The organism is Streptomyces canus (assembly GCF_041435015.1).
Lineage (GTDB): Bacteria > Actinomycetota > Actinomycetes > Streptomycetales > Streptomycetaceae > Streptomyces > Streptomyces canus_G.
The window spans coordinates 5,535,507-5,588,800 of the sequence record NZ_CP107989.1; the positions used below are offsets into that span (position 1 = coordinate 5,535,507).

The window sequence follows — 53,294 nt, forward strand, 5'->3', positions numbered from 1 at the left end:
GCGGGGCCGGCGTTCACCGTACGGTGCCCTCCCGGCGACAACCTCATGCTGCACGCCGCGATCCACCGGGCGCCGGCCGGCTCGGTCGTCGTGGTCGAGTCGGGGGACCTCGACTACGCCCTGGCCGGCGGGAACGTGTGCGCGGTCGCGCAACGGCGGGGGATCGCAGGGTTCGTCGCCGACGGGCTGATCCGCGACCTCGCCGAGGTGCGGGAGGCCGGTTTCCCGGTGTTCGCCCGAGGGGTCATCCCGATCCCGGCCGCGAAGAAGGCCGTGGCGCCGCTGGGCGTGCGGGTGCGGTGCGGCGGGGTGCGGGTCGAGGCCGGCGACATGGTGGTCGCCGACGAGGAAGGGGTCGTGGTCGTCCCCGCCGCGCGAAGGTCCGACGTCCTCGCCGCTGCCCGCGCCAAGCTGACGAAGGAGGAGGCCGAGACGCTCGACGCGTGGGAGAGCGCACATCGGGCCCGTATCGACGAGATCCTCGCGGAGGCCGGGTTCGAGGGGTGACGGATGGGGGCTGGAGGCCGCAGGTGCTTCTCTTCCTGGACGTCGACGGGACCCTGCTGCCGTTCGGGGCGACGGAGCCGTATCCGCTGTACGAGCCGGCCTTTCCGTCGGCCGGGGCCGTCACCGACCATCCGCTGCTGACCCGTGTCGATCCCGGGCTCGGCGCGCGTCTGACATCGCTGGGCTGTGCGCTGGTGTGGGCCACGACCTGGGCGGACGACGCCAACACCGCTCTGGCGCCCTGGCTCGGACTGCCCCGGCTGCCGCTCGTGGACTGGCCGGACTCGGACGACGACGGGGCGACCGGCCTGCACTGGAAGACCCGCCCCCTGGTCTCCTGGGCGGCCGGACGACCGTTCGTCTGGGTCGACGACGAGATCAGCGACGCCGACCGGGTCTGGGTGGCTGCCCATCATCCCGAACGGGCTCTCCTGCACCGAGTGGATCACCAAGTGGGTCTCACCGAAGGGGACTTCGCGGTGCTGGAGGAGTGGCTGGCGAGAGGAGGGCGGTGACCGGGCCGGGTGATATCGAGTGGTCGGCCGAGCCTCGCTCCCCCTACGGTCGCCCGCATGGCAGACGAAGGCTTCACCCATCCACGGCTCGCCGCGATCTACGACGCGCTCGAACCCGATCGCGGCGACCTCGACGCATATCTCCGGATGGTGGAGGAGTGCGGGGCGCGGCGGGTGCTGGACATCGGCTGTGGGACGGGGGTGTTCGCCCTGTTGCTGGCCGTGCGGGGGATCGAGGTGGTGGGGGTCGACCCCGCCCTCGCCTCGCTCGACGTGGCCCGGGGGAAGCCGGGGAGCGAGCGGGTTCGCTGGATCCATGGGGACGCGTCCGAGCTTCCGCCGCTGCGCGTCGACTTGGTGACCATGACGGCCAACGTCGCCCAGCAGATCGTAGAAGCGGATGCCTGGAGGGGGACGCTCAGGGGTGCGTACACGGCGCTACGGTCCGGTGGGCGACTGGTGTTCGAGACGCGGGACCCTGCGCGGCGGGCCTGGGAGGAGTGGCACCGGGAGGCGTCGTACGCCGTGACGGATGTGCCCGGTGTCGGAGCCGTGGAGAGCTGGGTCGAAGTGACCGGCGTGGAAGGGCAGTTGGTGACCTTCCGGTGGAGCTATGTGTTCGCCGCGGACGGGCGGACACTGACCTCGGACTCGACGTTGCGCTTCCGGGAGCGCGGAGAGGTCGAGGCTGAGCTGGCCGCGCGGGGGTTTGTGGTGGAGGACGTACGGGAGGCGCCGGACCGGCCGGGCAAGGAGCTGGTCTTCGTGGCGCGGCGCCCCTGAACAGCCTCGGCGCTGAAGTCGTGTCGGCAGGGGCACCCCAGCGGTGGGGGCGTGGCGGTCGACGGCGTCCTGCCCGTCGCTGATCCGCAGGCCGGCCACAGCGCAGCAGTAGGCGAGGACGTCGGCGCCGTAGGGCAACGCGTGCTTGCGCTGCCGGAAGCGGAAGGTCCGGTAGGCGTCGGGTCCGAGTCGTGTGCCAGTCCAGCGCGCCCAGCGCGCCCCACTGGCCTTCTCCGCACCGGTCAGGACGAGGGCCGGCACCCTCGCCAGGACCAACCGGGCACCCCGAGTGACAGGGATGCTGCAAGCCCACCTGCCGACCGGGAACCCGCTCACCGGGGTCGGCGACCGAGGCCGCTCCGCGTCAGGACGGAGACAGCACGCAGAACTCGTGGCCCTCCGGGTCGGACAGGCACGTCCACGGGACGTCGCCCTGGCCGAGGTCGAGGTCGGTGGCGCCGAGGGCGCGCAGCCGGGCCACCTCCGCCGCTTGGTCGTCACCGGGGTGCGGCAGCAGGTCGAGGTGGACGCGGTCCGGCACGCTCTTCACGGCGGGCGTGCGGAGGAACTCGAGATACGGTCCGACGCCCTCGGCGGAGCGCAACGACGCCTGATCGTCGGTCACTTCGTGCAGGGTCCAGTCCGTCGCGGCGCCCCAGAACCGGGCCATGGCCCGCGGATCCGCGCAGTCGATCACCACCGCGGCGATCGGCCCGGTGTCCCGGTAGACCTCCCGAGGCTCCAGCACGCAGAACTCGTTGCCCTCCGGGTCGGCGAGGACCACCCACGGCACCTCGCCCTGGCCCACGTCGACGGGCGTCGCGCCAAGAGCCTCCAGGCGCGCGACCAACTCCGCCTGATGGGCCGCGGATGTGGTGGCGAGATCGAGATGCACACGGTTCTTCGTCGCCGTCTTGGCTTCCGGAACGGGAACGACGTCGATGCCGACACCGACCGGGTCCGGCCACACGAGTCCGCCCGCGGGGCCGACGTAGGTGGTCACACCGGGGCTGTAGGCGTCCCAGCCGAGCGCCTCCGCCCAGAACCGGCCGACCACCGGCCCGTCGAGAGCCTTGATGTTCACCTGAACAGGTCGCAGGGCCATACCGGCGATCCTATGTACCGCGACTGTCCGTCCAGGTCTGGAACATGAGGCAGACGAGTGGTGTGGCACACTATTGCAAGCGCCTGCTTGCAATAGTTAGCGCTGGTGATGCACAGTGGGGGCATGGCATCGCTCAACGTCGGCAATCTCGGTGAATACCTGCGTGAACAGCGGCGCACCGCGCAGCTGTCGCTCCGGCAGCTCGCCGATGCCGCCGGGGTGTCCAATCCGTATCTGAGCCAGATCGAGCGCGGGCTGCGCAAGCCGAGCGCGGAGGTGTTGCAGCAGGTCGCCAAGGCCCTGCGGATCTCCGCCGAGACCTTGTATGTGCGGGCCGGCATCCTCGACGCCGAGCGGGACCGGGACGACGTGGAGACACGTGCGGCCATCCTCGCCGATCCCACGCTCAACGAGCGGCAGAAGCAGGTGCTGCTCCAGATCTACGAGTCCTTCCGCAAGGAGAACGGGTTCGAGATAGCCCCGCCGGACGCGGCACCCGCCGCGCAGAGCGACGGTACGGCCCTTCGGGACAGCGTCGTCCAGGACAGTGACGTACTGGACGACGACACCGCCGTAGAAGACCCCCGCACGACCGACGGCAGCGACGCCGACCCGCACCAGACGGCCAGTTGAGACTCGACACGCCTCACAGCACGCCGACTGGCACCGCGGGACCCAAAACCCTCATCAGAAAGCGACCCGGGAGGACCACCACCATGGCCATCACCGACGACATCCGCAAGGCCGTCAAGGACCCGACCCCGCTCTACTTCCTCGCCGGCGCCGGTGACCTCGCCCTCCAGGAGGCCAAGAAGGTGCCCGGCCTGGTGGAGCAGCTGCGCGCCGAGGCGCCGGCCCGTATCGAGGCCGTGCGCGGCACCGACCCGAAGGCGGTCCAGGAGAAGGCCCAGGCCCGTGCCAAGGAGGCCGGCGCCAAGGTCAAGGAGACGCAGGAGACCCTCCAGACCAAGGTCGGTGAGTTCATCACCAACCTGGACGGGGACATCAAGAAGATCGGCACCACCCTCGACGCGGACCTGAAGAAGCTCGGCGAGTCCGCCCAGGACCTCGCCCTGCGCGGCGTCGGCGTCGCCGCCGAGTACGCCGTCAAGGCCCGCGAGACCTACGAGAAGGTCGCCGAGCACGGCGAGCAGGCCGTCAAGACCTGGCGTGGCGAGGCCGCCGAGGAGATCGAGGATCTGGCCATCGCCGTCGAGCCGAACGCCGAGCCGGGCGAGGTCAAGAAGCCCGCGACCGCGACTCCGGCCGCGAAGCCCACCCCCGCCACGGCCACGGCCGCCGTCCCGGCCCCGGCGAAGAAGACGACCACCACGGCCAAGAAGGCCACCCCGCGCAAGACCACGGCGAAGAAGACGACCCCGCCCGCCAAGTAAGGCACCGCGGGACACTTCGGGACTCAGGGCCGGGCACTTACCGAGTGCCCGGCCCGTTCTGCGGGTAGCGGACTCGCGGGAGCGGGTACGGTGACCGCGTAATCGCGAAATGACGAGCCGAGTCAGGTGGTGGACGTTGTGCTGATGCAGGGGTTCGCAGGCTTCATGTGGCTGCTGAGCATGGCCCTGATCGTTTTCAGCGGCTTCGCGCTGTTCGACGCTGCCATCCGCCGTGAGGACGCCTACCGCGCGGCCGACAAGAAGACCAAGCCCTTCTGGCTGATCATCCTCGGGCTCGCCTTCGTGGTGAACCTCATCTTCAACATCCTGTCGTTCCTGCCGATCATCGGCCTCATCGCGACGATCGTCTACATGGTCGACGTACGCCCGGCGATCCGCGCCCTGCCGGGCGGCGGCCGCAGCGGCCGGGGCAGGGGTTCGAGCAGTGACGGTCCTTACGGCCCGTACAACGGCGGCAGGTGATCACGCAGGCCGCCACCTCTACGGCGCGAACCGCTAACCCTCCCGGTCGAGCAGCAGTACCGCCACGTCGTCCGCCAACTCGCCCCCGTTGAGCGAGCGCACCTCGTTCACCGCGGCCCGCAGCAGTGCCTCGCCCCGCAGCCCTTCGGACAGCTGGCGACGGATCATGGCGACCATTCCGTCCTGCCCCAGCCGCTCGCCGCCCTCCCCGACACGCCCCTCGATCAGCCCGTCGGTGTAGAGCATCAGACTCCACTCGGCCCCCAGCTCCACCTGCATCCGAGGCCACCGAGCCCCCGGCAGCAGGCCCAGCGCGGGCCCGTTGTTGTCGTACGGCAGCAGCCGTGCGGGCCGACCCGGGCGTGCCACCAGCGGCGACGGGTGCCCGGCGAGACACAGCCCCGCCCGCCGCCCGTCGGGCGCGATGTCGACCGTGCACAGCGTCGCGAAGATCTCGTCGTCGGAGCGCTCGTGCTCCAGCACCTCCTGCAGCGTGCCGAGCAGCTCGTCCCCGCACAGCCCCGCCAGGGTCAGCGCACGCCAGGCGATCCGCAGCTCCACGCCGAGCGCCGCCTCATCGGGGCCGTGCCCGCAGACGTCGCCGATCATCGCGTGCACGGTCCCGTCGGGAGTCCGTACGACGTCGTAGAAGTCACCGCCGAGCAGCGCACGCGACCGGCCCGGCCGGTACCGCGCGGCGAACCGCAGGGACGACCCCTCCAGCAGCGGCGTGGGCAGCAGCCCGCGCTCCAGGCGCCGGTTCTCCTGCGCCCGCACCCGTCCCTCGGCGAGCCTGCGCTCCGCCGTGTCGGAACGTTTCCGCTCCACCGCGTACCGGATCGCCCGGCTCAGCAGCCGTCCGTCCAGCTCGTCCCGGAAGAGATAGTCCTGGGCGCCCACCCGCACCGCCTCCGCACCGCGCTCGGCGTCGCCGGACGCGGTGAGCGCGAGGACGGCGTGCCGGGGTGCGAGCTCCAGGACATGACGGAGTACGGCGAGCTCGTCGTCGTCATCGGAGCGGCCGGGCGCGGGCAGCGCGAGGTCGAGCAGGATGCAGTGCACGTCGTCCGTGAGCAGCCGCTCCGCCTCGGTGAGGTTGCGGGCGGTGCGGACGCGGATCGGCTTGCCGGACGAGTCCAGGAGTTCGGGGAGGACTGTGGACCCGCGGGGATCGTCCTCGATCACCAGCAGGCTCAGTTGGGTGGTGGCGTTGTTGTCGACCGTGGCTTCCTTGCGCGGGGCTTCCGTGGAGGGGGCGTCCTTCGGTGCGGCCGGCGCCTGACCACTTTCCACGGCCGGGATCGCTCGCTGCCGCGGTATGGGTACGGGCATGGTCTCGGATTCCTTCCCTCCCCCCGAGGGCATGGTGGAGCGAGGGACCTCGATCCACCGACGGGGACCATAGCGGGTGCCGGGGCGGGAAAGGAATGGCGTAAGACACGCTGCTTGGCCGGTCGCCACTGTCATATGCCGCGTTATCCACCGCAGTTGGACAGATGGCGCGTGCCGCGGGAATGACGAACGTCACGTTCGCGGAAGGTTTGCGGGACCGTCAGGCGTGCCCCGCATCACATGATCCGGGTCTCACTTCATCCAGGTGTCGCTTGATCCAGGTCCCGCTCGGTCGCTCGGCGGCGCTCACGCGTCCGGCCGCACCACCCCGAGGATCGGCATCGACCCCGCCCCGGCGATCGTCACCGTCCGCCCCGGCCGCGGCGCGTGCACGATCGCGCCGTCGCCGAGGTACATCGCCACATGGCTGGCGTCGTCGAAGTAGATGATCAGGTCGCCGGGCCGCATGTCCTTGACGTCGACGTGCTTGAGCTGCTTCCACTGCTCCTGCGAGGTGCGCGGAATGGGCTTGCCGGCGCTCGCCCAGGCCTGTGAGGTCAGCCCTGAACAGTCGTACGAGTCAGGGCCCTCGGCGCCCCATTCGTACGGTTTGCCCATCTGGGTCGTCGCAAAGGCGACCGCGATCTTCCCGGCCGCGCTCGCCTTGCCGTCGATCTCGTCGAGGATGCCGGAGTCCAGCCAGGCGGACTGCGCCTGATGGGCGGCCTGCTCCTCCAGTTCGGCGAGGCGCTCCTTCTCCCTGTCCTCCAGCTGGGACTCGAGCTTCTCGGCCGCCGCGATCTGCTGCTGCACCTTCTTCTTGGCCGTCGCCTTCGCCTTGCGGTTCGCCTCCAGTTTCGTCCACTGCGCGGAGGCGTCGGCGGCGTACTGCTTCAAGTCCTGCTGGGTCCGGGTCAGTTCCGCGATCAGCGCCTTGGTGGCGCGCTGGCCCTGCAGAACGCGGCCGGTGCTGTCCAGGAACTCCTGCGGATCGTCGCTCAGCATCAGCTGCGCCTCGTCCGGCAGCCCGTAGCTGCGGTACTGGGCGGCGGCCGCGGCGCCCGCGCGGGCCTTCAGCTTCGCCAGCTTCTCCTGGCCCTTGACGATCTTCTGGGCCAGCGCGACGATCTGCGCCGACTGCTGCTCGGCCTTCTCCTCGGCGGCGTTGTAGGCGTCGGTGGCGACGGCCGCGTCGTGATAGAGCGCGTCGAGCTGCTTGCGTACGGCTTCGATGTCCTTGTTGGTCACGGTGCTCGGCGAAGCCGTGGGGCTGGGGGTCGGACTCGGGGCGGCGAAGGCGGTGCCCGGTACCGCCAGCACGGCTACCGCGCCGATCACGGTCACGGCCGTGGCGATCAGACCGCGCTTGCCCGTTCCCATACCTCTGCCCCCAAAGCTGATTTACCGTCAGTAACTTACGGTGCTCGGGGGATCGTGCCACGTCATGGCCGAAAGCGACAGAGGAAAGCCTTCCCGGCGTGCCCCTTCGCGACCCGGCGCTTCCCGGTGCATCCCCCTCTCCCCGCCCCCCGAAGACGATCTCCCCGCCTTTGTGACGAACGACTCACGTAGATCGTTCCCCGCAGGTCACCCCTGGAGCGGGTTCACCCGCTGGGTACACCGGGGTTCACGCGTGCCCCACCCCGCGCGGTGCCAACGCTCCCCACGCCACCGTCACTTCTCCCTGCCGCCACCGCGAAGGCCCGTCCATCACCGGCCAGTCGGCCGTCAGGTCCCGTACCGTCCGGATCCACCGCTGCCGTGCGCCGTACGACGCGTAGGGCGCGGCGGCCGCCCACGCGCGGTCGAAGTCGCGCAGGAAGGAGTGCACCGGCTCACCCGGGACGTTGCGGTGGATCAACGCCTTCGGCAGCCGCTCGGCGAGGTCGGAGGGCCGCTCCAGCGAGCCCAGCCGGGTCGCGAAGGTGACCGTCCGCGGCCCCTCCGGGCCGAGCGCGACCCACACGTGCCGACGCCCGATCTCGTCGCAGGTCCCCTCGACGAGCAGCCCGCCGCGCGACCCCCGCGCCGGATCGGCCGGCGCCAGCCGGGCACACAGCCGCTCCCATACGGCGGCCACCTCGGCCTCGTCGTACTGGCGCAGCACATTGGCCGCCCGGACGAGCAGCGGCCGCTGGGGGACCGGGATCTCGAACCCGCCGTGCCGGAAGACGAGCCCCTCCCGCTCGTACGGCTTCGCCGCCGCCACCCGGGCCGGTTCGATCTCGACACCGACCACGCGCGTGCGTGGAGCTTCCTCGCGGAGCCGGGCGAGCAACTCGACGGCGGTCCAGGGTGCGGCGCCGTACCCGAGATCGACGGCGACCGGATCGGCGGCGCGGCGCAGCTCGGCGCCGTGCGCGGCCGCGATCCAGCGGTCCATGCGGCGCAGCCGGTTGGGATTGGTCGTCCCGCGCGTGACCGTGCCCACAGGGCGCGAGGCGGCGCGGGATGTCATGCCTACGAGGGTATGCGGCGGGCGACGGGCCACCGCACGCTCTCCCGACCGCATCGCGACGCACCCGGCCTTCGAACGGTTGAACGAAATCCGGTAATACCTCGGCAAAAACCGCCCCGCACGGAATGGGAAGGCCGACTGACGGTGTTGCCTCCCTCGGAGGGTCCCCCACGCCCTCCGTCCGGCATGTCCGCAGCAAGGAGGAACGCCACGTGAGCCAGTACGTCAGCAGGCTCCAGCGTCGCTCCCCGGCCGCACCCCACCGGTTGCGCCTGCACCGCCGCCCCCGCCGCGTTGCCATGCTCTCCGTGCACACCTCACCGCTCCACCAGCCCGGCACCGGCGACGCGGGCGGCATGAACGTCTACATCGTCGAGCTCGCCCAGCGCCTCGCCGCGATCAACATCGAGGTCGAGATCTTCACGCGCGCGACGACGGGCGGTCTTGCGCCGACCGTCGAGATGGCCCCCGGCGTCCTGGTCCGCCACATCGACGCGGGCCCCTACGAAGGCCTCAACAAGGAGGACCTCCCCGCCCAGCTGTGCGCCTTCACCCACGGTGTGATGCAGGCCTGGGCCGGCCACCGTCCCGGCTACTACGACCTGGTCCACTCGCACTACTGGCTCTCCGGCCATGTCGGCTGGCTCGCCGCCCAGCGCTGGGGCACCCCGCTCGTGCACGCCATGCACACCATGGCCAAGGTCAAGAACGCCAACCTCGCCGACGGCGACACTCCCGAGCCCGCCGCCCGGGTCATCGGCGAGACCCAGATCGTCGCCGCCGCCGACCGCCTCATCGCGAACACCGCCGAGGAGCGCGAGGAGCTCGTACGGCACTACGCCGCCGACCCCGCCAAGGTCGCCGTCGTCCACCCCGGGGTGAACCTCGAGCGCTTCCGCCCGGCGGACGGCCGAGCGGCGGCCCGAGCCCGTCTCGGTCTGCCCCAGGACGCCCTGATCCCGCTCTTCGCGGGCCGCATCCAGCCCCTGAAGGCCCCGGACATCCTCCTGCGGGCCGTGGCGGTGTTGCTCGACCAGCGCCCCGACCTGCGCTCCCGCCTCCTCGTCCCGGTCGTCGGCGGCCTCAGCGGCAGCGGCCTCGCCAAACCCGAGGGCCTGCAGAAACTGGCCTCCCGCCTCGGCATCGCGGATGTCGTACGGTTCCACCCGCCCGTCGGCCAGGAGCAGCTCGCCGACTGGTTCCGGGCCGCGTCCGTGCTGGTCATGCCCTCCTACAGCGAGTCCTTCGGGCTGGTCGCCATAGAGGCCCAGGCGGCCGGCACCCCGGTGCTCGCGGCGGCGGTCGGCGGGCTGCCGGTGGCCGTGGCCGACGAACGGACCGGTTTCCTCGTACGCGGACACGATCCGGCCGCCTACGCGCGCGTGCTGCGCGATTTCGCCGACGATCCGGCGCTCACGCCCCGCATGGGCGAAGCGGCCGCGCGGCATGCCCAGTCCTTCGGCTGGGACACCGCCGCCGCGGCGACGGCGGACGTGTATGTGGCCGCGGCCCAGTCGTACCGGCGTCACGTACGCTCCCACCATGGCTGAGGCAGAGAAGGCGGCGCAGGTCATCGAGAGCGTCCTCAAGGACGCCGAGATCGAGTGGGAGAGCCCCGCACCCGGCAACTACGTCGTGCAGCTCCCCGGCACCCGCAAGCTGAAGACGACCGTCTCGCTCCTCGTCGGCCGCCACTCCCTCTCACTGAACGCCTTCGTCATCCGCCACCCCGACGAGAACGAACCCGGCGTCCACCGCTGGCTCCTGGAGCGCAACCTCAAGCTGTACGGCGTGAGTTACGCCGTCGACCGGCTCGGTGACGTCTACGTCGCCGGCAAGCTCCCCCTCGCCGCGGTCACCGCCGACGAGGTCGACCGCCTCCTCGGCCAGGTCCTGGAGGCGGCCGACGGCAGCTTCAACACCCTGCTGGAGCTGGGTTTCGCCACCGCGATCCGCAAGGAGTACGAGTGGCGGGTGGCCCGGGGCGAGTCGACGCGCAACCTGGACGCGTTCGCGCATCTGACCCAGCGCTCGCAGGACTGATACCCGGGAGTTTCCGCGGACCTGCGCCTAGTGGGGCGGAAGTGAGTCGGTGGGCTGCGGGTCGTTGGTCGGCTCGTGGGTCTGGCCGGGATCCCCGGGCGCGGCCGGCTTGTCCAGCTGGTCCGCGAAGGCCCGCAGCGCGTCGGCGAGTTCCTTCTTGGTGGGCAGCTCGTCGACCTTCTTGTCGAGCTCGGCGATCCGGCGGTTGAGCTCCGCCAGCTCGCTCGGCGTGGAGGGTTCGTCCGTGGGTTCGTCCGTGATCGGGGGATCGTCCGGGGACGTGGAGCTCGGGCTGGGATCGGAACCACCGGTGGTGCTCTCGTCGCCGCCACCGCTGCCGCCGACCGTGCCGCCATCGGTTCCGCTTTCGTCCGGCGGGAGCGTGGTCGACACGCTCGGCTCGGCGCTGGGCTCGTCGTCCGAGTTCGCGGCGATGGCGCCACCGACGCTGAGGGCGACCAGGGCGGCCGCACCCGCGACGGCCACGGAGAGACGTCTGAACGGTAAGGAGTTCTGTCTGTCATCCATGCCGGCGACGCTAATCGGTGCCGATCACCGGACGAACGCCTTCCGTCGAACTCCTGTCTGATCGGGTCCTTGAGCTGTTGCGATAGCGCCCCGGTGTCACTCCCACCAGCCGCTTGAAGTGCCGGGTGAGATGGGCCTGGTCGTGGAAACCGGTGAGCGCGGCGACCTCGGCGGGACCCTGCCCCGCGAGCAGCAGACGCCGGGCCCGGCCGACCCGGCGGGAGTTGAGGTACTGGTGCGGCGCGATGCCGTAAGCGGCGCTGAACGCCCGTACGAGATGCGCCGGATGAGCCTGGACGACCCCTGCCGCCTCCTCCAGCGACAGCCCCTCCACGACCCGCTCGTCGAGGAGTTCGCGCAGCCGGCGGGCGAGGGCGGGATCGCGGCGTGCGGGCCCGTCGTGCGGCGACGGCCGTAGGAGGGTCCTGAGCCGGTCGCCGATGAGGGTCAGCCTGCTCTCCGCCTCGAACTCCTCACCGGGCCTGGTCAGCGCGGTGTGCAACTGCCCCACCCGCTGCCGCAGTACGGGATCACGCAGATCGGGGCCGTCGACGGCGGGCCCGATGAGCTCGTCGCCGAGATGGGTGCCGTCGAGATAGACGACCCGCTTGCGGAAGCCGTCCGGCGACACGGGCGAGCCGTTGTGCGGGACGTGCGGCGGCAGCAGCGACACCGTGTCGTCCGGCGTGCCGTGCTCGTGCCGGTCGAGGTCGTACCGTACGGCCCCGTCGTCCACGATGAGCAGCGTCCACGCCTCGTGCACATGCATCGGATAGGCGTACTCGGTGAAGTGGGCGTGGAAGACCTCGGTGACGCCCGGAACGGCGGGGCGCCACGCGGTGACCTCCTGCCCGGGCATGGTTCTGGCCGCCATGCAAAGAACGTACAAGACGAGGTCGTACGACGCCCGCCAGTCTCATTCCATGAGTACTGAACCCATCCGCTTCGACACCAAGATCGCCGTCCTGCTGCGCGAGGACCTGGAGACCTGGCAGCGCCTGAACGTCACCGCCTTCCTCGTCAGCGGCCTGGGCACACAGGCCCCGGAGGTGGTCGGCGAGCCGTACGAGGACGCCGACGGCGTGCCCTACATGCCGATGTTCCGGCAGCCGGTGCTGGTCTTCGAGGGCACCAAGGAGACGCTGAAGACGGCCCACGCGCGCGTGCTGTCCCGTTCGCTCCCGCGCGCGCTCTTCACGAGCGACCTGTTCGCGACGGGCAACGACCGGGACAACCGCGCGGCGGTCCGGGCGGTCGCGACAGGGGAACTGGACCTGGTGGGCCTCGCGGTGTACGGGCCGCGCAACGCCGTGGACAAGGTGCTCAAGGGTGCGCGGATGCACCCGTGACAGCTCAGGCCGGGCTGGCCTCGGTGGCGACGGCCTTTTCGGACACGGCGGTCTCGGCGGCCGTTTCCCCGGACAGGCGGCGCATCAGGGCGGCGTATCCCACCGCCGCCACCGTCCCGACGACCGCGCACAGCCCCCACAGCCATTCCGCCCCGAACCGATCGATGACGAAACCGGACATAAGGGGCGCCACGAGGGCGGCGAGGGACCAGGACAGGGTGTACATGCCCTGGTAGCGGCCGCGGCCGTGGGCGGGGGAGAGGCGGACGACGAGCCCGGTCTGGGTGGGCGCGTTGATCATCTCGCCCAGGGTCCACACACAGACGGTGAGGGCGAAGAGGCCGACGGACCCGGCGAAGGCGGTGAGCCCGAAGCCGTATCCCGCCAGCAGGGACGAGGCCACGAGGAGTCGCCGGGGATCCCGGTCCTGGATGAACCGGGTCACCGGGATCTGCAGCGCGACGATCAGGACGCCGTTCAGGGCGATGGCCAGGCCGTAGTCGGCGGGCGTGAACCCGGCCTCGCCCATCGCGACGGGCAGCCCGATGGAACCCTGCTGGAAGATCACGGCGACCAGGAAGGACAGCCCCACGACACTCATGAACCGCCGGTCGCGCAGGACGGTGCCGAGGCCGACGTCGTCGCTCACCTGTGTGGTCCGTGGTGCGGCGGGCCGGGACTCGGGCAGCTTGGCGAAGACGAGGACCGCGCAGACGGCGGTCATCCCGGCCTCGATCAGGAAGCCCGCGAGATAGCTGTACTCGGCGATGAACCCGGCGGCCATGGAGGAGACGGCGAAACCGAGGTTGATGGCCCAGTAGTTGAGGGAGAAGGCCCTGACCCGGTCCTCGGGCCGCACGATGTCGGCCATCATCGCCTGCACGGCCGGCCGGGAGGCGTTCGAGGCCATGCCCACCAGGAACGCGACGGCGGCGATGGCGACGGGGTGGTGCATGAAGCCGAGCAGCGCGACGGAGGCGGCGGTGGCGGACTGCGCGACGAGCAGTGTGGGCCGCCGTCCGAGCCGGTCGGTCATCACCCCTGCCCCGATCGACGACACGACTCCGCCCAGCCCGTGCAGTGAGGCGACGAGACCGGCGTAGGAGGCGGAGTAGCCGCGGTCGAGGGTGAGGTAGAGGGCCATGAAGGTGGCGACGAAGGCACCCAGCCGGTTGACGAGGGTGCTGGTCCACAGCCACCAGAACTCGCGGGGGAGCCCGGAGACGGTCTCGCGGGTGGCGCGTCTCAAGGTGGCGAGTGGCATGGACGGTCCCCCGTATGTAAGTGGCTCAGATAGTGAGCACAACTTACGAAGGCGAGGTGGCGGCGGGCCACTCAATTAACAGATCCCGTCAACCGTCCGTCTGTCGAGCGGGCTCCACCCGGATGGGAGGCGTGGATTACGCTCATACGCATGGCCGACGCACCGTACAAGCTGATCCTCCTCCGCCACGGCGAGAGCGAATGGAACGCGAAGAACCTGTTCACCGGCTGGGTGGACGTCAACCTCAACGAGAAGGGCGAGAAGGAGGCAGTCCGCGGCGGCGAACTCCTGAAGGACGCCGACCTCCTGCCCGACGTGGTCCACACGTCCCTCCAGAAGCGCGCGATCCGCACCGCCCAGCTGGCGCTGGAGTCCGCGGACCGCCACTGGATCCCGGTCCACCGCTCCTGGCGCCTGAACGAGCGCCACTACGGCGCCCTCCAGGGCAAGGACAAGGCCCAGACCCTCGCGGAGTTCGGCGAGGAGCAGTTCATGCTGTGGCGCCGCTCCTACGACACCCCGCCGCCCCCGCTGTCGGACGACTCCGAGTTCTCCCAGGCGTCGGACCCGCGCTACGCCACGATCCCCCCGGAGCTCCGCCCCCGCACGGAGTGCCTGAAGGACGTCGTCGTCCGCATGCTCCCGTACTGGTACGACGGCATCGTCCCGGACCTCCTGGCGGGCCGCACGGTCCTGGTCGCGGCCCACGGCAACAGCCTCCGCGCCCTGGTCAAGCACCTCGACGGCATCTCCGACGCCGACATCGCGGGCCTGAACATCCCGACGGGCATCCCGCTGTACTACGAACTCGACGCGTCCTTCAACCCGGTCACCCCGGGCGGCAAGTACCTGGACCCGGAGGCGGCCGCGGCGGCCATCGAGGCGGTCAAGAATCAGGGCAAGAAGAAGTAACCCAGCCGCTTTGAGCCCCCTGCCTGCGGTTTTCGCGCGGGTAGGGGGCTCGCTGCTGCGCTGGGGCCGTCTCTGGGCCGCAACACCTAGATATTGTGGGCCAGGACGTTGTTGACAGGGGAATCCTTCTCCGAATGGTCTGCGCGCTCGCGGGCGTCGACGATTTCATCCCAGTGCTCGGCAGTCCACGCGTAGACGTTCAGGAGGACGGCGAGGAGGCTTTGCCCGAGTGGGGTGAGGCGGTAGCCGGTGAAGTCCGTGTCGGCGTCGCGGGTGACAAAGCCGTCGCGGTCGAGTGACCGCAGTGCTCGGGTGAGCTCCTTCGGGCTCGTCCTCGGCAGCGCCCTGCGCAGCTCGTTGAACGGCTGAGCCCCCTCACCGAGCAAACGCATGATCAAGGGTGCCCACTTGTTCTGCATCCGGATCGGCAGCATCGAAGAGGGACAAAGTTCGTCAAACGTCTCAGGTGAGAGCCGGCTCATAGTCCAAGGGTAGGTATCCAATCGGTAACCGGAGGCCCGCCTAGCGTGGAGCCCATGATGACGATGGTGATCTTCGGGGCAGGCGGGAAGACCGGCAGCAGCACAGTGGCCGAGGCGGCCCAACGAGGGCACAGCGTGACCCCGTTGAGAAGTGCGGACGCGGACATCACCGACCCGCAAGCGGTGGCACGTGCCGCGTCAGGTCACGCTGTCGCGATCGCCGCCGTGGCGCCCGCCGAGGCCGACCCGGGAGACTTCTTCCGCGCCGCGGCACACGGCCTGGTGGCCGGGCTGCAGGAGGCGGGAGTCACCCGGCTGGTCTGGGTGAGCATCGCCTCGCTGCTGCCTGATGCCTCAGGAGTCCCGCCCGTCGACACCGACGGCTTTCCGGCGGAGTACCGACCGTTCTCGCTGGGGCACCGCACCGCGCTGGCGACGTTCAAGGCATCTGGTCTGCAGTGGACAGCGGTGAGCCCCGCGGGAGACTTCGCCCCGCACGGAGCGCCCGCCGTCGGGTACGCCCTCACCAAGGTCGGCGACCTGACCACGCGAATCACCCATGCTGACCATGCCCGGGCGCTCGTCGATTTGGCTGAGCAATCCCGCTTGCGCGGAGCGCATCTCGGTGTGGTCCCCCAGTCTCCCGGCGCGGCGGGATCCGTTGCTGGCAGGGCGGGCCGTCGGTGACCCATCGCAACGCGCCTCTGTCGCCCGAGGGCCGCCGTCGTCTGATCGAACGCTGCGCGAGCCGACCGATCGCCCACGTGGCAGCCGAGATGGGGATCTCGCGGGCGTGCGCCTCCAGTGGGTGAACCGCTACCGTCGCCACGGTGAGCTCGGCTTGCTGGACCGTTCCTCAACACCCAAGCAACAGCGCATGGCGACGGCCACTGACCTGATGATCATGGTGAGGCAGAGGCCATTGCTTCATACGTCACTGGCGCGCCCGAGGAGTTCCTTTACGCCGTTGCCCGGCTCGCCCTCGGTGACGAGGACACACGCGCCGAGTTGGAGGGAGAGCCGCAGGTCTACCGATGGTTCTTCCGCAGAGACGGATCTGTGGTCGATGTCCGCCTGGTCCTCGCCGACGATGCCCAGGCTCCGGACAGCTCGGGGCTGCTGAGCAGGGGGACTGGCGATGAGCATGTACTTCGACATCGGTGACGAGACGCTGTGGAACCCGTCGAGCGGTGCCGGCCGCCTCTTCCTGCGGCAGATCGAGGTCTTTGAGGCGGAGCTCAAGTTGCCCTCGGGAATCGGCCAGGGACAGTATTGGGGCGACCCGGACACACTCGAGGTCGATCCGGCCGTATACGCGGAGTTCGTACGAGGCCTGGTCGCCTGGCACTGCCGGACGGGGCACTCCGTGATCCTCGCGCTCTCGGAGGGGTTCGTGGCGACGGCGGTCGCGCTCGCGCGGCGCGCGGGAATCGAGGTGGAGATGCCCGAACCGGTGCCCGGCCGTGTTGTGGCGTCCAGCATGACGTGCAGGTTCCCGGCAGTCCACGGACCGTCCGCGCTGCACACGCGGGCGCGGGAGATGGACCGCTGGATGGCCTGCTGAGCCGGTGAGCCCAAGACTGCTCCTTGCCGACCCAACACCCTGGCCCAGCTTGCCGTTCCTGCCTCTTGCCCCCCAACTGAGAGGTCCTTTAAGCCTCGCGACAGCCGCCTGCTGAGGACGTTGGGCCGAACTCCTAAAGCGGTGGCTCCCTGACAACCAGCGGCAGCGGCCAGCCGGCGCAGGCCAGCAGTGCGCTGCCGTCCTCGGTGAGAAAGAGCAGGGTGGTCCATGTCCGATCGGCAGAATCGATCAGCCCTGTGCGCACGGGCCGGCCATGTTCCCGGATGAGCTGCACTGCTCGTTCCAGCCCAAGAGGTTCGAGTCCGTGCATCCGCATGCGCTGAAGACGTCGCTTGAAGACTCCGGCATGCTGGCCTGCGGGTTGTGCCCGATCTCCCACCCAGTAGGTGGCGCCGCTGCGGAGGGTGGTCAGAGCTATCACGGAAGCCTCGTCATCACCGGCCAACAGCAGCTCCAGCACATGCCGTTCCATGGTCACCCCCCCCGTTTGGGTCTTGCGGTAAAGCAGCCAGGTACCGCCACCCCAGCACTGCCCCAGCACGGTAGCGCCCCTCCGGGCCCGCCCAGGGGCCCGGGCCGTCACGGACCGATCCGGCTATAGCTACGGATCAGATGAGCCCACGATCGACCGTTGAGTGGTGAGTGTCCAACTGCGTGACAACGCCGACGGACAACGGCGGACGAGCGGGAACGGCTCCGAACCGTCAGCGCAGGTGAGGTGCCCACCAGCCCAAGGCAGCGCCCCCACCCAAGTTGCTTCGGGACAAAGAGGTCATCGTGCAACCTGCCACCTACCCCTTCCGCGCCGCCACGCCTTGCTCTAGTCGACGGCCGACAAAGTGGCTCAGGCCAGCGAGGGCACAGCGAGGCATACGCTCTGCCCCCTCCCAGAACTGGCCGTCGCCTCGATCTGCCACCCGGTTACGCGTCGTCTCCTTCGCCAGGCGCCGGGGCGCCGGTGCCGTTCTCCCTATCTGGCCCGGACGCCGGCGCAGCGGTGGTGTCGCTGCCGCGAGCGCGCACCTTGGAGTAGAGCTGGGTTCCGGCGATGCTCACACCGGCGACGGCGGCGCCGCCGATGAGAGCGCCCTGCCAGCGGTAGAAAGCCCGTAGTGCTGCAGGCCCGCCTCGTTTTGCGGCTTCCTTGGTCAGTTCCGTATAGACGCTGGTCACGCTTTACCTCGCGTTGCTTCACTCATCCAGGGACAGACCAATATTCGCAGTGCTGGCCCTGAACTGTCGGGCAGTTCAGCAACTCCTGCCGACTCACGGCGCACTCACTTCCCGACACGACGGCCGTACGCGGCCGCGGCACCGATCGCGGGCCCGACCCGGCTGATCGCGCCCGACGCAGGGCTTGCGGGAGCGGCGGGTCCAAGATGACGCCCTGGCTGGTCTCGGGGATCAGGCCGTAGATCAGGACGCATAAGGCGTCGATGAACGCCAGAACGCTCACCGGCAGCGTGACTGACGCAGGTGGGGGGCGAAGCGAGGCATGCGCGCGCAGTCGATCGACACCCCTGCCGTCGTGGCTGACTGTCGTCGGCTGAGGTTCAGACGGGGCGTGTCGAAGGTCCCGGCTGTCGGTCGAGCGCGCCGAAGCTGGGCCGTCTCTGGGCCGTCCGAGGTTGCTCAACAGTGGCCAATGACGACCAACGACGACGACCGGGCGCACGAGCCCACCGTCCCTGAGCAGCAAAAACGCAGGTCACCAAGATCCCCGGCAACACCCAGGGCAAGAAGAAGTAACCCCACCCGATTCGCGGCCCCCGTCAAACCGACAACGGCACCGCGTGGATCTCGTCCGCCTTGTGTCCCGCCCGTTCGTGGACGCGCTGGACCGCCTCCGCCGACGGTGCCTCCGAGAGGCAGTACACGAGGCCGGCCTCGGGGTCCGCCCAGGCGCGCTCGAAGTGCACGCTCTCGTCCTTCTCTATCGCCAGGTCGGCCCGGTGGGCCTCCATCAGCTGGTCGGCCGTGATGCCCTGCATCCCTCGGTGTACGTCCATGAACTGAGCCATGGCCTCCACCTTCCTGCCGTCCCCGAGCCGTACGGTCGCCCCCCGTCCCTCTCCTTCATGCTCCCCCTCTCCACCCACCCGGTCGACCCGAAGCCACGAGGGGCCCCGGTGTCACCCGGGGCCCCTCGTGGTCGTACGAGATCCAGCCGTACCAACTTCAGCCGCACTGGCACGGATTGCCCGACTGACACCCGCACCCGCAGCCCGAGCCGCAGCCGCACGCGCCGATGACCGTCAGGGTCCTGATCGCGGCGGGCTGCTCGGTCGGACGTTCCTGCGTGGGGTCGGACTGGGGGGTGCTGGGGGATTCGGCCATGGGTCCCTCCTCAAGGCGAGGGCCAGAACGTCCCGACTGTCGGACCAGGCCCTGTACCCATTGCATGCCCGCTCCCCTGGGCGCATCAACGGCGCACGGAGGCTTGCGCACACCCCGAACGGGACCCGGCACACCCCGGGAACAGTCCGGGAGAGGTCAGGCCCCCTCCACTCCCGTCACCGGCTGGATGTCCTGCTGGAGGTCGTCCGCGTGCTCACCCGTCACCAGGTACACCACCCGCTTGGCGACCGACACGGCGTGGTCGGCGAACCGCTCGTAGTACCGGCCGAGCAGCGTCACGTCGACCGCCGTCTCGATGCCGTGCTTCCACTTGTCGTCCAGCAGGTGCTGGAAGAGGGTGCGGTGCAGCAGGTCCATCTCGTCGTCGTCCTGCTCCAGCTGGAGCGCGAGGTCGACGTCCTTGGTGACGATGACCTCGGCGGCCTTCGCCATCAGACGCTGGGCGAGCTGGCCCATCTCCAGGATGGTCGCGTGCAGGTCGTTCGGGATCGCACGCTCCGGGAAGCGCAGCCGGGCCAGCTTCGCCACGTGCTGGGCCAGGTCGCCGGAACGCTCCAGGTCGGCCGACATGCGCAGCGAGGTGACGACGATACGGAGGTCCGTCGCCACCGGCTGCTGCCGGGCGAGCAGCGCTATCGCCCGGGCCTCCAGGTCGTGCTGGAGGTCGTCCACCTTCTGGTCGGCCTCGATCACGCTCTCGGCCAGCTTCAGGTCGGAGTCGAGGATGGCCGTCGTGGCGCGTCCGATCGCCGAGCCGACCAGCCGGGCCATCTCCACCAGACCGTCGCCGATCGAATCAAGTTCCTCGTGGTACGCGTCCCGCATCAGGGTTCCCTCTCGTACGTCATTCCTGTGGGTTCCAGGGGCCAAAACCGGCCGTGAAACCGGTGCTGCGTACCCCACGCTCCCACGTTCGGCCCTGTACGCGTCCGTTTCCGCCCTCCCAAATGAACCAATACTGGCTCCAAGGTGAACTCTGGGCGACGAGTGTTCGAGCTCGCACTCGGACGGCTGTGGCCAGGACCGATCCCATGCCTAACCTGGGGGCATGGACGTGAACGCGGCGGTCGCCGCAGCGGCAGCGATCGCCGGTGTGCTCACCGGTGTCATCGCCATGCTGGCGTTCCGCTGGAGCGAGCGGGAACAGAAACGCCCCACCCGCACCTCCCTGCACACGGACCCGGTGCTTCCGCCGGGCGTGGACACCGTCCTCTCCGTGCTCCGCTCCTCGGCCGTGGTCCTCGACGAGGCCGACGCCGTGGTCAAGGCCAGCTCCGCCGCGTACGCCCTCGGGCTGGTCCGCGGCGGCAAGCTCTCCGTGGAGCCGATGCTCCAGATGGCCAGGGACACCAGGAGGGACGGGGAGATACGGCAGGTCGAGCTGGATCTCCCCAGGCGGGGGACCGGACGCGGCGAGGCACTCGCGGTCTCCGCGCGGGTCGCGCCCCTCGGCTCCCGGCTGGTGCTGCTGCTCGTGGAGGACCTCACCGAGGCCCGGCGGATCGAAGCGGTACGACGCGACTTCGTCGCGAACGTCAGCCATGAGCTCAAGACCCCCGTCGGCGCGCTCTCCCTCCTGTCCGAGGCCGTCATGGACGCCTCGGAGGACCCGGAGGCCGTGGAGCGCTTCGCCGGCCGGATGCAGATCGAGGCCACCCGCCTGACCAGCCTGGTCCAGGAGCTCATCGACCTCTCCCGGGTGCAGAACGACGACCCGCTGGAGGACGCCGAGCCGGTCCGCGTGGACGAGCTGGTCGCCGAGGCCATCGACCGGTGCCGGCACCAGGCGGGCACCAAGCAGATCACCATGGCCGCCGCCGGTGCGGCCGAGCTGCGCGTCTGGGGCAACCGCGGCCAGCTCGCCGCCGCTCTCGGCAACCTCGTCGAGAACGCCGTCAACTACTCGCCCGCCCGCACCCGGGTCGGCATAGCCGCCCGCCGGGTGTCCGTGCCGAGCGGCGACCTGATCGAGGTCGCGGTCACGGACCAGGGCATCGGCATCTCCGACAAGGACAAGGAGCGCATCTTCGAGCGCTTCTACCGCGTCGACCCGGCCCGCTCCCGCCAGACCGGCGGTACCGGACTCGGTCTCGCGATCGTCAAGCACGTGGCCGCCTCGCACGGCGGGGAGGTCACGGTGTGGAGTTCTGAGGGACAGGGCTCCACGTTCACCCTCAGGCTGCCGGAGGCGGGCGCGGCCCGCGACCGCGCGCTCCAGCACCCCGACCTCGACGACGAGGACGGGCCCACTCCCGAGTCGGCTTCTTACGACCCGCTTCCCGCCCCGGAGGTCCTTCCGTGACCCGAGTGCTCGTCGTCGAGGACGAGGAGTCCTTCTCCGACGCCCTTTCGTACATGCTCCGCAAGGAGGGCTTCGAGGTCGCTGTCGCGACCACGGGCCCCGACGGACTCGACGAGTTCGAGCGCAACGGCGCCGACCTCGTCCTCCTCGACCTGATGCTGCCGGGCCTGCCCGGCACCGAGGTCTGCCGCCAGCTGCGCGGCCGCTCCAACGTCCCCGTCATCATGGTGACCGCCAAGGACAGCGAGATCGACAAGGTCGTCGGCCTGGAAATAGGAGCCGATGACTATGTCACCAAGCCGTTCTCCTCGCGCGAGCTGGTCGCCCGCATCCGCGCCGTCCTGCGCCGCCGCGGCGAGCCCGAGGAGGTCACCCCGGCCGCCCTGGAGGCCGGTCCGGTCCGCATGGACGTGGACCGCCACGTGGTCACGGTCTCCGGCTCCAAGGTCGACCTGCCTCTCAAGGAGTTCGACCTGCTGGAGATGCTGCTGCGCAACGCCGGCCGCGTCCTGACCCGTATGCAGCTCATCGACCGCGTCTGGGGCGCCGACTACGTCGGCGACACCAAGACCCTCGACGTCCACGTCAAGCGCCTGCGCGCCAAGATCGAGCCGGACCCGGGCGCGCCCAGGTACCTGGTGACGGTGCGGGGTCTCGGCTACAAGTTCGAGCCGTAAAGAGGAACGCCTCACATACGCCGAAGGGCGGGACCTCCTCGGAGGGCCCGCCCTTCGGCGTAGGACGATCCTGTACGGCCGCTCAGTGGCTCGCGGCCGACTCGGTGGCCGTCGTGCTCGCGGACGCCGCGTCGGTCGGCGTGCCGGAGCCGCTCGGCGTGGCCGAGCCGCCCGGGGTCGCGGAGCCGGTCGGCTTCGGCGAGGTCTGCGGCGCCGACGGGACGGCGGTCGGGCCCCACTTGGTGAAGTAGCTGTCGGCCGGGACCACGAAGGCACGCAGGCTCACGGCACCGGTCGTGCTGAAGGTGAAGGTGACCTTCTGGGCGTTGCCGTCCTTGACGCTCTCGCCGATCTCGGCCACCGCCGCGGAGGCGTTGCCCTTGCCGCCCAGGATCACGGAGCCGTGCGCCGGGACGGTCACCTTGCCCTTGCCCTTGGCGGGCGTGATCTCGGCGCTGCCGCCGCCCTCGACGCTCACGGCGTCCAGCGTCTGGGCGGTGCCGGTGGTGTTGAAGAGGGTGGCGGAGACCACGGCGGGGCCCTTGGTCTCGCCCGAGGCCTCGGTGGCGGGCTGGGTGATGACCACGACGTTCTGGAGACTGATGCCGCCGACGGTGGTCTCCGCGTTGTCCGGCTTGACCTCCAGCGTCTGGGCGTTGGTTCCGGCCGCGCACGCGGAGAGCGCGGTGGCCGAGAACGCGATGGCGGCGGCGGCGAGGACGCCGCGTCGAAGGCTGCTGCTCACGGCGGCGGCAACTCCTTGACTTGAGCGAGGCGGCCGTAAAGCCGCGCTAAGTGTCTGTCAGCGGCCTCAGGTTACCGAGCCGTTCCCGCCGGGCCGCACCCGACCCTCCCCAAGAGGCGTATCTCTCCGGTCACTCCGGTTCACGCGTGACTCGTCAGTCACTTCCGCCCCGCACTCCGGCGCTCGTCCGGCATTCACATAAGAGTCTTCGGCATCCAGTAGCAAAACTTCCGTGAAGGAATGCGCGATCGCCCCCGGAATTGATCACCGGCTGATCCGTCCGGCTCGTGTGATCAATTCCTGAATCGACGCGGAACCGACTCCTGGCTCCGAACGGAGTAGCGTAAGTCGCACATGTGGAACCGGACATTTGGGGACGTTAGCCCGTCTGGAAGGGCTTCCGGATGTGTGTAACGCACGCGTTTCACCTCCCCCGGAGAGCCGCTCCGACCTGCGAATACCTTCTTCCGCTCGGCCCGCGCAGCACGTTCCTGTTGCTGTTGTCAAGCCCCGAGATATGCCCTGACCTGCGAAAACGCCATTCAGAACCCGCAGTTTCCGTGTTACCCTGGATAGCCACGGAAGGGGTACCTGTCACATGACGTTCAAGGTTGGCGACACCGTGGTCTATCCCCATCACGGGGCCGCGCTGATCGAGGCTATCGAAACTCGCCAGATCAAAGGCGTGGACAAGACCTACTTGGTTCTGAAGGTCGCCCAGGGTGACCTGACGGTGCGTGTGCCAGCGGACAATGCGGAGTTCGTCGGCGTGCGTGATGTGGTCGGTCAGGATGGGCTGGACCGGGTCTTCGAGGTGCTGCGCGCACCGTACGCCGAGGAGCCCACGAACTGGTCCCGTCGATACAAGGCAAACCTGGAGAAGCTCGCCTCCGGCGATGTCATCAAGGTCGCGGAAGTCGTGCGCGACCTGTGGCGTCGTGAGCGCGAGCGCGGACTCTCCGCAGGTGAGAAGCGCATGCTCGCCAAGGCTCGGCAGATCCTGGTGAGCGAGCTCGCCCTCGCGGAGAACACGAACGAGGACAAGGCCGAGGCGCTGCTCGACGAGGTTCTCGCGTCCTGAGCGGTCCCTGTGCAGGCACCTTGCCCGCTCAGCTCAGCACACACTGAATCCGAATTGCCGCACTGAAATGCCGCGGTGCCCGATGACGCAACAGCTGTCGCCGGGCGCTGCGGCATGTCTGTCTCCGGATGCTCCGGATGCCGGACCTACGACGCCCCGTAGTGACGTACGCGTGTTCCTCTCGGAGAAAGATCCCCCGATACTAGGCGTGCCGGGCCCGGGCAGCTGGCTCGACCGGTGTCACGGAAGGGTCCGGTCAAGGCGTCGCGCCCGGCACGCTGTCTCCGTACCCACGTTGGCCGAGCACACAAACCTGACAGGAACCGATGTCTGACGTTTCGCGCCCTTCGCCCGCCGAAGCACGTGCGGAAGCCCGCACTGCGGTGGTGATTCCGGCCGCCGGAAGGGGCGTACGCCTCGGTCCGGGCGCCCCCAAAGCGCTCCGCGCGCTGAACGGCACCCCCATGCTGATCCACGCGGTCCGCGCGATGGCCGCGTCCCGTGCCGTCTCCCTGGTCGTCGTCGTGGCCCCGCCCGACGGCGCCGGCGAGGTCAAGTCGCTCCTCGACGCCCACGCGCTGCCCGAGCGGACGGACTTCCTCGTCGTCCCGGGCGGTGACTCCCGTCAGGAATCGGTCCGGCTCGGCCTCGACGCCCTGCCCCCCGACTTCGGCATCGTCCTGGTCCATGACGCGGCCCGCCCGCTCGTCCCGGTCGACACGGTCGACGCGGTCATCGAGGCCGTACGGGAGGGCGCGCCCGCCGTCGTCCCGGCGCTGCCCCTCGCGGACACCGTGAAGGAGGTCGAGCCGGCGACCGCCCCCGGCGCGCCGGAGCCGGTGGTGGCGACCCCGGTCCGCGCGCGCCTGCGTGCCGTACAGACACCGCAGGGCTTCGACCGGGCGACCCTGATCCGCGCCCACGAGACGGTCACCGAGGACGTCACGGACGACGCGAGCATGGTCGAGCAGCTGGGCCTCACGGTCATGGTCGTGCCCGGCCACGAGGAGGCCTTCAAGGTGACCCGCCCGCTGGACCTGGTCCTCGCGGAGGCGGTTCTGGCCCGCAGGAGGCTCAACGATGGCTTCTGAGTCCGTGTTGCCGCAGGTCGGCATCGGCACCGACATCCACGCCTTCGAGGAGGGCCGCGAGCTGTGGTGCGCGGGCCTGAAGTGGGAAGGCGAGGGCACCGGCCTGGCCGGCCACTCCGACGCGGACGTCGTCGCCCACGCCGCGTGCAACGCGCTCTTCTCCGCGGCCGGCCTCGGTGACCTGGGACAGCACTTCGGCACCGGCCGCCCCGAGTGGTCGGGTGCATCCGGTGTCACCCTGTTGACGGAGGCGGCCCGGATCGTGCGCGCGGCGGGCTTCCGGATCGGCAACATCGCCGTACAGGTGGTGGGGCCGCGGCCGAAGATCGGCAAGCGCAGGGACGAGGCGCAGAAAATCCTGTCGGAGGCGGCGGGAGCCCCGGTGTCGGTCTCGGGGGCGACCACGGACGGTCTCGGCTTCCCGGGACGCGGTGAGGGTCTGATGGCGGTCGCGACGGCCTTGGTCGTCAGGGAAGGGTGACAAGTGGCCGTAAGGGAAGGGTGACAAAAGGACTGCTCCACGCATCCCCTTCGGCCCACTACCCTAGGTCCCGTGACTATTCGCCTGTACGACACCAACGCCCGGCAGATCCGTGACTTCACCCCGCTCACGCCGGGCTGTGTCTCGATCTACCTGTGTGGCGCCACGGTGCAGGCGGCCCCGCACATCGGCCACATCCGCTCCGGCCTGAACTTCGACATCATGCGCCGCTGGTTCGCGTACCGCGGCTACGACGTCACGTTCATCCGCAACGTCACCGACATCGACGACAAGATCATCGTCAAGGCGGCCGAGCAGAAGCGCCCCTGGTGGTCGATCGGGTACGACAACGAGCGCGCGTTCAACGACGGCTACACCGCCCTCGGCTGCCTCCCGCCCACCTACGAGCCACGTGCCACCGGGCACGTGACCGAGATGGTCGAGATGATGCAGGGCCTCATCGAGCGCGGCCACGCCTACGAGTCCGACGGCAACGTCTACTTCGACGTGCGCTCCTTCCCGGGCTACCTGGAGCTGTCGCGGCAGGAGCTGGACAACCTGCTCCAGCCGTCCGGCGACGGCGAGACCGGCAAGCGGGACCCGCGCGACTTCGCCATGTGGAAGTCCGCCAAGCCCGGTGAGCCGACCTGGTCGACGCCGTGGGGTCCCGGCCGCCCCGGCTGGCACCTGGAGTGCTCGGCGATGGCCCACAAGTACCTGGGCACCGCCTTCGACATCCACGGCGGCGGCCTCGACCTGATCTTCCCGCACCACGAGAACGAGATCGCCCAGGCCAAGGCCTTCGGCGACGACTTCGCGCAGTACTGGGTGCACAACGCCTGGGTGACCATGGCCGGCGACAAGATGTCCAAGTCGCTGGGCAACTCGGTGCTCGTGTCCGAGATGGTCAAGGAGTGGCGGCCGATCGTGCTGCGCTACTACCTCGGCACCCCCCACTACCGTTCGATGATCGAGTACAGCGAGGACGCCCTGCGCGAGGCCGAGTCGGCGTTCGCGCGGATCGAGGGCTTCGTGCAGCGGGTGGTCGAGAAGGCCGGTCCCGTGGAGCCCGCCGCCGAGGTGCCGCCCGCGTTCGCCGAGGCCATGGACGACGACCTGGGCGTCCCCCAGGCGCTCGCCGTCGTGCACACCACCGTCCGGCAGGGCAACAGCGCCCTCGCGGCCGACGACAAGGAAGCCGCGGTGGCCCGCCTCGCCGAGGTGCGCGCCATGCTCGGCGTCCTCGGACTCGACCCGCTCGACGGGCAGTGGGCCGGTGAGACCGACCGCGGCGACGACCTGCACGGTGTCGTCGACAGCCTCGTACGCCTGGTCCTCGACCAGCGGGAGGCGGCCCGCGCCCGCAAGGACTGGGCCACCGCGGACGCCATCCGCGACCAGCTCGGCCAGTCGGGACTGACCATCGAGGACGGTCCGCAGGGACCGCGCTGGACGCTGGGTCCCCGCTAGCCCCTTTCTTGATCGATTGTGCCGCCCGGCCCTCCGGGCGGCACACTGCATAGACGTACGAACATTCCACCGACGCAGACACTCACGTAGAACAGGTAGGTCATGGCAGCCAACAACCGCCGCATGTCCGGCAAGAAGGGCGCGCAGGTCGGCAGTGGCGGCCAGCGACGCAGGGGCCTGGAGGGCAAGGGGCCGACCCCGCCCGCCGAGATGCGCAAGGGCCACAAGAAGAACCGTGTCGCCAACGCCAAGGCGAAGCAGGCGGTACGCCGTCCCGTGGCGCGCGGCCGGGGCGGCAAGGGCACCTCGGAGATGGTCGTCGGCCGCAACCCCGTCGTCGAGGCGCTGCGCGAGGGCGTGCCCGCGGTGACGCTGTACGTCCAGCAGTTCATCGACAACGACGAACGCGTGCGCGAGGCACTCCAGCTCGTCGCCGACCGGGGCGGCGTCCACCTCATGGAGGCCCCCCGTCCCGAGCTCGACCGTATGACCAACGGGCTCAACCACCAGGGCCTGGTCCTCCAGGTCCCGCCGTACGAGTACGCCCACCCCGAGGACCTCGCGGGCGCCGCCTACGACGAGGGGCAGGATCCGCTGATCGTGGCCCTCGACGGCGTGACCGACCCGCGCAACCTGGGTGCCGCCGTACGCTCCGTGTCCGCCTTCGGCGGCCACGGTGTCCTCGTGCCCGAACGGCGCGCGGCCGGCATGACCGCCGGTGCGTGGAAGTCGTCCGCCGGTACGGCCGCCCGCACCCCTGTCGCCCGCTGCACCAACCTGACGCGCGCGCTGGAGGCGTACAAGAAGCAGGGCATCGCGGTCGTCGGCCTCGCCGCCGACGGCGAGCACGAGGTCGGCGAGCTGGAAGCCCTCGGCGGCCCCGTCGTCATCGTGGTCGGCAGCGAGGGCAAGGGCCTGTCCCGCCTGGTCGGCGAGACCTGCGACTTCCGGGTGCGGATCCCGATGCCGGGCGGTGCCGAGTCGCTGAACGCCGGTGTGGCGGCGGGAATCGTGCTGTACGAGGCGGCTCGTCGGCGGGCCTGAACGGCTGTTCGGCGCGGTCCCCCACATGGGGTGTTCCTGGCGTACGGGGCAAGCTTGACGGGGTCCGGACAGATCCGGCGAGTCAAAGCAGTGTCCTAAGCACACGTCACTCGGTTAGATGAGTGTGGACACCAGAACACCCCGCACACCCACGGGGGGCCGCTCGTCGGGATTCGATACCGGGCTCGATGACGCTCCCGCGCTGAGCATGGTGAAGGTGCCGAGCGATCCGGCGCAGATCATCGTCAACCACGCCAGTTTCCGCGTCCAGTTGGGCGCCTCGACCCGGCGTGCTGCTCAATCCCCGCGGATCGCACGGCACTTGAGCGCCACCGAGGACACCGCACGCATCCCGGCCGTCGGCGGGGCGCCCGCCGCGGGGCGCCGCCGGCCCGTCGTGTGGAGCGGCAGGTCCGCCCCCGACGACACCGGCGCCCACCGCCTGCTCCAGGCCGTGCGAGGCGGCAGCGTCGGCCATGCCGAGCCGCCCGCCGCGGACGCCGGAGCCACCCAGGTCATCCCCCGCATCGACGTCGACCACGGCTACCAGGCCGACTACGGCGGCGAGTTGGCCCAGACCATGGCGGCCCCGGTCGTCGGCGCCCAACGCACAGGCGACGGCACCCGACTCCTGCCCCACATGCGCACACCCGGCAGCGCGTACGACGAACCCCCCTACGAGGGCGAGGAGTTCGACGACAGCTTCGACGAGACTCCCGCCGACCGCGCCACGAGGCGGCAGAACGACGAAGCCGCGCGGCACGCCTACTACCCGGGCCGCCGGATGAACCTGGGCGTCGTCCTCCTCCCGCTCCGCATCTTCCTCGGCTTCATCTCCATCTACGCCGGCATGGGCAAACTCTGCGACCCCGTCTACTTCGACGGCGGCAAACGCGGCTCCATGGTCAAGTGGCTCAACACCCTGCATCCGTGGGAAGTGGCCGAACCACTGCGCCAGTTCGCCCTCCAGCACCCCGTCGGCTCCGGCCTCGTCATCGCCTTCCTCCAGGTCATCGTGGGCGTCCTCACGATCCTGGGCTGCTGGCAGCGCGTCGCCGCGGTCGTCGGCGCAGGCCTGTCCGCCGCGCTCCTCGTCACCGTCAGCTGGAAGAGCGTCCCCGCCTACGACACCCCCGACATCATCTTCCTCGCCGCCTGGTCCCCGCTGATCATCGCCGGCGCCCCCGTCTACTCCATCGACGGCCGCCTCGCGGGCAGCGCCTGGCGCCGCCTCGGACCCCTCTCCGACATCTGGGAGCTGCGCCGCTACGTCCTGCGCCGCGGCGCCCTCATCACCGCCATCGCCACCGGCCTCACCCTCCTGATCGGCTCCGTCCTCGGCGGAGCCGTCCGGGACGCCGACCGCGTGATCGTGCCTGGCCCCGGCGAGGCCCCGCGCAACGAACTGCCCGGCTCCCCGCTCCCGCAGGACTCCGCCAAGGCCCGCAAGAAGAGCCCGTCGGCGTCCACCTCGCCGAGCCAGGGCGCCACCAGCGGCCCGTCCGCCGGCACCTCGGCCGCCCCCGGCGCCACCCACGGCACCGGCGCCACCGCCGGTGGCTCGCCCAGCCAGACCCAGGGCACCACGGGCCAGACCTCGCCCCGGCAGTCCTCCCCGGCCCAGCAGGCCCCCAGCACCACATCGGGCCCGACCGGAGGCACAGGCACCTCCGGCGGTTCAACAGGCGGCTCGGACACAGGAGGCTCCTCCTCCGGCGAACCGGGCCTGGTGGGCGGCCTGTTGGGGTAGGCGGGCCGGTGGGCGGCGTACTGGGCAACCCCACCGGCTGAGAGATCTGGGCCCACGAGAAGGTCCCGCACCCATGGAGGTGCGGGACCTTCTCGGCGTAGACGCCTCTATAGACGACGCCTCTACCGACGACCCCTCTATCGACCGAGCGCCGCCAGTTCCTTCGCCGCCTCGGTCAGATCCTTCGCCGTGTCGATGGCCCGCCAGTACGACCCCTGCGGGATCGGGAACCCGGCCAGCCGCAGCTCACGCGCAAGCGTGGGAAACGTCGTCCGCTCATGATCCCCCCGCTCGGGCAGCAGATCGGCGAACCCGGGCGAGAACACGTACACACCCGCGTTGATCTCGAACGTCGACGGCGGCGCCTCGATGAAGTCGGTAATGTGCCCGAACCCGTCGGTCTGCACCGCCCCCCACGGAATCCGCGGCCGCGCCAGCGCGAGCGTCGCGACCGCATCGCGCTCGGTGTGGAAGTCCGCCATGTCCCGCAGCGAGAACCGGGTCCAGATGTCACCGTTCGTCGCGTACCACGCCCGGTCCGGGTGCGGCAGATGTGCGGCCGCGTACTTCAGACCGCCACCGCGCCCGAGCGGCTCCGTCTCGATGACCGTCTGGACGCGCACCGGCAGCTCGGCCGTCTTCAGCCAGTCCTGCAGCACCTCGGCGAGGTGCCCACAGCTGACCACGACGTCCGTCACGCCCTCCTCGGCGAGCCAGACAAGCTGATGGCCGATGATCGGAGTCCCCGTACCGGGGATCTCGACCATCGGCTTGGGCCGGTCGTCGGTGTACGGACGCAGCCGGGAACCCTGGCCGCCGGCCAGGATCACGGCCTGGGTGGGACGGGACGCGGCGTTCGGATCGGTCATGACCGGAACTCTACGGCGCGCCCCTTCCCCGACCTCGGTCGGCATCTCCTCTCACGGAGTCAGCTGTGCGCGGCCGCCACACCCGTCGCGAAGGACGTGTCGCAGACCGGGCGGGCGTACGACTGCGCGCGCGTGGGGCCGTACACACGGACCGCCGCGCGGCCCAGGGCCTTCGCGATGGACACGCAGTGCCTGGCGAGCGACGGACGCTCGTTCACGGCCTCCTGGAGGTGCGTGAGGGCGGTGCCCGGGTCCTTCTCCTGGAGCTCGGTCAGGAGTTGCTCGCGCAGGACGTCCTGCGGCGCGAGGTGCGCGCTGCGCGGCTTGCTGTCCGAGACCGAGGCGTCCGCGGCGGTGAGCACCGAGGAGCTCGAGGGATCCCCCGCCCAGTTGACTCGGGTGACCGCGAGGGTCCCGGAGAGCACCAGGACGACCGGCAGGACAAGGGCGAGGGAGCGGCCGATACGGCGGGCGGGGCCCCGGCCGCGTCGCGTCTGTTGGTTAGTGGTGTGCTTCACGCGTGTGAGGGTAGCGTGCGGTAATGATTTGGCGACATTTAGTCACCGGTTCGGGGGATGAGATGGTGCCGATTTTTGGGTAGGGCGTTGACGCACACTGCTCGAAATGACCGGTCTGCCGGGGTATTTGTCGACAGCCCCCAAACGCGAGAAGGGCCCCGCAGCTGGTCTGCGGAGCCCTCTTCGTCAACCCGGGTGAATCGTTGCCGTACGTCCTCAGTCGGTGAGGCGCTCGCCCGTGGAGGTCGAGAACACGTGGGTCTCGCCCGGACGCGGCACGACGTGCAGCGTGGCACCCTTCTCCGGGACCGCGCGGCCGCTGACGCGGACGACCAGGTCCTTCAGCTCGCCGTCGACCTTGGCGGAGCCGTAGACGTAACCGTCGGCGCCGAGCTCCTCGACGACGTTCACGGAGACCGCGAGACCGGCCGGGGCGTCCTCGGTGTCCTTGGAGAGGGCCGAGGCGGCGGCACCGTTGTGCTCGACGATGTCGAAGTGCTCGGGGCGGACACCCACGGTCACCGTGGTGTCACCCTTGTCGGAGGCGGCCTTGAGAGCCTCGCGGTTGACGGGCACCACGCTGTTGCCGAACTTCACACCGCCGTCGGTGATCGGGACCTCGACGAGGTTCATCGCCGGGGAGCCGATGAAGCCGGCGACGAAGAGGTTCGCCGGGCGGTCGTACATGTTGCGCGGGGAGTCGACCTGCTGGAGCAGACCGTCCTTGAGTACGGCCACACGGTCGCCCATCGTCATGGCCTCGACCTGGTCGTGGGTGACGTAGACGGTGGTGATGCCGAGACGGCGCTGGAGCGAGGCGATCTGCGTACGCGTCGACACACGGAGCTTGGCGTCCAGGTTGGACAGCGGCTCGTCCATGAGGAAGACCTGGGGCTCACGCACGATGGCGCGGCCCATCGCGACACGCTGGCGCTGACCACCGGAGAGGGCCTTCGGCTTGCGGTCCAGGTACTCGGTGAGGTCGAGGATCTTCGCGGCCTCCTCGACCTTCTGCCGGATCTCCGCCTTGTTGATGCCGGCGATCTTGAGCGCGAAGCCCATGTTGTCGGCGACCGTCATGTGCGGGTAGAGCGCGTAGTTCTGGAACACCATGGCGATGTCCCGGTCCTTCGGCGGCAGGTGCGTCACGTCGCGGTCACCGATGCGGATGGCGCCGCCGTTGACGTCCTCGAGCCCCGCCAGCATGCGGAGCGAGGTGGACTTGCCACAGCCGGACGGGCCGACCAGGACGAGGAACTCGCCGTCCTCGATGTGGATGTCGAGACCGTCGACGGCGGGCTTCGTGGAACCCGGGTAAATGCGGGTCGCCTTGTCGAACGAAACAGTGGCCATGGCTCAGAGGCCCCCTTCTACCGGCAGGAACGTGCCGGACGATCCGTTGTAGGAAGGTGGTGGTGTAGTCCACACGAGTGGACTGGCTCAGGACGGTACCCGGCGTTCAGGCGTATGTCAGTACCTGGCGGACTGTGAACTTCGCGGAAACTTTCGAATGGGGCAGAGCATCGCACTTTTGACCTTGCTGTTCGGCTTCCTGCTTCATCGTCCACAGCCGGCCACACACAGCCCTGGTGAGCTGCGTCTGACCGGTCTCAGGCCCGGCTCCAAGCGCTACCGCCGGGCCACCGAGAAGCCGGTCGTCTTCCGCTCCCAGGGTGCGCAGCCCTACGACGACCGGATGCTGTCTTGGCAGATCCCCGGCCGAACGGTGTCGATCTGGACCACCGGCGGGCGGGTCAAGAGCGTGGCGTTCACCGCCTCTGCGGAGCAGCTGGCCACCCTGGCCCTGTACCGCAAGGGTGAGTCCGACCTGCTGGAGCGGGACGGCATGTGGTTCCTGAACGCCACCTGCGACGTGCCCGAAGCACCCTTGAACACCGAGCCGGTGGACTTTCTCGGGATCGACCTGGGCATCGTGAACATCGCCACCACCTCGGACGCTGAGATCCTGGCCGGGCGCGAGCTCAACCGGATCCGGGTCCGCGAGCGCGGCCTGCGTAAGAAGCTGCAGAGGAAGGACACCCCGTCCGCCAAGCGCCGGCTGAAGAAGCGGCGGCGCAAGGAGGCGAGGCGGGCGAAGGACATCAATCACAAGATCGCGAAACATGTGGTGGCCGAGGCGGAACGCACCGGTCGTGGGATCGCCCTGGAGGATCTGACGGGCATCCGTGAGCGGGTACGGCTTCGCAAGCCCCAACGGGCCACCCACTCCAGCTGGTCTTTCCATCAGCTGGGGCAGTTCATCGCGTACAAGGCCCGCCGGGCGGGGGTGCCGGTGGTGCACGTCGATCCGGCGTACACCTCCCGCACCTGCGCCGAATGCGGCCACATCGACAAGGCGAACCGGGTCTCCCAGGCCTGGTTCGCCTGCCGGAGCTGCGGATTCGTTGATCACGCAGACCGCAACAGCTCCCGCAACATCCGCGCCAGAGCGTGGGAGTTGTGGCGACGCGGGGCCCAGTCAACGGCCCCTGCAACACCCCGAACATCTCGGGGTGGGGCTGGACGCAAACGCAGCACCACCGCCAGTGATGCCCGTTGTGCAAGCCCCGCGCTTTAGCGCTGGGTAGTTGACCGGAGTCGCCTTGCGGCGCTCGCCGATGTCGAGGACCTCGCGTTTGACGCGCTCGGTCTCTGTCTCCCCCACGGCCCCTCCCTGACGATCCGATCTTCGGATAGCACGTCAGCTCGATCAACGAACGGGTGCACGGATGGTTACGCACGGTTTTGGGAGCGTGTGGCGTGCCGAACTTCGTGGCTAGAGGAAACGAGCGCTGTGTACAGTGGAGCCGCCTTCGCGTACGGCGTTCTGGTACGCGGCGCCTCCTTAGCTCAGCTGGAACGAGCAGCTCACTTGTAATGAGCAGGTCGTCGGTTCGAATCCGACAGGGGGCTCTGTAAACCCCAGGTCAGACCCCGTCTGGCCTGGGGTTTTGTGTGGGCAGCTCTACGCTGATCCGGAGGCCGCCCATGGGGCGCGGGGTCAGGGTGAGCGTTCCGTCGTGGGCGTGGGTGATGGTCTTGGCGATGGCCAGGCCGAGGCCGACGCCCGCGTGGTCGGTGTGGATGCGTTCGGTGCCGCGCTGGAAGGGTTCGGTGAGGGTCGGGATCAGTTCCGGGGCGAGCTTTTCGCCGGTGTTCTCGATGGTGAGCACCGCTGTTCCGGGGCGGGTGTCGGTGTGGACCCACACGGTGCCCTGGTCGGGCAGGTTGTGGACGATCGCGTTGTGCACGAGGTTCATGGTCAGCTGGAGCAGCAGTGCCGGTGATCCGGTCGTGGTGGTGATCTCGCCCCTGGTTTCGAGGGTGACGCCGTGCTTTTCCGCGAGGGGGAGAAGGGTTTCGGTGGCTTCTTCCGCCAGGAGGGACAGGTCGACGGGTTCCCGGGTGAACGACCGCTGTTCGGCGCGGCCGGCCAGGAGCAGGGCTTCGGTGAGTTCGATCGCCCGGGTGTTGACGGTGTGGAGGCGGTCGATGAGTTCGCCGGTGTCGCGGTTCGGATCGGTGCGGGCCACGTCGAGGAGGGCCTTGGAGACCGCCAGCGGGGTGCGTAGTTCGTGGGAGGCGTTGGCCGCGAATCTGCGCTGTTCGGCGACGTGTGCTTCGAGGCGGGCGAGCATCGCGTCGAAGGCGTCGGCGAGTTCGCGGAACTCGTCCTTGCGGCCCGGGAGCCGGATCCGGTGGGAGAGCGATCCGTGGGTGGCCCTGCGGGTGGCGTCCGCGATGCGCGTCAGGGGGGCGAGCATGCGGCCGGCGAGGATCCAGCCCCCGACGAGGCCGAACACGAGCAGGAAGGCCAGTACGGCGGCTGCCCTCGGAGCGAACACGGCCAGGAGGGCGGAGCGGATGGGAAAGACACCGCCCGAGGGCATGTCGTCGGGGTTGTAGAGCATCGCGCGGTCGGGGACGTAGCGCAGGAGGAACAGCCATACGGCGGCAAGCAGCAGGACTCCGGCCAGCATGAGGAATCCGGCGTAGCTGAGGGTGAGTTTGAGGCGAACGCTCACGCCTGGTGCCCTATCCACGCTGGTCTCCCTCGTGGCCGGCGTCCGGCTGGACGTCGATGCGGTATCCGGCGCCCGGAACGGTGGCGATGACCCAGGGTTCGCCGAGCCGTTTGCGCAGGGCCGAGACGGTGATGCGTACGGCGTTGGTGAACGGGTCGGCGTTCTCGTCCCACGCGCGTTCCAGGAGTTGTTCGGCGCTGACGACGCCGCCTTCGGCGCCGACGAGGACTTCGAGGACGGCGAACTGCTTCCGGGTCAGCGCGACGTAGCGGCCGTTCCGGTAGACCTCTCGGCGGAACGGGTCCAGACGCAGACCCGCGATCTCCCGCACGGGCGGTCTGCTGTGGGCGCGCCTGCGGTCGAGGGCTCGGAGGCGGAGGACGAGTTCCTGGAGTTCGAAGGGTTTGGTGAGGTAGTCGTCGGCGCCGAGTTCGAAGCCGGTGGCCTTGTCGTCGAGGCGGTCGGCGGCGGTGAGCATGAGGATCGGCATGCCGCTTCCGGAGTCGATGATGCGTTTGGCGATCTCGTCACCGGAGGGGCCGGGGATGTCCCGGTCGAGGACGGCGATGTCGTAGGTGTTGATGCTCAGCAGTTCCAGCGCGGTGTCGCCGTCGCCCGCGATGTCTGCGGCGATCGCTTCGAGGCGTAGACCATCGCGGATGGCTTCTGCCATGTAGAGCTCGTCCTCGACGATCAACACACGCATGCCTTCGATGCTACGAGTGGGCGCATATCGCCGGCGTATCGAAAACCGCATACGTGCGGGCAACAGCGCGCTGCTTTGACTGGTGGCATGACGCGAACCCCGCCCTCGGTACGGACAGTGACCCGCCGGACTCGCCCGTTCCCACAGGGTGGCTCCGGTCGTGGGGACGCCGCCCCCGGTGTCCGGCGGGCCGGCATCCGTCGAGTGTTCCGCGCCTGCTCCCGGCCGGGTCCCTGGAAGCGCGGCCCGGTGCTCGCGGCGCTGGCGTTGCTGCTCGGCCTGCTGATGCTGCTGCATGCGGAGATCACGGACTACGGGGGTCTCGGCAGTCTGATGGAGACCTTCCTGCCGTGGTTCGGCCTGTTCGTGCCGGTGCTGCTGGCCGGGGCGCTGTGGCGTCGCTCCGCTTCCGCGGTGGTCGCGCTGCTGTTGCCGGTCACGGTGTGGCTGAGTCTCTTCGGCGGGCTGCTCGGTGACAGGTCCCACTCGGGCGGTGACCTCGTCGTGGCCGGCCACAACGTCGGTGCGGGCAACCGCGACCCGGTCGGTACCGCCCGCGACCTGGTCGCCTCCGGGGCGGATGTGCTGGGTCTGGAGGAGATCACCCCGCAGGCGAGGCCGGTGTACGAGAAGGCTCTGGCGAAGGCGTATCCGTACCACAAGGTGTTGGGCACGGTCGGGTTGTGGAGCAGGCTGCCGCTGTCGGACGTCCGGCCGGTGGACACCGAGATGGACGCCGGGCCGCTGGGGGCCACCAAGCCGGCCGCCGTCAAGCTGTCCTACAACCGCGCGTTGCGCGCCACGGTGGCCACGAGCCGGGGTCCGTTGGCGGTGTACGTGGCCCACCTGGGGTCCGTACGGGTGATGCCCAGGACGGGCTTCTGGACGGGCAGCCGGGACCGTAACGCGAAGGCGCTGGCCAAGGCAGTGGCCGCTGAGCCGAGCGGGCGGGTGGTGCTGCTCGGTGATCTGAACGGCACGACGGACGACCGTGCGTTCGCCGGCCTGACCTCGCGGCTGCGCTCGGTCCAGGACGCGGCCGGGGACGGCTTCGGTTTCACGTGGCCGGAGAGGTTCCCGGTGGCGCGGATCGACCAGATCCTGGTGCGCGGTGTGGAGCCGGAGAGTTCCTGGGTGCTGCCGGCCACCGGCAGCGACCACCGACCGGTGGCGGCCGGGATCAGCTGGTGAGACCCGCGCAGGGGCTCTCTACGGCAGCGGCAGCGGCAGTTCCCGAATCGACGGGTCGGCGATGCGTCCCGTCAGGGCCTGCGCGAACCGTTCCGCGTGCAGGACGCGGTAGGGGCGTGAGTGGTACGGCCTTGTCGTCGGGTCGAGGCGGTCGGTGAGGCCGAGTTGGTTGTGCAGGTCGGCGACGGTTTCGTAGGCGGCGGCGAGATGGTGCTCGCGGTCGTGCCAGTCGGTGGCCGCGAGGGCGGTCCTGAGAACCGGGGTGAGGCGGTCGCCCGCAGCGGTGTGGGCGAAGGCGCTGCCGAGCCATTTGCCGTACGGCGGGTAGCGGCGGTCCATGAGGAGGCACAGGCGCATCAGGTGGCGGGTCTGGCGGGCGGCGACGACGGCCGAGCCGAGTTCGTCGCCGACCTCGCCGCAGCGGCCGACGAAGGCCTCCTCGTGGGAGAGGCGCTGCCATTGGCGGGCCAGGACGTGGAGCCACAGGTCGTGGGGGTACCAGCGCAGGGCGGCGCGGGCGGGGGCGAGGGCGTGCAGGCCGTCGTGGAAGACGGCTCCGGCGGTGACCTCGGCGAGGCGTTGGGTGGGGGTGCCGAGCCAGTGGGCGGGAGTGATCGCGCGGGTCGGGTCGAAGCCGAGTGTGTCGGTGAACCACGAGGAGACGTGGGTGACCTCGACGCGGTGGTGGACGGGGCCGTCGGTGGCACGCATGACGCGGATGTCGCGGGTCTCGCCGGTGGGCGCGAAGTGCGTGGGCCAGCCGTGGAAGGTCTTCGGGAGGCGCTCGGAGAGGACGTGTCCGATACGTTCCGCGTGGCGCGGGACGTCCTGGGAGCGCAGGAAGATCTGGAGGCGCGGGCCCCATTCGTGGTCGGCGGAGCGCGGGGTGTCGTAGCCGAGGACTTCGGAGCCGGGGCCGATGCGTGCGGCGGAGTGCGGGATCCCCGGGGCGGTTTCCTCCAGGAGGGGGCCCACGGCCTCGGCGTAGAAGCGGCGGGAGAGTTCGAGGCCGGGGACGAAGGCGGGCGTGCTCACGGTGTGCCGGAGGCCTGTGCGAGGGCTTCGTCGGTCAGGCGGTAGACCGTCCATTCGTCCTGGGGGCGGGCGCCGAGGGCCTTGTAGAAGTCGATCGCGGGGGTGTTCCAGTTCAGGACGGACCATTCGAGGCGCTGGTAGCCGCGCTCGACGCAGATGCGGGCGAGTGCGGTGAGCAGGGCCTTGCCGTGGCCGCCGCCGCGGGCCGTGGGACGGACGTAGAGGTCCTCGAGGTGGATGCCGTGGACTCCGCGCCAGGTGGAGAAGTTGAGGAACCAGATCGCGTAGCCGATCACCGCGTCGGTGGTGTCGTCGGTCGCCACATGCGCGAAGGTCGCGGGGCGGGAGCCGAAAAGGGCTTCGTGGAGTTGTTCCTCGGTCGCCTTCGCCTCCTCCAGCGCCCTTTCGTATTCCGCGAGTTCGCGGATGAGGGCGTGGATCGCGGTGATGTCGGCGGGGGTGGCGGGGCGGATCACGGCTGTCGGCTCCGGTGGGTGCGCAGGCGGTGGGCGATGTCGAGTTGGCGGGGTTCTATGGGGCGGCCGTCCTCGATGTCCCAGAGGCTGTTCTGGAGCAGCCGTCCCAGGGTCCAGGCACGCGCGCGGGCGCGGTCCAGGCCGAGGACGTCGGTCATGGCGTCGAAGCGCCAGGTGATCTCGTCGGCGTCGAAGCGGTTGTCGAGGGCGGGCCAGAGTTCGAACCCGGGGTCGCCGGCGAGGGGTTTGGGGTCGATGGCGAGCCAGGGCGAGCGCTCGGAGGCGAGGACGTTCTCGTCGTGCAGGTCCCAGTGCAGGAGCCGGTCGCCGGGTTCGTCCACGACTTCGCGTACGGCGGCCGCGCAGTCGGCGACGGTACGGCGGGTTTCCGTGTCGGGGACGCGTTTCAGGGCCGCGGGGGTCCTGTCCAGCATGGCCTGTGCGATGTCGCCGAGGTGCCGCATACCGGCCGGGGCCGGGGTGGCGGTCAGGTGGGCGAGCAGACCGGCGATGACGAGGACCGCGTCGCGGGTTCCGGGCAGGGTGGACAGCATGCGGTCGGAGTCGAGGCGCTCCAGGAGCATGGTGTGGGTGACCGGGTCGTGGTCGAGGAGGCGGACCGCGCCGTCGCCGTCCCAGAGGCGCAGGGCGACGGGTTCGCCGACGCTCTCCTCGTCGAGGAGCTGGAGTTTGAGGGCGGCCGGGGTGCCGTCGGACCGGCGGACGACGGGCAGGACCAGCGCGGTGACGCCGTGCATGGGGGAGCCGTCCGGCCTGAGGTCCCAGCGCTCCAGGAAGTCCTCGACCAGGGTCGGCAGTCCGGCGATGAACTTCCGGCCCTTGTCGCCGTTGTAGCGCTCCTGTGCCGCCGCCAGTTCCTCCGGGATGTCGATCACGTGCCGGACCCTACCGGCGTGGGTGAATCGCCTCATGCGAATTAACCGGGGTGCCCACCGGGTGTGGGCCTACGTCCGCAGCGCCCCCGGCACCTATGTGTGGCTGGCGGTCCTGTTCGTGACGACGGTGGCGCTGCACCACATGTCGCCGGAGTTCGAGGAGGAGTTCCTGCGGCAGCGCTCGACCAACATCCATGAGCTGTCGAGCAATCCGGTGCGGGTGCTGGTCGCCAGCGCGATGTGGATCGACAGCGGACACTGGCTGCCGTACGTCGTCCTGTACTCCGTCTTTCACGCGCCGGCGGAGCGCTGGCTGGGGACCGCGCGCTGGCTGGCGGTGTGTGCGGCGGCTCACGTACTGGCCACGCTGATCAGCGAGGGGGCGCTGCTGTGGGGGATCCGGCACGGCATGGCGCCCGCGTCCGCGGTCGACACGCTGGACATCGGGGTGAGTTACGCCCTGGCCGGGGTGATCGCCGTGCTCGTGTACCGGATTCCGGCGCCTTGGCGGTACGTCTACGGGTTCGCGGTCCTCGTCGTGTACGCGGTACCGCTGGTGACCGGGCGGACCTTCACCGATCTGGGGCACTTCACTTCGGTGCTGATCGGGTTCGGGTGTCGGCCGCTGGTGACGGGGCGCGAAAAAGCACGGAATCCGAAGGAGACAGCGGCCGCGCCGACGGGTTAACGTCCCGGGCCATGAGCAGCACTGCCGTGAACGGCGGCATCTCCTTCTGGTACGCGGACGACGGCTTTCCCGAGGCGCGGGAGCCGCTCGGCGGTGACGCGTCGGCGGACGTGGTGATCGTCGGCGGCGGGTACACGGGACTGTGGACGGCGTACTACCTGAAGAAGGCCGTGCCCTTCCTGCGGATCACCGTTCTGGAGCAGAAGTTCTGCGGCTACGGCGCCTCCGGGCGCAACGGCGGCTGGCTCTACAACGGCATCGCGGGCCGCGACCGGTACGCGAAACTGCACGGCCACGAGGCCGCCGTACGTCTGCAGAAGGCCATGAACGACACCGTCGACGAGGTCGTCCGGGCCGTCGGCGAGGAGGGCTTCGACGCCGGGCTCCACGAGGGAGGCGTCCTCGAGGTCGCGCGTACGCCCGCGCAGTTGGCGCGGCTGAGGGCCTTCCACGAGCACGAGCTGGCGTACGGCGAGAAGGACCGTGAGCTGTACGGGGCCCGGGAGACGGCCGAGCGGATCCGGGTCGCGGACGCGGTCGGGTCGTCGTGGACGCCGCACGGGGCGCGGGTGCATCCGGTGCGGCTGGTGAAGGGGCTCGCGGCGGCCGTCGAGGCGCTGGGCGTGACCCTCCACGAGCAGACGCCGGTGACGGAGATCCGGCCCAAGCACGCGGTCACGCCGTACGGCACCGTCCGCGCGCCCTATGTCCTGCGCTGCACGGAGGGCTTCACCGCCGCTCTGAAGGGCCAGAAGCGGACCTGGCTGCCGATGAACTCCTCGATGATCGCCACCGAGCCGCTGACCGACGCGCAGTGGGCGGCGATCGGCTGGGAGGGGCGCCAGACGCTGGGGGACATGGCGCACGCCTACATGTACGCGCAGCGCACCGCCGACGGGCGGATCGCGCTGGGCGGGCGCGGGGTGCCGTACCGCTTCGGTTCGCGTACCGACAACGACGGGCGGACGCAGGCGGCGACGGTCGAGGCGCTGCGGGAGATCCTCGTGGGGTTCTTCCCGATGCTGGCCGGGACGCGGATCGCGCACGCCTGGTCGGGGGTGCTCGGTGTGCCGCGCGACTGGTGCGCGTCGGTGACGCTGGACCGTTCGACGGGGATCGGCTGGGCGGGCGGTTACGTCGGTTCGGGCGTCGCCGCCGCCAACCTGGCCGCCCGGACCCTGCGCGACCTGGTCCAGCAGGACTCGGGGCAGGGCGGCCGGACCGAGCTCACCGAACTGCCGTGGGTCGGTCACCAGGTGCGCAGGTGGGAGCCGGAGCCGCTGCGGTGGCTGGGTGTGCAGGGCATGTACGCCACGTACCGCACGGCGGACCGGCGCGAACTCACCAGCCACCGCGCCGAGTCGTCCCGGCTGGCGCGGTGGGCGGACCGGATCGCCGGACGGCACTGAGCCCGGCGCTCAGGCCACCGACTCCGGTACCGGGGCTCCCGCGGGAGCGCCCTGCTTCGGTGGCTTCGCCGTCACCATCAGGCCCGCGATCAGGCCGGCCAGGAGCATGATGCCGACGGCCCACCAGATGGCCACCGTGTAGCCGTGGACGACGCCCTCGCTGACGATCAGGGCCTTCTTCGACGGGTCGGTGAGGTGGGCGGCGACGTAGGCGGTGCTGCTGGTGGTGGCGATGGTGTTGAGCAGGGCCGTGCCGATCGAACCGCCCACCTGCTGCGAGGTGTTGATGGTCGCCGAGGTCACGCCGGAGTCGTGCGGAGCGACGCCCGCGGTGGCGGTGGAGAACACCGGCATGAACGTGAGGCCCATGCCGAGGCCCATGAGGAGCAGGGCGGGCAGGATCTCGGTCGCGTACGAGCTGTTCACGGTCATCTGCGTCAGGATCAGCATGCCGCCCGCGGCGAGGACCATGCCGGGGGCCATGAGCATGCGCGGTGGGACGCGGTTCATCAGCCGGGCCGAGATCTGGGTGGAGCCGACGATGATCGCGGCGGTCATCGGCAGGAAGGCGAGGCCGGTCCGCACGGGGGAGTAGGCCATCACGACCTGGAGGTAGTAGGTCATGAACAGGAACAGCCCGAACATCCCGATGACGGCGAGTCCCATGGTCAGGAAGCAGCCCGCGCGGTTGCGGTCCTTGACGATGTGCAGGGGGAGGAGGGGCATGGGGGCCCGGGACTGCCACCACACGAAGACCGCGAGGAGTACGACGCCCCCCGCGATCAGGGTCAGCACCAGGGGGTCGCTCCAGCCCCGGGGCTGGGCCTCGCTGAAGCCGTAGACGATCGCGACCAGGCCGCCGCAGCCCAGCAGCGCACCGGGCACGTCGAGGCGGGCGCCCGCGTGGCCGGGGCGGTCGTGCAGCAGCGCGAGGGCGCCGAAGACGGCGGCGACGGCGATGGGCACGTTGACGTAGAGGCACCAGCGCCAGTTGAGGTACTCGGTGAGCAGCCCGCCGACGATGAACCCGATGGCGGAACCGGAGCCCGCGAGAGCGCCGTAGATCCCGAAGGCCTTTCCGCGCTCCTTGGGATCGGTGAACGTCGTGGTCAGCAGCGACAGCGCGGAGGGGGCGAGCAAGGCCGCGAACGCGCCCTGGAGGGCGCGGGCCGCGAAGAGCATGCCGGAGCCGGTGGCGGCGCCGCCGAGTGCGGAGGCGGCGGCGAAGCCGACCAGGCCGATCACGAAGGTGCGCTTGCGGCCCACCAGGTCGGCGATGCGGCCGCCGAGCAGGAGGAGGCCGCCGAAGGCGAGCGTGTAGGCGGTGATGACCCACTGCCGGTTGGCGTCGGACATGCCCAGGTCCTGCTGTGCGGAGGGAAGCGCGATGTTCACGATGGTCGCGTCGAGGACGACCATCAGCTGCGCGAGGGCGATGACCACCAGGCCCCACCAGCGACGGGGGTCCGCCGATTCGGCTGACTGGGTGACGCTCATCTGGTCAGAAGACCATGGATCGGTACGCGTCGCATCTGGACGTGTCATGGCTCCAGGACCACCTTTCCGGTCGTGCCGCGGGTCTCCAGCGCCCGGTGCGCGGCGGCCGCGTCGGCGAGCGGGAAACGCTGTACGGCGGGGGTGAGACGGCCCGCGGCGGCTTCGGCGAGGGCGCGCAGTTCGAGGGTGCGGATCGGGTGGGGGCCGCCGGCCTTCTGTGCCATGACGGGCCCGAGGACCTGCTCGGAGACGCCTTCGACGAGGTACGGCCGGCCGTCGTGGATCCCCTCGCCGGACCAGCCGAAGACGATGTGCCGGCCTTGGTCGCCGAGAAGGGCGACGCACTCGCGGGCGACCTCGCCGCCCACGCCGTCGAAGACCACCGTGGCGGGCCGGCCGCCGAGGAAGGCGCGGACCTTCCCGGGCCACGCGGAGTCCTTGTAGTCGACGGCGAGATCGGCGCCGTTGGCGTGCACCTGTGCCGTTTTCGACGGTCCGCCCGCGAGACCGACGACGGTCGCTCCGGCGTTCTTCGCGTACTGCACGAGGAGCGTGCCGATGCCTCCGGCGGCCGCCGGGACCACGGCCACCGAGTCCGGGCCGAGCTCGGCGAACTGCAGGATCCCCATCGCCGTACGGCCCGTGCCGATCATGGCGACGGCCTGGGCGAAGTCGAGGTTCCCGGGGATCTCGTGGACGCGGTCGACATCGGTGACGGCGAGTTCGGCGTAACCGCCGGGAGCGAAGCCCAGGTGAGCGGCCACGCGCTTGCCGAGCCACAGCTCGGCGACGCCGTCCCCGAGGGACTCGACGACTCCGGCGACCTCCCGGCCGGGGATGGTGGGCAGCGTGGTCGGCCGGGGCAGCGGTCCCTGCTGCCCCTCGCGCAGGGCGGTGTCCAGGAGGTGGACACCGGCCGCCCGTACGGCGATACGGACCTGGCCGGGGGCCGGTGCCGGGTCGTCGGTCTGCTCGTAGGTGAGGTTCTCGGCGGGGCCGAAGGTGTGCAGGCGGATGGCGTGCATGGAGGGACTCCCTCGGTGGGCGGGAGCTCTGCAGGCTGGGACTCTGCGGGCAGGGCTCTGTCGGCAGGACACCACCCTCCGACCTCAAGCATGCTTGAGGTCAAGGGCGTTCCGGCCGAGGGCCAGCGATACGGCGGTGAGCGCGCTGGTGAAGGAGACCTCCGAGAGCACCCCGGGCGCCGCGACCTGGTCGCCCGCGAGATACACGCCGTCGCCCCGGTCGACGGCCGGCCGGTCGCGCCAGTTCGTGCCGGGCAGGTCGACGGCTCCCGTACGGCCGTTCGCGACGGACTCGCGCCGCCAGGTGACGCGTTCGCGCCAGCCGTCGAAGGCGAGATCGAGCAGCTGCTCCGCGCGCGCGACCCCGTCCGCCCTGGTCTCGTGCGGGGCGATCGGGATCTGCCCCTGGAGGAGCTGTTCGCCCTCGGGTGCCAGGGTGCGGTCCTGGGCGGTGAACCGTTCGATCCAGCCGGGGGAATCGAGGTCGGAGACGGCGAAGGCGTCACCCCGCCGGGTGCGCAGGGCCAGGTCGAGGAGTGTCGTACGGCCGCTCGGCCAGGTCAGCGAGTCGTCGCCGAGGAGCCGCCGGGCCGCGTCGAGGGAGGTGGCGACGACGACCGGGGCGTCGGTGGGCAGCGTGTCGACGCGGGACAGGGTCTCCATCCGGACGCCCAGGTTCCAGGCGCGGGCGGCCATCCGGTCGACGACGCCGGCCCAGCCGCCGCGCGGGTAGTGCGCCTCGGGCGGCAGCTTGGTGGCACGCCGCAGCCGTTCCTGCACGAACGCGGCGGACAGGGAGCCCGGGTCGTGATGGAACAGGGCGACGGCGGAGTAGTGGGCGGCGGCGCGGGCGCCCTCCTCGCCGGCCTGCGCGGTGGCCCAGGACAGGAAGTCCACGTCGACGGGAGCCTGTTGGGCACTGCGGCGCAGCAGCTTGAGCATCGCGAAGGGCGGGGTGCGGCGCAGTACGCCCTTGTGCCTCAGCCGCAGCCGGGCCGCCTCCAGAGGGGGGAGCGGTGCGAGGGGGCCGATGAGGTCGCGCTGCTGGAGCCAGGACCAGTGCGGGCCGCCGTTGTAGAGAGCGTGCGGGCCGTCGTTCGTGCGGTACGGCCCCTCGGCGGTCCTGGCCCGGCCGCCGAGCGTGTGATGGGCCTCGTACACGGTGACCTTGGCGCCCGCCTCGGCGGCGGAGATCGCCGCGGTCAGCCCGGCGAGGCCGCCGCCGATGACGGTGATGCGGTGCATGGCTGGGGTCTCCCTCTGCTCGGGGGTCTGGTCCGTCGTCGGTATGACTGATTCGGGGCACCGGAATGTGACATGGGGGCTGTCTGTGCAGGTCAGGGGGATTGTCAGTGGTGGGGTGCAGGATGGGGGCATGGCGAGGAGAGCGACGGCTGGGGCGAGCGGGTCCGGTGGTTCCGGCGGTGTGCGCGGTGCGGGTGGCTCGCGGGTGAAGGGGGCGCGGCGGCCGGAGGTGCGGCTGCCGCCGCTGGAGCCGCACGGGGGAGGAGAGCTGGAGCCGGACGGGGACTACGACGGGCTGGAGTTCCTGGAGGCGGACCTCGCGGGGCAGGACGGGGCGGGGGCCCGTTTCATGGACTGCGCGCTGAGAAGCTGCGCGCTGGACGAGACCCGGCTGCACCACGCCCGCTTCCTCGACTCGGTCCTCACCGGCATACGGGGCGTGGGCACCGACCTGGCGGAGTCGACCCTGCGCGACGTCGAGCTGATCGACGCCCGCCTGGGCGGAGTGCAGTTGCACGGCGCGGCCCTGGAGCGCGTCGTGATCCGAGGCGGCAAGATCGACTACCTGAACCTGCGCACGGCGGTCCTGAAGGACGTCGTCTTCGAGAGCTGCGTCCTGGTGGAACCGGACTTCGGCGGCGCACGGCTGGAGCGTGTGGAGTTCGTGGACTGCACCCTCAAGGGCGCGGACCTCACGGCGGCGACCCTCAAGGACGTGGACCTGCGCGGCGCCGCGGTACTGGAGATCGCCCGGGGGATCGACCGGCTGGCCGGGGCGGTGATCAGCGCGTCACAACTGCTCGACCTGGCACCGGCGTTGGCGGCGGAGGTGGGGATCCGGGTGGAGGGGTGAGGGGGGCGCGGGCTCTCTTCCGAGCTGCCGGAGGTGCGGCCGAGCCTTGGGTTCCGGGCGCAGTTGTGGGCGTCGGGCGGCCCGCGGTGCGCGCGGTCGCAGTGGCCGACGTTACCCCTTCGACCAGGGCACCGGCCCGACCGCAGCAGATCCTCGTCGGCCGGGATGCCGGCTCGCCATGATCACTTCATCCTCGGGAACCGTGCCTGGAGCGTCCAGATCGCCGGGTTCTCGCCCAGGTCGTCGTGGAGGTCGACCAGGTCGGCGATGAGGTCGTGCAGGAAGTCGCGGGCCTCGCGGCGCAGGTCCGCGTGGGAGAAGGTGAGCGGGGGCTCCTCCACCGGCATCCAGTCGGCCTCGATGTCCACCCAGCCGAAGCGGCGCTCGAAGAGCATGCGGTCGGTGGACTCGGTGAAGTCGAGCTCCGCGTGCTGGGGGCGGGAGGCGCGGGAGCCCGCGGGGTCGCGGTCGAGACGTTCCGCGATGTCGCACAGCGCCCACGCGAAGTCGAGCACCGGCACCCATCCCCAGGCTGTGGACAGTTCCCGGTCCTCCTTGGTGTCCGCGAGATAGACGTCTCCGCAGAACAGGTCGTGCCGCAGCGCGTGGACGTCCGCGCGGCGGTAGTCGGTCTGCGGCGGGTCAGGGAAGCGGTTGGAGAGGGCGTAGCCGATGTCGAGCACGTACGAGATGGTGTCACGGGCCTCTCATAGGATCACCGCGTGTCCCGATCCGCGCCGCTCGTCCCCACCGCCCTGCTCCTCGCGACCGCCCTCACCGCCTGCGGCGGCGGAGTGCACGGCACCCCCGGCGGCTCCGGCCTGCGCGACCCGTACTTCCCGAAGGCCGGCAACGGCGGCTACGACGTCACCCACTACGACCTCGACCTCGCCTACGACCCCGACACCTCGAGGCTCTCCGGCACCGCGACCCTCACCGCCCGCGCCACCCAGGACCTCTCCGCCTTCGACCTCGACCTCGAAGGGCTGGACGTCGAGAAGGTCACCGTCGGCGGCGACGAGGCCCGCTGGAACCGCACCGGCCAGGAGCTGACCGTACGCCCGCACGACGACCTCGACGAGGGCAGCGCCTTCCGCGTGACCGTCACCTACTCCGGCACCCCGAAGACGATCACCGACCCGGACGGCTCCGAGGAGGGCTGGCTGCCCACCGAGGACGGCGCGGTGGCCCTCGGCGAACCGAACGGCTCGATGGCCTGGTTCCCCGGCAACCACCACCCCTCCGACAAGGCGTCCTACGACCTCACGATCACCGTGCCCGAGGGCCTCCAGGCCGTCTCCAACGGCGAGTTGACGGCGAGCCGGACCAGCGGCGGCCGTACGACCACCACCTGGCACACCGCCGAACCCATGGCGAGCTACCTCACCACCCTCGCGATCGGCGACTACGACATCCACCGCACCACCACCCCCGACGGCCTGCCCGTCTACACCGCCGTCGACCCGGCGGAGGCCGACGGCAGCCGGAAGGTGCTGGCGCAGATCCCCGCTGTGATGAAGTGGGCGGAGAACACCTTCGGCCCGTACCCCTTCTCCTCCACCGGCGCGATCGTGGACCGCGAGGGCGACGCCGGCTACGCCCTGGAGACCCAGAACCGCCCCTTCTTCCCCGGCGCCCCCGACACCGGGACCCTCGTCCACGAACTCGCCCACCAGTGGTACGGCGACTCGGTCACGCCGAAGACCTGGCGGGACATGTGGCTCAACGAGGGCTTCGCGACCTACGCCGAGTGGCTGTGGGCCGAGGACCACGGCGGCGACAGCGCCCAGAAGACCTTCGACGAGCTGTACACGCACGGCGAGGACGTCTACGACGACCTCTGGTCCTTCCCGCCCGGCAAGCCGTCGAGCGCCGCGCACCTCTCCGACAGCCCCGTCTACCAGCGCGGCGCGATGGTCCTCCACAAGATCCGCCAGCGGCTCGGCGACACGGCCTTCCGCGCCCTCCTCCGGCACTGGCCCACCACCCACCGCCACGGCACCGCGGACACCGACGACTTCACGACGTACGTCGAACGGCTCGCCCCCGACGAGGACTTCGACCCGATCTGGGAGCAGTGGCTGTACGGGGACGGGAAGCCGGAGCGGGCGTAGTCGGGTGGGGCATGGTCCTGTCAGCCCTCCGACAGCGGCTTGCGCAACACCGAGCAGGGCCGCCCGTGTTGCAGGTCCGACCGGTGGTCGATGACCTCGTAGCCGAGGGCCGTCCAGAAGGCGAGGGCGCGGTCGTTGCCGTCGAGGACGGCGAGACGTACGGCGGTGCGGCCCTCGGTGCGGAAGCGGTCCTCGACGAGGGCGGCGAGCCGACGGCCGTAGCCCTGCCGATGTACGTCCGCGTCCACCATCAGCAGCCCGATCCACGGGTCCGGGTCGGCCGGGTCCGGGTGCCGGGCGAGCGTGATGGCCACCCCGACCAGCCGGCCCTCACTGCGCGCCAGCAGCACCTCCGCGTCCGGATGCGCCAGCTCCTCGGCCAGCGCCGCCGCCACCTGCTCCGGCCGGATGTCGTCCGGGTCCGGGAAGTCCCCGCTGAGGGCCATGAAGTCACGGTTGGCGGCGTACAGGGCGGTGAGTTCGGTCAGGAGGGGCGCCGGGATGTCGTGGTCGGGGGTGAGGGGGAGGGAGGTGAGGAGCATGCCGGGCAGAGTAGTTGAGGCGTTGCGGCTCCGGGTGTGAGGCTCACTCGCGAACTGCCTTCAGCGCCTCCTCAAGGACTGCGCTCAGCTCTCGGAGGGCCTCCTGCGCAATGGCTGGATCCTCGTGTTCCAGGTTGTTCTCCGCCTGGGTGTAGCGGCTGGACAGGTCCGGGCGCCGGGCGATCTCGATGTCCCTGGCCCAGATCTGGACCCAGCTCTGCACCGGGCTGAGGGACTGCCATTCGACAGCTTTGGCGAAGGCCTCGTCCTTCATGGCCTGCATTTCGTCAAGACGACCCGGAGCGACCACGGCAAGGGCGGCACGCAGGGCGTCCGGCGTCAGCTCGGGACGGGGGATCAGCTCGTGCCCATGGTCGGCCTGAGTGCTCATGGTGTCCTCCAGAGAGTGCCCCGCCCAGCGTACCGAGGTGAGCTGGAGGGGACGTGACTGAGCGGTCTCAGGCGGCGGTGGCGACGGGAGTGCGGCAGTCACGGCAGAGTCCTGGAGTCGGTGAGCGGAAGGCGCGGTCGCAGCCGTCGCAGGTCTGGAACGGGTGCTGTACGTCCGGGGGTGGGGCCGGAGGCCGGTATGGGGGCAGGGGTGGCAGCTGAGCGGCGAGGCGGTGGGCCAGGAGGGCTGCCGGGCGGTGCAGGGGCTCTGTGGGGAGGTGGGCGGTCAGGGCGTCTCGTACGGCGGTGGGGGTGAGGTCCCGTTCCAGCCAGGCGGCGACTCCGGGGGCCAGGTGTTCCGTGTCGGTGGCCGAGAGGAGTAGACGGGGGTCGTGGCGGCGGAGGCCCGTCAGGACGTCGGTGGCCTGCTGGAGGAGGGCGGGGGCGGGGTAGCCCGGTTGTGGTACGGCGGGGAGGAGTCTCTTGCGGGGCGGCTGCCGGTGCTTCGGAGCAGCGGGGGTGCGGCTTTCGGCGGCCCAGCCGCGGTGACCCGGCTGGTTGCAGGAGACCGTGCGGGTGATGATGCGGCCGCTGGGGAGGCGTTCGCGGGTGCGGCGGAGGTAGCCGTGGGTTTCCAGTTCCCGTAGAGAGGCGGCGATACGGTCCCTGCCCTCGGGGAACCGGTCGGCGAGGGTCTTGATGTCGACGTGGGCGCCCTGGGGCAGCGACTGGATGTGGCACGCCAGACCGATCGCCAGCAGAGAGAGGTCCGCGTGCTGGGTCAGGTGGTTGCCGATTACCGCGAATCGTTCGGTGTGGCGGGCGTTGTCGTGGATCAGGCCACCCGTGTGGGGGTGGTTCTTGCCCGCGTTACGGGACCGGGCGCGCGCGGGCGCGCTAGGGTTTTGCGTGTCCATCGGGAAGGTCTCGACTTCCTTGGTGGTCAGGCCCTCGCACTGGGATGCCAGTCCCGGCGAGGGCCGTTGCATGTCTGCGGTTGTGTTGCGCCGACTGTAAAGCAAGCAACCGGGCCGAAATCCAGCTGAGTTGGCGATGTTCACTCGGGCGAGTGAGCTGCGACTTCGCGGCGGGAGGAGGGGTGGGGCTTGGTGGGGTTCCTTTCGCCCGGAGTTCTTTGGGAAGGGCGCCACCAGCACCGGCGTACGGGTCTCCAGGTGCCGGTGCTTCACCGATCTGCCGTCGCGCCTTGACCCATTACGCACTCATTGCACAAAAAATCTTCACTGCGGCTGGGTCGGGTTCCTATGATGCGGAGATCAACAGGCCCGTGCGGAGGCAGACTTCGGCGGGCCTCTCAGGTTCCCGTGGGGGATTCATGCGAATACGTGTTGCGGTCACGGCCGTTGTCTCCGGAGCCGTCGTGCTGTCCGCACTCGCCGTTCCGGTCGTCGCGCAGGCGGCGGAGCGCACGACTGCGTCGACGAAGCTCAGCTCCTTCGCCTCCGACGGTTCCAGGACCGTGCGCCCGAACGACTCGTTGGGCAACACCAAGTTCTCGAACGCGGTCGTCAACGGTGGCAAGGACATCGTGCTCGGCACCAGCGGCACGAAGTCCGTCGTCGTCACATACACCGCCACCGACCAGAACGGCGTCGCCCTCACCGAGGCATTCCTGTGGCAGGGCACCGACAGCTCGACCACGGACGGCATCACCGGTGGCCTCGGGACGGACGACGACCCCAGCTGCACGGAGACGGCCACCCAGGGCGTCTACAAGTGCAAGGCCGTCTTCAACATCCATCCGGCCACCGACATGAAGGACAACGGCGTCGCCGGGACCTGGAAGTTGTTCCTTGGCGCTTGGGACCTCTACGCGAACGCCAGTTACAACGACGACGTCACCACCGCCGCGATCAAGAAGGCCGCCACGCTGACCGCTGACGCCACTCCCGAGCCGGTCAAGAAGGGCAGGACCATCACCGTCACGGGCAAGCTCGCCCGCGCGAACTGGTCGACGGGCAAGTACGCGGGTTATGTCTCACAGCCCGTGAAGCTGCAGTTCCGCAAGAAGGGCAGCAGCACCTACACCACCCTCAAGACGGTCAAGACCAACAGCACCGGCGTCCTGAAGACCACGACCAAGGCCACGGTCGACGGCTACTACCGCTACTCCTTCGCGGGCACCGCCACCACCGCCGCCGCGACAGCGCCCGGCGACTTCGTCGACGTCAGGTAGGCCCGGCACGCCGAAGCCCCCGGCCGACACGACCAGGGGCTCCAGCTCAGCGCAGCGAGACGTCAGACGTTCACGCCGAAGTCCGTCGCGATGCCCACCAGGCCGGACGCGTAGCCCTGGCCCACCGCGCGGAACTTCCACTCCGCGCCGTTGCGGTACAGCTCGCCGAAGACCATCGCCGTCTCCGTGGCCGCGTCCTCGGAGAGGTCGTAGCGGGCGATCTCGGCGCCGCCGGCCTGGTTGACGATGCGGATGTAGGCGTTGCGGACCTGGCCGAAGTTCTGCGAGCGGTTCTCCGCGTCGTAGATCGAGACCGGGAAGACGATCTTGTCGATGTCGGCCGGGAGGCCGGCCAGGTTGACGTTGATCGCCTCGTCGTCGCCGGCGCCCTCGCCGGTGCGGTTGTCACCGGTGTGGACGATGGTCTGGTCCGGGGTCTGCTTGTTGTTGAAGAAGACGAAGTGACCGTCGGAGTAGACCTTGCCCTCCGTGTTGACCGCGATCGCGGAGGCGTCGAGGTCGAAGTCCGTGCCGGTGGTGGTGCGGACGTCCCAGCCGAGGCCCACGGTGACGGCGGTCAGGCCCGGAGCCTCCTTGGTGAGCGAGACGTTGCCACCCTTGGACAGGCTTACAGCCATGGTTTGGGAGTCCTTCCCTCGTTTTTGTACGGCAAGTACGGGCTTGAAGTTACAGCTACCCGTATGAACGCCGCGAGGGGCGTCGAAGGTTCCCCGTGTCTTTACTTTCTTTACCGAACTGAGGGCGGCCGCCCGGCGATATTCGGGTGACGTGGACCGGACAGAGCCGGGAACATGGACCCCATGTCCGGTCCCCACGTCATCCGCGGCTCCGTCTCGCTCCCCGAGGCCGAGCTCATGTGGCGTTTCTCGCGCTCCTCCGGCCCCGGTGGCCAGCACGTCAACACCAGTGACTCCCAGGTGGAGCTGCGTTTCGACCTGGCCCGTACCGAGTCACTGCCCGACGTGTGGAAGCAGCGGGCGCTGGACAAGCTGGCCGGGCGGCTCGTCGACGGGGTCGTCACCGTCCGCTCCTCCGAGCACCGTTCGCAGTGGCGCAACCGCGAGACCGCCGCCGTACGCCTCGCCGCGCTCCTCGCCGAGGCCACCGCTCCGCCGCCCAAGCCGCGGCGGGCGACGCGCATCCCGCGCGGGATCAACGAGCGGCGGTTGAGGGAGAAGAAGCAGCGCTCGGACACCAAGCGGGGGCGGCAGGGACGGGACTGGGGGTAGCCCCGGCCCTGCGACACGTCATCACGTCATCAACAGACCTGCGTGTGTCACATCTCCTCCGTCCCATCCGTCAACTCACCGACGGCGGACGACGACGAGAGCGGTGACCCATGGGCGACGACGACTTCCTGGCCGAACGCTTCGAGGCGCACCGGGGGCAGCTGCGGGCGGTGGCGCGGCGGATGCTCGGGTCGGCGGCCGAGGCCGAGGACGCGGTGCAGGAGACGTGGGTGCGGATGAGCCGGTCGGACACCACGCACGTCGACAACCTCGCCGGCTGGCTGACGACCGTCGTGGGCCGGGTCTGCCTCGACATGCTCCGCTCCCGCAGGTCCCGTGCCGAACAGCCCCTGGAAGCCGAGGTACCGGTGCCGGCCACCGTCGCCGATCCCGAACAGGACGTCCTCCTCGCCGACTCGGTCGGCAGCGCCCTCCTCGTCGTCCTCGACACCCTCACCCCCGCCGAACGGCTCGCCTTCGTCCTCCACGACCTCTTCGCCGTCCCCTACGACGAGATCGCCGGCGTCATCGCCAAGTCCCCGGCGGCCGCCCGCCAGCTCGCCAGCCGGGCCCGGCGCCGGGTGCGGGGCGCCCAGGCCACCGACACCGATCGGACGCGCCGGCGTGAA

At 70.2% G+C, this 53,294-nt stretch carries 60 protein-coding genes, 1 tRNA gene and 1 pseudogene (2 of these 62 cut by a window edge); 31 read left to right on the forward strand and 31 right to left on the reverse strand.

Annotated elements, in window-relative coordinates:
• The 3 genes in view from OG841_RS25260 to OG841_RS25270 are tightly spaced (at most 57 nt apart) and all read left to right on the forward strand, a layout consistent with a single transcriptional unit that may run on beyond the window.
• A protein-coding gene (locus OG841_RS25260) for an RraA family protein (protein ID WP_328639403.1) crosses the window boundary here: on the forward strand, positions 1–507 show its 3' portion. Its footprint begins 117 nt before the window's first position; only the last 507 of its 624 coding nucleotides appear in the window; the start codon falls outside the window, past its left edge; its stop codon occupies positions 505–507.
• A 23-nt stretch (positions 508–530) separates the two neighbouring features.
• Positions 531–1,022 carry an HAD domain-containing protein gene (locus tag OG841_RS25265; RefSeq protein ID WP_328639402.1) on the forward strand — a complete coding sequence of 164 codons (492 nt, stop codon included), beginning with the start codon at positions 531–533 and terminating at the stop codon, positions 1,020–1,022.
• A 57-nt stretch (positions 1,023–1,079) separates the two neighbouring features.
• Complete coding sequence (locus OG841_RS25270; RefSeq protein WP_328639401.1) at positions 1,080–1,805, forward strand: class I SAM-dependent methyltransferase; 726 nt, start codon at positions 1,080–1,082, stop codon at positions 1,803–1,805.
• Between the two features lie 364 nt (positions 1,806–2,169).
• Here the strand turns inward: OG841_RS25270 and OG841_RS25275 are convergent, their stop codons facing one another.
• On the reverse strand, positions 2,170–2,910 hold the full coding sequence (locus OG841_RS25275) for a VOC family protein (RefSeq protein WP_371566894.1): 741 nt from the start codon (positions 2,908–2,910) through the stop codon (positions 2,170–2,172).
• A gap of 123 nt (positions 2,911–3,033) precedes the next feature.
• Between OG841_RS25275 and OG841_RS25280 the strand changes: the two genes are divergently transcribed.
• The 3 genes from OG841_RS25280 to OG841_RS25290 all read left to right on the forward strand — a co-directional run bounded on the left by OG841_RS25280 (position 3,034) and on the right by OG841_RS25290 (position 4,787).
• Positions 3,034–3,543, forward strand: coding sequence for a helix-turn-helix domain-containing protein (locus OG841_RS25280; RefSeq protein WP_328639399.1), 510 nt, complete (start codon positions 3,034–3,036; stop codon positions 3,541–3,543).
• 83 nt (positions 3,544–3,626) lie between these two features.
• On the forward strand, positions 3,627–4,304 hold the full coding sequence (locus OG841_RS25285; RefSeq protein ID WP_328639398.1) for a hypothetical protein: 678 nt from the start codon (positions 3,627–3,629) through the stop codon (positions 4,302–4,304).
• Positions 4,305–4,448: 144 nt separating this feature from the next.
• Positions 4,449–4,787, forward strand: a complete 339-nt coding sequence (locus OG841_RS25290; protein WP_030318102.1) for a DUF2516 family protein — start codon at positions 4,449–4,451, stop codon at positions 4,785–4,787.
• Between the two features lie 33 nt (positions 4,788–4,820).
• Here OG841_RS25290 and OG841_RS25295 read toward each other — a convergent pair whose 3' ends face one another.
• The 3 genes from OG841_RS25295 to OG841_RS25305 all read right to left on the reverse strand — a co-directional run bounded on the left by OG841_RS25295 (position 4,821) and on the right by OG841_RS25305 (position 8,577).
• Positions 4,821–6,119, reverse strand: coding sequence for a PP2C family protein-serine/threonine phosphatase (locus OG841_RS25295; protein WP_328639397.1), 1,299 nt, complete (start codon positions 6,117–6,119; stop codon positions 4,821–4,823).
• 306 nt (positions 6,120–6,425) lie between these two features.
• Positions 6,426–7,499 (reverse strand): C40 family peptidase, encoded by a 1,074-nt coding sequence (locus OG841_RS25300; protein ID WP_371566895.1) that lies wholly within the window; start codon positions 7,497–7,499, stop codon positions 6,426–6,428.
• Positions 7,500–7,746: 247 nt separating this feature from the next.
• Positions 7,747–8,577: a class I SAM-dependent methyltransferase gene (locus OG841_RS25305; RefSeq protein ID WP_328639395.1), complete on the reverse strand. Its 831-nt coding sequence runs from the start codon at positions 8,575–8,577 to the stop codon at positions 7,747–7,749.
• Between the two features lie 212 nt (positions 8,578–8,789).
• On the opposite strand from OG841_RS25305, the gene mshA reads away from it, so the two are divergent.
• Both mshA and OG841_RS25315 read left to right on the forward strand, forming a co-directional pair.
• Complete coding sequence (gene mshA, locus OG841_RS25310; protein WP_328639394.1) at positions 8,790–10,127, forward strand: D-inositol-3-phosphate glycosyltransferase; 1,338 nt, start codon at positions 8,790–8,792, stop codon at positions 10,125–10,127.
• Positions 10,120–10,620, forward strand: a complete 501-nt coding sequence (locus tag OG841_RS25315) for a YbjN domain-containing protein (RefSeq protein ID WP_328639393.1) — start codon at positions 10,120–10,122, stop codon at positions 10,618–10,620. Before mshA ends, OG841_RS25315 begins: the two co-directional genes overlap by 8 nt.
• A 27-nt stretch (positions 10,621–10,647) precedes the next feature.
• Here the strand turns inward: OG841_RS25315 and OG841_RS25320 are convergent, their stop codons facing one another.
• Both OG841_RS25320 and OG841_RS25325 read right to left on the reverse strand, forming a co-directional pair.
• Complete coding sequence (locus OG841_RS25320) at positions 10,648–11,148, reverse strand: hypothetical protein (protein ID WP_371566896.1); 501 nt, start codon at positions 11,146–11,148, stop codon at positions 10,648–10,650.
• A gap of 10 nt (positions 11,149–11,158) precedes the next feature.
• Positions 11,159–12,022, reverse strand: a complete 864-nt coding sequence (locus tag OG841_RS25325) for a helix-turn-helix transcriptional regulator (RefSeq protein ID WP_328639391.1) — start codon at positions 12,020–12,022, stop codon at positions 11,159–11,161.
• A 49-nt stretch (positions 12,023–12,071) separates the two neighbouring features.
• On the opposite strand from OG841_RS25325, the gene OG841_RS25330 reads away from it, so the two are divergent.
• A complete protein-coding gene (locus OG841_RS25330; protein WP_069764984.1) occupies positions 12,072–12,497 on the forward strand; it encodes a DUF2000 domain-containing protein in 426 nt (141 codons plus the stop codon).
• A gap of 4 nt (positions 12,498–12,501) precedes the next feature.
• On the opposite strand, the gene OG841_RS25335 is transcribed toward OG841_RS25330, so the two are convergent.
• Positions 12,502–13,761 (reverse strand): MDR family MFS transporter, encoded by a 1,260-nt coding sequence (locus OG841_RS25335; protein WP_371566897.1) that lies wholly within the window; start codon positions 13,759–13,761, stop codon positions 12,502–12,504.
• A gap of 150 nt (positions 13,762–13,911) precedes the next feature.
• Between OG841_RS25335 and OG841_RS25340 the strand changes: the two genes are divergently transcribed.
• Positions 13,912–14,673, forward strand: a complete 762-nt coding sequence (locus OG841_RS25340) for a phosphoglyceromutase (protein WP_328639389.1) — start codon at positions 13,912–13,914, stop codon at positions 14,671–14,673.
• A gap of 86 nt (positions 14,674–14,759) precedes the next feature.
• Here OG841_RS25340 and OG841_RS25345 read toward each other — a convergent pair whose 3' ends face one another.
• Positions 14,760–15,155, reverse strand: coding sequence for a winged helix-turn-helix transcriptional regulator (locus OG841_RS25345; RefSeq protein ID WP_371566898.1), 396 nt, complete (start codon positions 15,153–15,155; stop codon positions 14,760–14,762).
• Between the two features lie 54 nt (positions 15,156–15,209).
• Here OG841_RS25345 and OG841_RS25350 point away from each other — a divergent pair, with 54 nt between their 5' ends.
• Entirely contained in the window at positions 15,210–15,842 is a 633-nt protein-coding gene (locus tag OG841_RS25350) for an NAD(P)-dependent oxidoreductase (protein ID WP_371566899.1), read from the forward strand.
• Positions 15,839–16,065 (forward strand): annotated as a pseudogene (locus OG841_RS25355) (helix-turn-helix domain-containing protein); the annotation flags it as partial. The gene OG841_RS25350 and the pseudogene OG841_RS25355, both read left to right, overlap by 4 nt.
• A gap of 17 nt (positions 16,066–16,082) precedes the next feature.
• Here OG841_RS25355 and OG841_RS25360 read toward each other — a convergent pair.
• The gene (locus OG841_RS25360) at positions 16,083–16,313 is read right to left on the reverse strand and encodes a hypothetical protein (protein WP_371571068.1); all 231 of its coding nucleotides are present in this window, start codon (positions 16,311–16,313) and stop codon (positions 16,083–16,085) included.
• Between OG841_RS25360 and OG841_RS25365 the strand changes: the two genes are divergently transcribed.
• On the forward strand, positions 16,294–16,719 hold the full coding sequence (locus tag OG841_RS25365) for a DUF6086 family protein (RefSeq protein ID WP_371566900.1): 426 nt from the start codon (positions 16,294–16,296) through the stop codon (positions 16,717–16,719). The two genes, OG841_RS25360 and OG841_RS25365, sit on opposite strands and share 20 nt — an antisense overlap.
• A 133-nt stretch (positions 16,720–16,852) precedes the next feature.
• Here the strand turns inward: OG841_RS25365 and OG841_RS25370 are convergent, their stop codons facing one another.
• The 5 genes from OG841_RS25370 to phoU form a co-directional block, all read right to left on the reverse strand.
• Positions 16,853–17,212, reverse strand: a complete 360-nt coding sequence (locus tag OG841_RS25370; RefSeq protein ID WP_371566901.1) for a hypothetical protein — start codon at positions 17,210–17,212, stop codon at positions 16,853–16,855.
• A 449-nt stretch (positions 17,213–17,661) separates the two neighbouring features.
• The gene (locus tag OG841_RS25375; RefSeq protein ID WP_371566902.1) at positions 17,662–17,913 is read right to left on the reverse strand and encodes a hypothetical protein; all 252 of its coding nucleotides are present in this window, start codon (positions 17,911–17,913) and stop codon (positions 17,662–17,664) included.
• Positions 17,914–18,512: 599 nt separating this feature from the next.
• Positions 18,513–18,761 carry an SCO4226 family nickel-binding protein gene (locus OG841_RS25380; protein ID WP_328639388.1) on the reverse strand — a complete coding sequence of 83 codons (249 nt, stop codon included), beginning with the start codon at positions 18,759–18,761 and terminating at the stop codon, positions 18,513–18,515.
• A gap of 157 nt (positions 18,762–18,918) precedes the next feature.
• A complete protein-coding gene (locus OG841_RS25385) occupies positions 18,919–19,077 on the reverse strand; it encodes a hypothetical protein (RefSeq protein WP_328639387.1) in 159 nt (52 codons plus the stop codon).
• A gap of 156 nt (positions 19,078–19,233) precedes the next feature.
• A complete protein-coding gene (gene phoU / locus OG841_RS25390) occupies positions 19,234–19,923 on the reverse strand; it encodes a phosphate signaling complex protein PhoU (RefSeq protein WP_266563049.1) in 690 nt (229 codons plus the stop codon).
• Positions 19,924–20,146: 223 nt separating this feature from the next.
• Here phoU and OG841_RS25395 point away from each other — a divergent pair, with 223 nt between their 5' ends.
• Positions 20,147–21,400, forward strand: coding sequence for a sensor histidine kinase (locus OG841_RS25395; RefSeq protein ID WP_057608683.1), 1,254 nt, complete (start codon positions 20,147–20,149; stop codon positions 21,398–21,400).
• On the forward strand, positions 21,397–22,077 hold the full coding sequence (locus OG841_RS25400; RefSeq protein ID WP_015659563.1) for a response regulator transcription factor: 681 nt from the start codon (positions 21,397–21,399) through the stop codon (positions 22,075–22,077). The genes OG841_RS25395 and OG841_RS25400 overlap by 4 nt, the downstream gene beginning before the upstream one ends.
• Before the next feature lie 82 nt (positions 22,078–22,159).
• Here OG841_RS25400 and OG841_RS25405 read toward each other — a convergent pair whose 3' ends face one another.
• Complete coding sequence (locus OG841_RS25405) at positions 22,160–22,822, reverse strand: DUF461 domain-containing protein (RefSeq protein WP_328639386.1); 663 nt, start codon at positions 22,820–22,822, stop codon at positions 22,160–22,162.
• 598 nt (positions 22,823–23,420) lie between these two features.
• On the opposite strand from OG841_RS25405, the gene OG841_RS25410 reads away from it, so the two are divergent.
• The 6 genes from OG841_RS25410 to OG841_RS25435 all read left to right on the forward strand — a co-directional run bounded on the left by OG841_RS25410 (position 23,421) and on the right by OG841_RS25435 (position 29,739).
• Positions 23,421–23,903, forward strand: a complete 483-nt coding sequence (locus OG841_RS25410; RefSeq protein ID WP_003953493.1) for a CarD family transcriptional regulator — start codon at positions 23,421–23,423, stop codon at positions 23,901–23,903.
• Positions 23,904–24,229: 326 nt separating this feature from the next.
• Positions 24,230–24,994, forward strand: coding sequence for a 2-C-methyl-D-erythritol 4-phosphate cytidylyltransferase (gene ispD / locus OG841_RS25415; protein ID WP_266563052.1), 765 nt, complete (start codon positions 24,230–24,232; stop codon positions 24,992–24,994).
• A complete protein-coding gene (gene ispF, locus OG841_RS25420) occupies positions 24,984–25,475 on the forward strand; it encodes a 2-C-methyl-D-erythritol 2,4-cyclodiphosphate synthase (RefSeq protein WP_057608680.1) in 492 nt (163 codons plus the stop codon). The genes ispD and ispF overlap by 11 nt, the downstream gene beginning before the upstream one ends.
• Before the next feature lie 72 nt (positions 25,476–25,547).
• Positions 25,548–26,945: a cysteine--tRNA ligase gene (cysS, locus tag OG841_RS25425; protein ID WP_328639385.1), complete on the forward strand. Its 1,398-nt coding sequence runs from the start codon at positions 25,548–25,550 to the stop codon at positions 26,943–26,945.
• 102 nt (positions 26,946–27,047) lie between these two features.
• A complete protein-coding gene (gene rlmB, locus OG841_RS25430) occupies positions 27,048–27,989 on the forward strand; it encodes a 23S rRNA (guanosine(2251)-2'-O)-methyltransferase RlmB (protein WP_069764972.1) in 942 nt (313 codons plus the stop codon).
• Between the two features lie 118 nt (positions 27,990–28,107).
• Entirely contained in the window at positions 28,108–29,739 is a 1,632-nt protein-coding gene (locus tag OG841_RS25435; RefSeq protein ID WP_328639384.1) for a DoxX family protein, read from the forward strand.
• Positions 29,740–29,876: 137 nt separating this feature from the next.
• On the opposite strand, the gene OG841_RS25440 is transcribed toward OG841_RS25435, so the two are convergent.
• The 3 genes from OG841_RS25440 to OG841_RS25450 form a co-directional block, all read right to left on the reverse strand.
• Positions 29,877–30,608 carry a nucleotidyltransferase family protein gene (locus OG841_RS25440; RefSeq protein ID WP_328639383.1) on the reverse strand — a complete coding sequence of 244 codons (732 nt, stop codon included), beginning with the start codon at positions 30,606–30,608 and terminating at the stop codon, positions 29,877–29,879.
• A 59-nt stretch (positions 30,609–30,667) separates the two neighbouring features.
• On the reverse strand, positions 30,668–31,126 hold the full coding sequence (locus OG841_RS25445) for a hypothetical protein (protein ID WP_328639382.1): 459 nt from the start codon (positions 31,124–31,126) through the stop codon (positions 30,668–30,670).
• Between the two features lie 216 nt (positions 31,127–31,342).
• Entirely contained in the window at positions 31,343–32,479 is a 1,137-nt protein-coding gene (locus tag OG841_RS25450; RefSeq protein WP_020122889.1) for an ABC transporter ATP-binding protein, read from the reverse strand.
• 199 nt (positions 32,480–32,678) lie between these two features.
• Here OG841_RS25450 and OG841_RS25455 point away from each other — a divergent pair, with 199 nt between their 5' ends.
• A complete protein-coding gene (locus OG841_RS25455; RefSeq protein ID WP_328643577.1) occupies positions 32,679–33,704 on the forward strand; it encodes an RNA-guided endonuclease InsQ/TnpB family protein in 1,026 nt (341 codons plus the stop codon).
• 261 nt (positions 33,705–33,965) lie between these two features.
• A tRNA-Thr gene (locus OG841_RS25460) sits at positions 33,966–34,039 on the forward strand.
• A 14-nt stretch (positions 34,040–34,053) separates the two neighbouring features.
• Here the strand turns inward: OG841_RS25460 and OG841_RS25465 are convergent.
• Together OG841_RS25465 and OG841_RS25470 are read right to left on the reverse strand one after the other, a co-directional pair.
• Complete coding sequence (locus OG841_RS25465; RefSeq protein WP_371566903.1) at positions 34,054–35,169, reverse strand: sensor histidine kinase; 1,116 nt, start codon at positions 35,167–35,169, stop codon at positions 34,054–34,056.
• The gene (locus OG841_RS25470) at positions 35,162–35,857 is read right to left on the reverse strand and encodes a response regulator transcription factor (RefSeq protein ID WP_328639380.1); all 696 of its coding nucleotides are present in this window, start codon (positions 35,855–35,857) and stop codon (positions 35,162–35,164) included. The genes OG841_RS25465 and OG841_RS25470 overlap by 8 nt, the downstream gene beginning before the upstream one ends.
• 87 nt (positions 35,858–35,944) lie before the next feature.
• On the opposite strand from OG841_RS25470, the gene OG841_RS25475 reads away from it, so the two are divergent.
• Positions 35,945–37,048, forward strand: a complete 1,104-nt coding sequence (locus OG841_RS25475) for an endonuclease/exonuclease/phosphatase family protein (protein ID WP_371566904.1) — start codon at positions 35,945–35,947, stop codon at positions 37,046–37,048.
• Between the two features lie 18 nt (positions 37,049–37,066).
• Here OG841_RS25475 and OG841_RS25480 read toward each other — a convergent pair whose 3' ends face one another.
• From OG841_RS25480 to OG841_RS25490, 3 genes are read right to left on the reverse strand one after another with little or no spacing between them, the layout of a single operon-like run.
• Positions 37,067–38,083, reverse strand: a complete 1,017-nt coding sequence (locus OG841_RS25480; protein ID WP_371566905.1) for a DUF4037 domain-containing protein — start codon at positions 38,081–38,083, stop codon at positions 37,067–37,069.
• Positions 38,080–38,559, reverse strand: coding sequence for a GNAT family N-acetyltransferase (locus OG841_RS25485; RefSeq protein ID WP_371566906.1), 480 nt, complete (start codon positions 38,557–38,559; stop codon positions 38,080–38,082). The genes OG841_RS25480 and OG841_RS25485 overlap by 4 nt, the downstream gene beginning before the upstream one ends.
• Positions 38,556–39,491 (reverse strand): aminoglycoside phosphotransferase family protein, encoded by a 936-nt coding sequence (locus tag OG841_RS25490; protein WP_371566907.1) that lies wholly within the window; start codon positions 39,489–39,491, stop codon positions 38,556–38,558. The genes OG841_RS25485 and OG841_RS25490 overlap by 4 nt, the downstream gene beginning before the upstream one ends.
• Here OG841_RS25490 and OG841_RS25495 point away from each other — a divergent pair.
• Positions 39,490–40,143 carry a rhomboid-like protein gene (locus tag OG841_RS25495; protein ID WP_328639376.1) on the forward strand — a complete coding sequence of 218 codons (654 nt, stop codon included), beginning with the start codon at positions 39,490–39,492 and terminating at the stop codon, positions 40,141–40,143. The two genes, OG841_RS25490 and OG841_RS25495, sit on opposite strands and share 2 nt — an antisense overlap.
• 11 nt (positions 40,144–40,154) lie before the next feature.
• Positions 40,155–41,552, forward strand: a complete 1,398-nt coding sequence (locus OG841_RS25500; protein WP_371566908.1) for an NAD(P)/FAD-dependent oxidoreductase — start codon at positions 40,155–40,157, stop codon at positions 41,550–41,552.
• 9 nt (positions 41,553–41,561) lie between these two features.
• Here OG841_RS25500 and OG841_RS25505 read toward each other — a convergent pair whose 3' ends face one another.
• From OG841_RS25505 to OG841_RS25515, 3 genes are all read right to left on the reverse strand, one after another.
• Positions 41,562–43,049, reverse strand: a complete 1,488-nt coding sequence (locus OG841_RS25505; protein WP_328639374.1) for an MFS transporter — start codon at positions 43,047–43,049, stop codon at positions 41,562–41,564.
• 44 nt (positions 43,050–43,093) lie between these two features.
• Positions 43,094–44,074, reverse strand: coding sequence for a zinc-binding dehydrogenase (locus OG841_RS25510; protein WP_365119320.1), 981 nt, complete (start codon positions 44,072–44,074; stop codon positions 43,094–43,096).
• A gap of 84 nt (positions 44,075–44,158) precedes the next feature.
• On the reverse strand, positions 44,159–45,319 hold the full coding sequence (locus tag OG841_RS25515; RefSeq protein ID WP_328639372.1) for an NAD(P)-binding protein: 1,161 nt from the start codon (positions 45,317–45,319) through the stop codon (positions 44,159–44,161).
• Between the two features lie 130 nt (positions 45,320–45,449).
• Between OG841_RS25515 and OG841_RS25520 the strand changes: the two genes are divergently transcribed.
• Positions 45,450–46,172, forward strand: coding sequence for a pentapeptide repeat-containing protein (locus OG841_RS25520; protein WP_328639371.1), 723 nt, complete (start codon positions 45,450–45,452; stop codon positions 46,170–46,172).
• Between the two features lie 182 nt (positions 46,173–46,354).
• Here the strand turns inward: OG841_RS25520 and OG841_RS25525 are convergent, their stop codons facing one another.
• Entirely contained in the window at positions 46,355–46,855 is a 501-nt protein-coding gene (locus OG841_RS25525) for a hypothetical protein (RefSeq protein WP_328639370.1), read from the reverse strand.
• A gap of 39 nt (positions 46,856–46,894) precedes the next feature.
• On the opposite strand from OG841_RS25525, the gene OG841_RS25530 reads away from it, so the two are divergent.
• The gene (locus OG841_RS25530; protein ID WP_328639369.1) at positions 46,895–48,286 is read left to right on the forward strand and encodes a M1 family metallopeptidase; all 1,392 of its coding nucleotides are present in this window, start codon (positions 46,895–46,897) and stop codon (positions 48,284–48,286) included.
• 20 nt (positions 48,287–48,306) lie between these two features.
• On the opposite strand, the gene OG841_RS25535 is transcribed toward OG841_RS25530, so the two are convergent.
• The 3 genes from OG841_RS25535 to OG841_RS25545 form a co-directional block, all read right to left on the reverse strand.
• Positions 48,307–48,828 (reverse strand): GNAT family N-acetyltransferase, encoded by a 522-nt coding sequence (locus OG841_RS25535; protein ID WP_328639368.1) that lies wholly within the window; start codon positions 48,826–48,828, stop codon positions 48,307–48,309.
• 43 nt (positions 48,829–48,871) lie between these two features.
• The gene (locus tag OG841_RS25540; protein ID WP_328639367.1) at positions 48,872–49,219 is read right to left on the reverse strand and encodes a hypothetical protein; all 348 of its coding nucleotides are present in this window, start codon (positions 49,217–49,219) and stop codon (positions 48,872–48,874) included.
• A gap of 67 nt (positions 49,220–49,286) precedes the next feature.
• The gene (locus OG841_RS25545; RefSeq protein WP_328643576.1) at positions 49,287–50,135 is read right to left on the reverse strand and encodes a helix-turn-helix domain-containing protein; all 849 of its coding nucleotides are present in this window, start codon (positions 50,133–50,135) and stop codon (positions 49,287–49,289) included.
• A gap of 419 nt (positions 50,136–50,554) precedes the next feature.
• Between OG841_RS25545 and OG841_RS25550 the strand changes: the two genes are divergently transcribed.
• Entirely contained in the window at positions 50,555–51,415 is an 861-nt protein-coding gene (locus OG841_RS25550; RefSeq protein ID WP_328639366.1) for a hypothetical protein, read from the forward strand.
• Positions 51,416–51,477: 62 nt separating this feature from the next.
• On the opposite strand, the gene OG841_RS25555 is transcribed toward OG841_RS25550, so the two are convergent.
• A complete protein-coding gene (locus tag OG841_RS25555) occupies positions 51,478–52,053 on the reverse strand; it encodes a TerD family protein (protein ID WP_062044736.1) in 576 nt (191 codons plus the stop codon).
• A 183-nt stretch (positions 52,054–52,236) separates the two neighbouring features.
• On the opposite strand from OG841_RS25555, the gene arfB reads away from it, so the two are divergent.
• Positions 52,237–52,665 carry an alternative ribosome rescue aminoacyl-tRNA hydrolase ArfB gene (gene arfB, locus OG841_RS25560; protein ID WP_311717902.1) on the forward strand — a complete coding sequence of 143 codons (429 nt, stop codon included), beginning with the start codon at positions 52,237–52,239 and terminating at the stop codon, positions 52,663–52,665.
• A gap of 110 nt (positions 52,666–52,775) precedes the next feature.
• Positions 52,776–53,294, forward strand: the 5' portion of a protein-coding gene (locus tag OG841_RS25565; protein WP_328639365.1) for a sigma-70 family RNA polymerase sigma factor. The gene runs 324 nt beyond the window's last position; only the first 519 of its 843 coding nucleotides appear in the window; its start codon is at positions 52,776–52,778; its stop codon lies off the right edge, out of view.

Bases quoted from the DNA above. Each gene is read 5' to 3' on its own strand.
- OG841_RS25270 (WP_328639401.1), top strand. From the start codon at position 1,080: ATGGCAGACGAAGGCTTCACCCATCCACGGCTCGCCGCGATCTACGAC.
- OG841_RS25275 (WP_371566894.1), bottom strand. From the start codon at position 2,910: ATGGCCCTGCGACCTGTTCAGGTGAACATCAAGGCTCTCGACGGGCCG.
- OG841_RS25280 (WP_328639399.1), top strand. From the start codon at position 3,034: ATGGCATCGCTCAACGTCGGCAATCTCGGTGAATACCTGCGTGAACAG.
- OG841_RS25285 (WP_328639398.1), top strand. From the start codon at position 3,627: ATGGCCATCACCGACGACATCCGCAAGGCCGTCAAGGACCCGACCCCG.
- OG841_RS25290 (WP_030318102.1), top strand. From the start codon at position 4,449: ATGCAGGGGTTCGCAGGCTTCATGTGGCTGCTGAGCATGGCCCTGATC.
- OG841_RS25295 (WP_328639397.1), bottom strand. From the start codon at position 6,119: ATGCCCGTACCCATACCGCGGCAGCGAGCGATCCCGGCCGTGGAAAGT.
- OG841_RS25300 (WP_371566895.1), bottom strand. From the start codon at position 7,499: ATGGGAACGGGCAAGCGCGGTCTGATCGCCACGGCCGTGACCGTGATC.
- OG841_RS25305 (WP_328639395.1), bottom strand. From the start codon at position 8,577: ATGACATCCCGCGCCGCCTCGCGCCCTGTGGGCACGGTCACGCGCGGG.
- OG841_RS25315 (WP_328639393.1), top strand. From the start codon at position 10,120: ATGGCTGAGGCAGAGAAGGCGGCGCAGGTCATCGAGAGCGTCCTCAAG.
- OG841_RS25320 (WP_371566896.1), bottom strand. From the start codon at position 11,148: ATGGATGACAGACAGAACTCCTTACCGTTCAGACGTCTCTCCGTGGCC.
- OG841_RS25325 (WP_328639391.1), bottom strand. From the start codon at position 12,022: ATGGCGGCCAGAACCATGCCCGGGCAGGAGGTCACCGCGTGGCGCCCC.
- OG841_RS25330 (WP_069764984.1), top strand. From the start codon at position 12,072: ATGAGTACTGAACCCATCCGCTTCGACACCAAGATCGCCGTCCTGCTG.
- OG841_RS25335 (WP_371566897.1), bottom strand. From the start codon at position 13,761: ATGCCACTCGCCACCTTGAGACGCGCCACCCGCGAGACCGTCTCCGGG.
- OG841_RS25340 (WP_328639389.1), top strand. From the start codon at position 13,912: ATGGCCGACGCACCGTACAAGCTGATCCTCCTCCGCCACGGCGAGAGC.
- OG841_RS25345 (WP_371566898.1), bottom strand. From the start codon at position 15,155: ATGAGCCGGCTCTCACCTGAGACGTTTGACGAACTTTGTCCCTCTTCG.
- OG841_RS25350 (WP_371566899.1), top strand. From the start codon at position 15,210: ATGATGACGATGGTGATCTTCGGGGCAGGCGGGAAGACCGGCAGCAGC.
- OG841_RS25365 (WP_371566900.1), top strand. From the start codon at position 16,294: ATGAGCATGTACTTCGACATCGGTGACGAGACGCTGTGGAACCCGTCG.
- OG841_RS25360 (WP_371571068.1), bottom strand. From the start codon at position 16,313: ATGTCGAAGTACATGCTCATCGCCAGTCCCCCTGCTCAGCAGCCCCGA.
- OG841_RS25370 (WP_371566901.1), bottom strand. From the start codon at position 17,212: ATGGAACGGCATGTGCTGGAGCTGCTGTTGGCCGGTGATGACGAGGCT.
- OG841_RS25380 (WP_328639388.1), bottom strand. From the start codon at position 18,761: ATGGCTCAGTTCATGGACGTACACCGAGGGATGCAGGGCATCACGGCC.
- OG841_RS25385 (WP_328639387.1), bottom strand. From the start codon at position 19,077: ATGGCCGAATCCCCCAGCACCCCCCAGTCCGACCCCACGCAGGAACGT.
- phoU (WP_266563049.1), bottom strand. From the start codon at position 19,923: ATGCGGGACGCGTACCACGAGGAACTTGATTCGATCGGCGACGGTCTG.
- OG841_RS25395 (WP_057608683.1), top strand. From the start codon at position 20,147: ATGGACGTGAACGCGGCGGTCGCCGCAGCGGCAGCGATCGCCGGTGTG.
- OG841_RS25410 (WP_003953493.1), top strand. From the start codon at position 23,421: ATGACGTTCAAGGTTGGCGACACCGTGGTCTATCCCCATCACGGGGCC.
- ispD (WP_266563052.1), top strand. From the start codon at position 24,230: ATGTCTGACGTTTCGCGCCCTTCGCCCGCCGAAGCACGTGCGGAAGCC.
- ispF (WP_057608680.1), top strand. From the start codon at position 24,984: ATGGCTTCTGAGTCCGTGTTGCCGCAGGTCGGCATCGGCACCGACATC.
- rlmB (WP_069764972.1), top strand. From the start codon at position 27,048: ATGGCAGCCAACAACCGCCGCATGTCCGGCAAGAAGGGCGCGCAGGTC.
- OG841_RS25435 (WP_328639384.1), top strand. From the start codon at position 28,108: ATGAGTGTGGACACCAGAACACCCCGCACACCCACGGGGGGCCGCTCG.
- OG841_RS25440 (WP_328639383.1), bottom strand. From the start codon at position 30,608: ATGACCGATCCGAACGCCGCGTCCCGTCCCACCCAGGCCGTGATCCTG.
- OG841_RS25450 (WP_020122889.1), bottom strand. From the start codon at position 32,479: ATGGCCACTGTTTCGTTCGACAAGGCGACCCGCATTTACCCGGGTTCC.
- OG841_RS25470 (WP_328639380.1), bottom strand. From the start codon at position 35,857: ATGCGTGTGTTGATCGTCGAGGACGAGCTCTACATGGCAGAAGCCATC.
- OG841_RS25475 (WP_371566904.1), top strand. From the start codon at position 35,945: ATGACGCGAACCCCGCCCTCGGTACGGACAGTGACCCGCCGGACTCGC.
- OG841_RS25495 (WP_328639376.1), top strand. From the start codon at position 39,490: ATGCGAATTAACCGGGGTGCCCACCGGGTGTGGGCCTACGTCCGCAGC.
- OG841_RS25490 (WP_371566907.1), bottom strand. From the start codon at position 39,491: ATGAGGCGATTCACCCACGCCGGTAGGGTCCGGCACGTGATCGACATC.
- OG841_RS25500 (WP_371566908.1), top strand. From the start codon at position 40,155: ATGAGCAGCACTGCCGTGAACGGCGGCATCTCCTTCTGGTACGCGGAC.
- OG841_RS25505 (WP_328639374.1), bottom strand. From the start codon at position 43,049: ATGAGCGTCACCCAGTCAGCCGAATCGGCGGACCCCCGTCGCTGGTGG.
- OG841_RS25510 (WP_365119320.1), bottom strand. From the start codon at position 44,074: ATGCACGCCATCCGCCTGCACACCTTCGGCCCCGCCGAGAACCTCACC.
- OG841_RS25515 (WP_328639372.1), bottom strand. From the start codon at position 45,319: ATGCACCGCATCACCGTCATCGGCGGCGGCCTCGCCGGGCTGACCGCG.
- OG841_RS25520 (WP_328639371.1), top strand. From the start codon at position 45,450: ATGGCGAGGAGAGCGACGGCTGGGGCGAGCGGGTCCGGTGGTTCCGGC.
- OG841_RS25535 (WP_328639368.1), bottom strand. From the start codon at position 48,828: ATGCTCCTCACCTCCCTCCCCCTCACCCCCGACCACGACATCCCGGCG.
- OG841_RS25540 (WP_328639367.1), bottom strand. From the start codon at position 49,219: ATGAGCACTCAGGCCGACCATGGGCACGAGCTGATCCCCCGTCCCGAG.
- OG841_RS25545 (WP_328643576.1), bottom strand. From the start codon at position 50,135: ATGGACACGCAAAACCCTAGCGCGCCCGCGCGCGCCCGGTCCCGTAAC.
- OG841_RS25550 (WP_328639366.1), top strand. From the start codon at position 50,555: ATGCGAATACGTGTTGCGGTCACGGCCGTTGTCTCCGGAGCCGTCGTG.
- OG841_RS25555 (WP_062044736.1), bottom strand. From the start codon at position 52,053: ATGGCTGTAAGCCTGTCCAAGGGTGGCAACGTCTCGCTCACCAAGGAG.
- arfB (WP_311717902.1), top strand. From the start codon at position 52,237: ATGTCCGGTCCCCACGTCATCCGCGGCTCCGTCTCGCTCCCCGAGGCC.